Origin of the sequence: Clostridium grantii DSM 8605 (genome assembly GCF_900129965.1) — a bacterium.
Lineage (GTDB): Bacteria > Bacillota > Clostridia > Clostridiales > Clostridiaceae > Clostridium_AF > Clostridium_AF grantii.
Map to the genome: position 1 here is coordinate 57,672 of NZ_FQXM01000010.1, position 57,671 is coordinate 115,342.

At 29.5% G+C, this 57,671-nt stretch carries 54 protein-coding genes and 3 pseudogenes (2 of these 57 cut by a window edge); 45 read left to right on the plus strand and 12 right to left on the minus strand.

Annotated elements, in window-relative coordinates; translation table 11 throughout:
• From BUB83_RS10235 to BUB83_RS10305, 15 genes are all read left to right on the plus strand, one after another.
• Positions 1-1,241 carry the 3' portion of a cobyrinic acid a,c-diamide synthase CobB gene (locus BUB83_RS10235; protein WP_073338371.1) on the plus strand. Its footprint begins 73 nt before the window's first position, so 1,241 of the gene's 1,314 nt are visible here — the last part of the coding sequence; its start codon lies off the left edge, out of view; it ends in the stop codon at positions 1,239-1,241.
• A gap of 165 nt (positions 1,242-1,406) precedes the next feature.
• On the plus strand, positions 1,407-2,036 hold the full coding sequence (locus BUB83_RS10240) for a precorrin-8X methylmutase (RefSeq protein ID WP_073338372.1): 630 nt from the start codon (positions 1,407-1,409) through the stop codon (positions 2,034-2,036).
• Between the two features lies 1 nt (position 2,037).
• Positions 2,038-3,126 (plus strand): cobalt-precorrin-5B (C(1))-methyltransferase CbiD, encoded by a 1,089-nt coding sequence (cbiD, locus tag BUB83_RS10245; RefSeq protein WP_073338373.1) that lies wholly within the window; start codon positions 2,038-2,040, stop codon positions 3,124-3,126.
• A 21-nt stretch (positions 3,127-3,147) separates the two neighbouring features.
• Positions 3,148-3,756: a precorrin-6y C5,15-methyltransferase (decarboxylating) subunit CbiE gene (cbiE, locus tag BUB83_RS10250; protein WP_073338374.1), complete on the plus strand. Its 609-nt coding sequence runs from the start codon at positions 3,148-3,150 to the stop codon at positions 3,754-3,756.
• 1 nt (position 3,757) lies between these two features.
• A complete protein-coding gene (gene cbiT, locus BUB83_RS10255) occupies positions 3,758-4,318 on the plus strand; it encodes a precorrin-6Y C5,15-methyltransferase (decarboxylating) subunit CbiT (RefSeq protein WP_073338375.1) in 561 nt (186 codons plus the stop codon).
• Positions 4,319-4,984 (plus strand): cobalt-factor II C(20)-methyltransferase, encoded by a 666-nt coding sequence (locus tag BUB83_RS10260; protein ID WP_073338376.1) that lies wholly within the window; start codon positions 4,319-4,321, stop codon positions 4,982-4,984.
• Between the two features lie 11 nt (positions 4,985-4,995).
• Entirely contained in the window at positions 4,996-5,748 is a 753-nt protein-coding gene (gene cobM, locus BUB83_RS10265; protein WP_073338377.1) for a precorrin-4 C(11)-methyltransferase, read from the plus strand.
• 12 nt (positions 5,749-5,760) lie between these two features.
• A complete protein-coding gene (gene cbiG, locus BUB83_RS10270) occupies positions 5,761-6,765 on the plus strand; it encodes a cobalt-precorrin 5A hydrolase (RefSeq protein ID WP_073338378.1) in 1,005 nt (334 codons plus the stop codon).
• A gap of 1 nt (position 6,766) precedes the next feature.
• Entirely contained in the window at positions 6,767-7,489 is a 723-nt protein-coding gene (cobJ, locus tag BUB83_RS10275; RefSeq protein WP_073338379.1) for a precorrin-3B C(17)-methyltransferase, read from the plus strand.
• Positions 7,490-7,675: 186 nt separating this feature from the next.
• Positions 7,676-8,461: a cobalt-precorrin-6A reductase gene (locus BUB83_RS10280; RefSeq protein WP_073338380.1), complete on the plus strand. Its 786-nt coding sequence runs from the start codon at positions 7,676-7,678 to the stop codon at positions 8,459-8,461.
• Positions 8,458-9,186 carry an energy-coupling factor ABC transporter permease gene (locus BUB83_RS10285; RefSeq protein ID WP_073338381.1) on the plus strand — a complete coding sequence of 243 codons (729 nt, stop codon included), beginning with the start codon at positions 8,458-8,460 and terminating at the stop codon, positions 9,184-9,186. Before BUB83_RS10280 ends, BUB83_RS10285 begins: the two co-directional genes overlap by 4 nt.
• Positions 9,183-9,455, plus strand: a complete 273-nt coding sequence (locus tag BUB83_RS10290; protein ID WP_073338382.1) for an energy-coupling factor ABC transporter substrate-binding protein — start codon at positions 9,183-9,185, stop codon at positions 9,453-9,455. The genes BUB83_RS10285 and BUB83_RS10290 overlap by 4 nt, the downstream gene beginning before the upstream one ends.
• A gap of 112 nt (positions 9,456-9,567) precedes the next feature.
• A complete protein-coding gene (cbiQ, locus tag BUB83_RS10295) occupies positions 9,568-10,263 on the plus strand; it encodes a cobalt ECF transporter T component CbiQ (protein WP_073338383.1) in 696 nt (231 codons plus the stop codon).
• A gap of 542 nt (positions 10,264-10,805) precedes the next feature.
• Positions 10,806-11,393 (plus strand): hypothetical protein, encoded by a 588-nt coding sequence (locus tag BUB83_RS10300; protein WP_073338384.1) that lies wholly within the window; start codon positions 10,806-10,808, stop codon positions 11,391-11,393.
• Between the two features lie 102 nt (positions 11,394-11,495).
• Positions 11,496-12,167 carry a hypothetical protein gene (locus BUB83_RS10305; protein ID WP_073338385.1) on the plus strand — a complete coding sequence of 224 codons (672 nt, stop codon included), beginning with the start codon at positions 11,496-11,498 and terminating at the stop codon, positions 12,165-12,167.
• A gap of 443 nt (positions 12,168-12,610) precedes the next feature.
• On the opposite strand, the pseudogene BUB83_RS10310 reads toward BUB83_RS10305, so the two are convergent.
• Positions 12,611-13,988 (minus strand): annotated as a pseudogene (locus BUB83_RS10310) (transposase).
• Positions 13,989-14,193: 205 nt separating this feature from the next.
• Between BUB83_RS10310 and BUB83_RS10315 the strand changes: the two are divergent.
• From BUB83_RS10315 to BUB83_RS10330, 5 genes are all read left to right on the plus strand, one after another.
• The gene (locus BUB83_RS10315) at positions 14,194-14,484 is read left to right on the plus strand and encodes a hypothetical protein (protein WP_073338386.1); all 291 of its coding nucleotides are present in this window, start codon (positions 14,194-14,196) and stop codon (positions 14,482-14,484) included.
• 713 nt (positions 14,485-15,197) lie between these two features.
• Positions 15,198-15,713 (plus strand): CbiQ family ECF transporter T component, encoded by a 516-nt coding sequence (locus BUB83_RS10320; RefSeq protein WP_073338387.1) that lies wholly within the window; start codon positions 15,198-15,200, stop codon positions 15,711-15,713.
• 164 nt (positions 15,714-15,877) lie between these two features.
• Positions 15,878-16,024: a hypothetical protein gene (locus BUB83_RS21925; protein WP_159434072.1), complete on the plus strand. Its 147-nt coding sequence runs from the start codon at positions 15,878-15,880 to the stop codon at positions 16,022-16,024.
• A 14-nt stretch (positions 16,025-16,038) separates the two neighbouring features.
• A complete protein-coding gene (locus BUB83_RS10325; RefSeq protein ID WP_073338388.1) occupies positions 16,039-16,251 on the plus strand; it encodes a hypothetical protein in 213 nt (70 codons plus the stop codon).
• Between the two features lie 386 nt (positions 16,252-16,637).
• Positions 16,638-17,000, plus strand: coding sequence for a DUF3221 domain-containing protein (locus BUB83_RS10330; protein WP_073338389.1), 363 nt, complete (start codon positions 16,638-16,640; stop codon positions 16,998-17,000).
• Positions 17,001-17,644: 644 nt separating this feature from the next.
• Here the strand turns inward: BUB83_RS10330 and BUB83_RS22440 are convergent.
• A pseudogene (locus BUB83_RS22440) lies at positions 17,645-18,094 on the minus strand (staygreen family protein); the annotation flags it as partial.
• A 676-nt stretch (positions 18,095-18,770) separates the two neighbouring features.
• Here BUB83_RS22440 and BUB83_RS10340 point away from each other — a divergent pair.
• The 4 genes from BUB83_RS10340 to BUB83_RS10355 all read left to right on the plus strand — a co-directional run bounded on the left by BUB83_RS10340 (position 18,771) and on the right by BUB83_RS10355 (position 22,359).
• Positions 18,771-19,553, plus strand: coding sequence for an ABC transporter substrate-binding protein (locus BUB83_RS10340; RefSeq protein ID WP_084133510.1), 783 nt, complete (start codon positions 18,771-18,773; stop codon positions 19,551-19,553).
• A 94-nt stretch (positions 19,554-19,647) separates the two neighbouring features.
• Entirely contained in the window at positions 19,648-20,340 is a 693-nt protein-coding gene (locus BUB83_RS10345; RefSeq protein WP_073338391.1) for an amino acid ABC transporter permease, read from the plus strand.
• Position 20,341: 1 nt separating this feature from the next.
• Complete coding sequence (locus tag BUB83_RS10350) at positions 20,342-21,067, plus strand: amino acid ABC transporter ATP-binding protein (protein WP_073338392.1); 726 nt, start codon at positions 20,342-20,344, stop codon at positions 21,065-21,067.
• Between the two features lie 224 nt (positions 21,068-21,291).
• Entirely contained in the window at positions 21,292-22,359 is a 1,068-nt protein-coding gene (locus tag BUB83_RS10355) for a Gfo/Idh/MocA family protein (protein WP_073338393.1), read from the plus strand.
• Between the two features lie 68 nt (positions 22,360-22,427).
• On the opposite strand, the gene BUB83_RS10360 is transcribed toward BUB83_RS10355, so the two are convergent.
• Together BUB83_RS10360 and BUB83_RS10365 are read right to left on the minus strand one after the other, a co-directional pair.
• Positions 22,428-23,963, minus strand: a complete 1,536-nt coding sequence (locus tag BUB83_RS10360; protein ID WP_073338394.1) for a response regulator transcription factor — start codon at positions 23,961-23,963, stop codon at positions 22,428-22,430.
• A gap of 15 nt (positions 23,964-23,978) precedes the next feature.
• Positions 23,979-25,778: a sensor histidine kinase gene (locus tag BUB83_RS10365; RefSeq protein ID WP_073338395.1), complete on the minus strand. Its 1,800-nt coding sequence runs from the start codon at positions 25,776-25,778 to the stop codon at positions 23,979-23,981.
• A gap of 234 nt (positions 25,779-26,012) precedes the next feature.
• Here BUB83_RS10365 and BUB83_RS10370 point away from each other — a divergent pair, with 234 nt between their 5' ends.
• The 5 genes from BUB83_RS10370 to BUB83_RS10390 all read left to right on the plus strand — a co-directional run bounded on the left by BUB83_RS10370 (position 26,013) and on the right by BUB83_RS10390 (position 31,222).
• Positions 26,013-27,533, plus strand: coding sequence for a sugar ABC transporter ATP-binding protein (locus BUB83_RS10370; RefSeq protein ID WP_073338396.1), 1,521 nt, complete (start codon positions 26,013-26,015; stop codon positions 27,531-27,533).
• Entirely contained in the window at positions 27,533-28,525 is a 993-nt protein-coding gene (locus BUB83_RS10375) for an ABC transporter permease (RefSeq protein WP_073338397.1), read from the plus strand. The genes BUB83_RS10370 and BUB83_RS10375 overlap by 1 nt, the downstream gene beginning before the upstream one ends.
• A 42-nt stretch (positions 28,526-28,567) precedes the next feature.
• Positions 28,568-29,575, plus strand: a complete 1,008-nt coding sequence (locus BUB83_RS10380) for a sugar ABC transporter substrate-binding protein (RefSeq protein ID WP_073338398.1) — start codon at positions 28,568-28,570, stop codon at positions 29,573-29,575.
• A 41-nt stretch (positions 29,576-29,616) separates the two neighbouring features.
• Positions 29,617-30,606 (plus strand): ABC transporter permease, encoded by a 990-nt coding sequence (locus BUB83_RS10385; protein ID WP_073338399.1) that lies wholly within the window; start codon positions 29,617-29,619, stop codon positions 30,604-30,606.
• A gap of 118 nt (positions 30,607-30,724) precedes the next feature.
• Positions 30,725-31,222, plus strand: coding sequence for a heme-degrading domain-containing protein (locus BUB83_RS10390; RefSeq protein WP_073338400.1), 498 nt, complete (start codon positions 30,725-30,727; stop codon positions 31,220-31,222).
• A 142-nt stretch (positions 31,223-31,364) separates the two neighbouring features.
• Here BUB83_RS10390 and BUB83_RS10395 read toward each other — a convergent pair whose 3' ends face one another.
• Positions 31,365-32,435, minus strand: coding sequence for a GGDEF domain-containing protein (locus tag BUB83_RS10395; RefSeq protein WP_073338401.1), 1,071 nt, complete (start codon positions 32,433-32,435; stop codon positions 31,365-31,367).
• A 375-nt stretch (positions 32,436-32,810) separates the two neighbouring features.
• Here BUB83_RS10395 and BUB83_RS10400 point away from each other — a divergent pair, with 375 nt between their 5' ends.
• Positions 32,811-34,226, plus strand: a complete 1,416-nt coding sequence (locus tag BUB83_RS10400) for a L,D-transpeptidase family protein (RefSeq protein WP_242950662.1) — start codon at positions 32,811-32,813, stop codon at positions 34,224-34,226.
• Positions 34,227-34,592: 366 nt separating this feature from the next.
• A complete protein-coding gene (locus tag BUB83_RS10405) occupies positions 34,593-36,284 on the plus strand; it encodes a methyl-accepting chemotaxis protein (RefSeq protein ID WP_073338402.1) in 1,692 nt (563 codons plus the stop codon).
• Positions 36,285-36,379: 95 nt separating this feature from the next.
• On the opposite strand, the gene BUB83_RS10410 is transcribed toward BUB83_RS10405, so the two are convergent.
• The gene (locus BUB83_RS10410) at positions 36,380-38,512 is read right to left on the minus strand and encodes a sensor domain-containing protein (protein WP_341465348.1); all 2,133 of its coding nucleotides are present in this window, start codon (positions 38,510-38,512) and stop codon (positions 36,380-36,382) included.
• A gap of 419 nt (positions 38,513-38,931) precedes the next feature.
• Between BUB83_RS10410 and BUB83_RS10415 the strand changes: the two genes are divergently transcribed.
• Positions 38,932-39,156, plus strand: a complete 225-nt coding sequence (locus BUB83_RS10415; RefSeq protein ID WP_073338404.1) for a carbohydrate-binding domain-containing protein — start codon at positions 38,932-38,934, stop codon at positions 39,154-39,156.
• Here the strand turns inward: BUB83_RS10415 and BUB83_RS10420 are convergent.
• The gene (locus BUB83_RS10420) at positions 39,153-39,842 is read right to left on the minus strand and encodes a DUF4956 domain-containing protein (protein ID WP_073338405.1); all 690 of its coding nucleotides are present in this window, start codon (positions 39,840-39,842) and stop codon (positions 39,153-39,155) included. The two genes, BUB83_RS10415 and BUB83_RS10420, sit on opposite strands and share 4 nt — an antisense overlap.
• A complete protein-coding gene (locus BUB83_RS10425) occupies positions 39,794-40,570 on the minus strand; it encodes a polyphosphate polymerase domain-containing protein (protein ID WP_073338406.1) in 777 nt (258 codons plus the stop codon). The genes BUB83_RS10420 and BUB83_RS10425 overlap by 49 nt, the downstream gene beginning before the upstream one ends.
• A 214-nt stretch (positions 40,571-40,784) precedes the next feature.
• Between BUB83_RS10425 and BUB83_RS10430 the strand changes: the two genes are divergently transcribed.
• From BUB83_RS10430 to BUB83_RS10450, 6 genes are all read left to right on the plus strand, one after another.
• Complete coding sequence (locus BUB83_RS10430) at positions 40,785-41,462, plus strand: response regulator transcription factor (RefSeq protein ID WP_073338407.1); 678 nt, start codon at positions 40,785-40,787, stop codon at positions 41,460-41,462.
• Positions 41,462-42,748, plus strand: a complete 1,287-nt coding sequence (locus BUB83_RS10435) for a sensor histidine kinase (RefSeq protein ID WP_073338408.1) — start codon at positions 41,462-41,464, stop codon at positions 42,746-42,748. Before BUB83_RS10430 ends, BUB83_RS10435 begins: the two co-directional genes overlap by 1 nt.
• Before the next feature lie 138 nt (positions 42,749-42,886).
• Positions 42,887-43,993: a hypothetical protein gene (locus tag BUB83_RS10440; protein WP_073338409.1), complete on the plus strand. Its 1,107-nt coding sequence runs from the start codon at positions 42,887-42,889 to the stop codon at positions 43,991-43,993.
• Positions 43,994-44,322: 329 nt separating this feature from the next.
• On the plus strand, positions 44,323-44,886 hold the full coding sequence (locus BUB83_RS10445; RefSeq protein ID WP_073338410.1) for a hypothetical protein: 564 nt from the start codon (positions 44,323-44,325) through the stop codon (positions 44,884-44,886).
• A 66-nt stretch (positions 44,887-44,952) separates the two neighbouring features.
• A complete protein-coding gene (locus tag BUB83_RS21930; RefSeq protein ID WP_159434073.1) occupies positions 44,953-45,117 on the plus strand; it encodes a hypothetical protein in 165 nt (54 codons plus the stop codon).
• Between the two features lie 70 nt (positions 45,118-45,187).
• Positions 45,188-45,745, plus strand: coding sequence for a hypothetical protein (locus tag BUB83_RS10450; RefSeq protein WP_073338411.1), 558 nt, complete (start codon positions 45,188-45,190; stop codon positions 45,743-45,745).
• Between the two features lie 60 nt (positions 45,746-45,805).
• On the opposite strand, the gene BUB83_RS10455 is transcribed toward BUB83_RS10450, so the two are convergent.
• From BUB83_RS10455 to BUB83_RS10465, 3 genes are all read right to left on the minus strand, one after another.
• A complete protein-coding gene (locus BUB83_RS10455) occupies positions 45,806-46,177 on the minus strand; it encodes a hypothetical protein (protein ID WP_073338412.1) in 372 nt (123 codons plus the stop codon).
• A gap of 808 nt (positions 46,178-46,985) precedes the next feature.
• A complete protein-coding gene (locus tag BUB83_RS10460; protein ID WP_073338413.1) occupies positions 46,986-49,844 on the minus strand; it encodes a hypothetical protein in 2,859 nt (952 codons plus the stop codon).
• A 482-nt stretch (positions 49,845-50,326) separates the two neighbouring features.
• The gene (locus tag BUB83_RS10465) at positions 50,327-51,796 is read right to left on the minus strand and encodes a right-handed parallel beta-helix repeat-containing protein (protein WP_073338414.1); all 1,470 of its coding nucleotides are present in this window, start codon (positions 51,794-51,796) and stop codon (positions 50,327-50,329) included.
• A 103-nt stretch (positions 51,797-51,899) separates the two neighbouring features.
• On the opposite strand from BUB83_RS10465, the gene BUB83_RS10470 reads away from it, so the two are divergent.
• The 7 genes and pseudogenes from BUB83_RS10470 (at position 51,900) to BUB83_RS10500 (ending at position 57,462) form a co-directional block, all read left to right on the plus strand.
• Complete coding sequence (locus tag BUB83_RS10470; protein WP_073338415.1) at positions 51,900-52,613, plus strand: AzlC family ABC transporter permease; 714 nt, start codon at positions 51,900-51,902, stop codon at positions 52,611-52,613.
• Positions 52,606-52,908 carry an AzlD domain-containing protein gene (locus BUB83_RS10475; protein ID WP_073338416.1) on the plus strand — a complete coding sequence of 101 codons (303 nt, stop codon included), beginning with the start codon at positions 52,606-52,608 and terminating at the stop codon, positions 52,906-52,908. Before BUB83_RS10470 ends, BUB83_RS10475 begins: the two co-directional genes overlap by 8 nt.
• A gap of 9 nt (positions 52,909-52,917) precedes the next feature.
• Positions 52,918-53,727 (plus strand): TrmB family transcriptional regulator, encoded by an 810-nt coding sequence (locus BUB83_RS10480; protein WP_073338417.1) that lies wholly within the window; start codon positions 52,918-52,920, stop codon positions 53,725-53,727.
• Positions 53,728-53,795: 68 nt separating this feature from the next.
• Complete coding sequence (locus BUB83_RS10485; protein WP_423231143.1) at positions 53,796-54,707, plus strand: DMT family transporter; 912 nt, start codon at positions 53,796-53,798, stop codon at positions 54,705-54,707.
• Between the two features lie 560 nt (positions 54,708-55,267).
• Positions 55,268-55,447, plus strand: a pseudogene (locus BUB83_RS10490) (zinc-ribbon domain-containing protein); the annotation flags it as partial.
• A 274-nt stretch (positions 55,448-55,721) separates the two neighbouring features.
• The gene (locus BUB83_RS10495) at positions 55,722-57,092 is read left to right on the plus strand and encodes an MATE family efflux transporter (protein ID WP_073338419.1); all 1,371 of its coding nucleotides are present in this window, start codon (positions 55,722-55,724) and stop codon (positions 57,090-57,092) included.
• 109 nt (positions 57,093-57,201) lie between these two features.
• Positions 57,202-57,462 (plus strand): hypothetical protein, encoded by a 261-nt coding sequence (locus BUB83_RS10500; RefSeq protein WP_073338420.1) that lies wholly within the window; start codon positions 57,202-57,204, stop codon positions 57,460-57,462.
• Between the two features lie 109 nt (positions 57,463-57,571).
• On the opposite strand, the gene larB is transcribed toward BUB83_RS10500, so the two are convergent.
• Positions 57,572-57,671: the final stretch of a nickel pincer cofactor biosynthesis protein LarB gene (gene larB, locus BUB83_RS10505; protein WP_073338421.1), read on the minus strand. The gene runs 647 nt beyond the window's last position; only the last 100 of its 747 coding nucleotides appear in the window; its start codon lies off the right edge, out of view; the stop codon is at positions 57,572-57,574.

Below are 57,671 nucleotides of genomic sequence, written 5' to 3' on the forward strand. Positions count from 1 at the left end.
CCTTAATGAATAGAGGGTATAAAGTACAAGGCTATAAAGCAGGTCCAGATTATATAGATTCAGCTTTTCATAGTCATGTACTCAAAAACAAATCAAGAAATCTAGATTTGTTTTTGATGAAAGAAGAAGGAGTAAAAGCTTCTTTCAATAGAGGAGAAGGAGACTTGGCTGTTATTGAAGGAGTTATGGGTCTTTACGATGGAAAGGGAATAACATCAGAATATTCAACAGCTCACTTGGCTAAGACTTTAGATGTACCAGTGGTATTAGTTCTTTCACCAAAGGCTGTATCCAATACCTTATGTGCTGAAATATTAGGAATAATGAACTATGATAATGTGAAAATTGTAGGGGTTATTCTTACTAATATAGCACCGGCCTATTATAAACTTTTGAAAATTGCTATCGAAAAGAACTGTGGACTAAAGGTATTTGGATATATTCCAAAGAATGAAGAGCTAGTTCTTGGCAGCAGACACTTAGGGTTGATTCAAAGCAGTGAAATAGATAATTTGGATAGCAAGATAGAATTATGTGCTAGGCTTATTGAAGAAAATGTTAATTTAGATGAACTTATAGAAATATTTGAAGATAAAAGTTTTCACAGCGAAGATTTTAAGCTAGAAAATAAAGATATGAAAATAGGTGTTGCTTATGATAAAGCCTTTAGTTTTTATTATAAGGAAAATTTAGAATTACTTAGTGAAGTAGGTGAAATAGTCTATTTCAGTCCACTAAATGATAAAGGATTACCAAAAGATATTGACTTTCTATATATTGGAGGGGGATACCCAGAGGTATTTATAAAGGAACTTAGTCAAAATAAAAGTATGCTAAAAAGTATAAAAGAAGCTTTGGAAAATGGACTTAATTGTTATGCTGAATGTGGCGGATTAATGTATCTCACAGAAGCTATAGAAGGACATGAAACAGTTGGATTCTTCAAAGGTGAGGCTCATATGACTAAAAGACTTCAGAATTTTGGATATTCAGATATTGAAGTTGTGAATGAAAATAAATTATTGCCAACAGGATTAAAAATAAGTACTCACGAATTCCATAAATCTTATATTGATACCAAGGAAAAAAGTATTTATAAATTAGAAAAAATTAATTATGAGGGAATACTTAAGACTTGGGAATGTGGATACGTTAAAGGAAATACGCTTGGGGCTTATGGGCATGTACACTTTTTCAACAATATTAGTTTTATAAAAAGCTTAATTGAGAATATAAGGTAGGGGGCGGTTTCCACGCCGACCCGTTACCTCAAAATTTAATTGAAATAGGGTATTTAATTATTATATCGTAATAAATAGAGCCGGGCGGGCATGGAAACCCGCCCCTACAGTTGAAACAAATCAGTATTAGTATAAAGTACAACACTAAAATAAGAGGTGAAAGTAATGCAATCTTACATAAAAAACCCTATGGGTATAGAAGTAAAAAGTTTCGAGATTATAGGGGAGGAAATGGGTCCTCATTCTTTTGATGAAAGAGAACTATCTATCATTAAAAGAACTATACACACAACAGCAGATTTTGAATATAAGGATATTGTATATATTAGAGAGGGCGCCATTGATGCAGCTTTAAATATATTAAAAAAAGGTACAAAGATTTACACAGACACAAATATGGCTCTTTCTGGTATCAATAAAAGAGCACTTAAGATATTAGGTTGTGATGTAGTATGTTATGTTGCAAGAGAAGATGTTGCAAAGATAGCAAAAGAAAGAGGAATCACAAGAAGTATGGCCGCAGTTGAAATAGCGGTTGAAGAGGGAGTAGAATTCTTTGTTTTTGGTAATGCACCTACTGCTTTATTCAAGCTAAAAGAATTAATGTTAGAAGGAAAGGCAAATCCAGGATTTGTAGTTGGAGCACCTATTGGTTTTGTGGGAGCAGCTGAATCAAAAGAAGAGATTGAAAAAATGGATTTACCAATGATAACAGTGAGAGGCAGAAAAGGCGGAAGCAGCGTAGCAGCGGCAATTGTTAATGCTTTAATGTATATGCTAGTTGAGAGATCTTAAGATGTTGGAGCTATTTGTAAATAGTGAGGGAAAACAATTAAGATGTGGTTATACTACAGGTTCTTGTGCAGCAGCAGCAAGTAAAGCGGCTACCTATATGCTGTTTAATAATTGTGATATTAATGAAATAAAAATAGATACCCCAAAAGGCATAGTCTTGAATCTTGAAATCACTAAGATAGAACGAGGAGAGGATTTTGTTCAATGCTGTGTGGTGAAAGATGGGGGAGATGATATAGATGCTACCCACGGATTAGAAATTTGGTCTACAGCTAGAAAAATTTCTGAAGGGTATGTTTTAAAAGGTGGAAAAGGCGTTGGAATTGTTAATGGAGAAGGTTTATATGTAAAAAAAGGTGAACCAGCTATAAATCCAGTACCGAGACAAATGATTGAAAAGGAAGTTAAAGAAGTACTTCCTAAAAATATGGGAGTTGAAATAACTATATCAGTTCCCAGCGGTGAGGAAGTGGCTAAGAAAACCTTTAATCCAAGATTAAATATTGAAGGGGGTATTTCAATCCTAGGAACCTCAGGAATAGTGGTACCTATGTCAGTAGAATCTTTAAAAGCATCAATAGAAGTAGAAATTAGACAGAAGGTAGCAAAAGGATATGATGAATTATTATTAGTATTTGGTAATATGGGAGAATCAAAGGCAAAAGAACTAGGAATGAAAATTGATAATGCAGTTGAGATTTCAAACTTTGTGGGATTTGCTTTAAACTACTGTATTGAAAAAAAGATTAAAAAAGTAACTATAATTGGCCATATAGGAAAGCTGTGCAAAATATCTGCAGGATGTTTTCAAACTCATAGTAGAGTTTCCGATGTAAGACTTGAAGTAATAGCTTTAGAGTTAGCTCTTGCAGGTGCCGATACTGAGTTAGTAAAACAAATTTACGCTGAAAAGACAACAGAAGGTGCAGTTAATCTTCTAGGAGATAGATATAATCAAATATATAAAAGCATAGGGGAAAAAGTTATTGCTAGAATGGAACAATATACTTATGGCGAAATTAAAGTGGATGCTATTATGTATGCAATGAAAGCAGGCGTGCTTTTTAACAGCAACAAAAGCAATCAATAAAAACCGAAAGGAGAGATTTCAATGATAAACATCGTGGCTCTTGGTCCTGGAAGTAAAGAGTATATACTTCCAGCAGCAACAAATCAAATAGAAAAAAGTGAATATATTGTTGGATTTTCAAGGGCTTTAGAAGGATTTGAAGAAACACAAGGAATTAAAGTTAAAGTGAAATCTCTCAAAGAAATCATAGATTTTATCCTAGCTAATGAAGACAAAGAAATTTCAATATTGGCGTCTGGAGATCCATTATTTTATGGCATAACAAATTATATTAAGTTAAATTATAAAGGTAATATTAATGTGATTCCCGGCATAAGTTCTTTTCAATATTTAATGGCAAAACTGGCTAAACCCTGGCAAAAGGCTCAACTTGGTAGTCTTCATGGTAGAGAAGAAGCATTTTTGCAGGTGGTAGGTGAAAATAAACTTTCTATATGGCTTACAGATAACATAAATACGCCACAAAACATGTGCAAAAAATTATTTGAGAATTATATAGATGCAACAATTTATATCGGTGAGAACTTATCTTATGAAGATGAGAAAATTACCTCAGGAACTCCAGGTGAGCTTATGGATAAAGAGTTTACTAGATTAAGTGTTTTTGTGGTTGAAAGGCCAGGTGAATAAAATGAGATTTATAAAGGATGAGGAATTTATTAGAGGCAATTGCCCTATGACAAAAGAAGAAACTAGAATATTAAGTATAGCAAAATTAGAAATAGAAGAAGACTCAAAGGTCTTAGATGTAGGGGCAGGAACAGGATCTATAAGTATTCAGGCTGCAAAGATTTGTTCAAAGGGAAAAGTTATAGGAATAGAAAAGGATGAAGATGCTTTAGATGTATTATATAAAAATAAAGAAAAATTCCAAACCTACAATTTTGAAATAATTGAAGGGGAGGCAATGGAAAAATTAAATGAGATAAATGAAAGTTTTGATGCTGTATTCATAGGTGGAAGTGGCGGAAATTTAAAAGAAATCATAAATGTAAGCTTAGAAAAACTGAAACCAAAGGGCAGAATAGTGTTGAACTTTATTACTATAGATAATTTATATATTGCACTAAATACTCTTAAACAATTAGGAGTAACAGCTGAATGCAATCAAATTCAAGTGAGTAGAGCAAAAGGTAGAACTCACATGATGGTAGCAAATAATCCGATATTTATAATAAGTGGGGGTAAATAAATGGCTAAATTATATGGAATAGGCGTTGGACCAGGAGATAAAGAACTTGTAACCATAAAAGCAGCAAGAATTATAGGAGAATCACAAGTAATTGTAACTCCAAGCGGAATGAAAGGGGGAAAAAGTATAGCTTTAGAAACAGTTGAAGATTATATTAATGAAAATTGTGAAGTGTTAACAAAACATTTTCCAATGGGGGGACCAGAACAAGAAGATAAGATTTATGAAGCTTTTCAAGCTATTGAAGAAAAACTATTAGAAGGAAAAGATGTAACCTTCCTAACTATTGGAGATCCTTTCGTATACAGTACATATATATATCTTTTAAAATATATTGAGGAAAAAGGTTACGAAACTGAAACTATACCAGGAATAACTTCTTTCTGTGCATGTGCAAGTATAGCGGGAACACCACTTGTTATAGGAAATGAACCTTTATTAATAGTTCCTGGAGACAGAATTGAATCTATAAAAGATGAAAAATTTGTTGTAGTAATGAAAGTTTATAGAAGAGAAGAAGAAGTTATAAACTACTTAGAAGACAAAGGCTTTAAATATGTTTATATTAAAAAAGCTGGAAGAGAAGGACAGGAAGTTTTAACTGAGAAAGAAGAAATAATTAAAAATAACGAATACATGGCGCTAATCATAGCAAATAGAGACTAGGGGGAAATATAATGGTATATTTTATAGGAGCAGGTCCGGGAAACGTAGATTTAATCACAGTAAAGGGTAGAGATATTTTGTCTAAAGCAGATGTTGTAATATATGCAGGATCGTTAGTAAATAAAGAACATATGGATTTTTGCAAAGAAGGCGTAGAAATTCATAATTCAGCATCAATGACTTTGGAAGCTGTTATTGAAGTAATGAAGAAAGCTAAAGCAGAAGGAAAAGATGTGGTAAGACTTCACACTGGAGACCCAGCAATTTATGGTGCTATAAAAGAGCAAATGGATGAACTAGAAAAACTAGATATCAAATTTGAAGTAGTACCAGGAGTTAGTTCTTTCACAGCAGCGGCAGCAGCAATTAAAAAAGAATTTACACTCCCAAATGTGACACAAACAGTTATTCTTACAAGAATTGAAGGAAGAACTCCAGTACCAGAAACGGAGGATTTAGCAAAACTAGCATCCATTGGGGCATCAATGGCTATATTCTTGTCAGTATCAATGATGGATAAAGTTGTGGCTAAATTAAGAGAAGGCTATAGACGAAATGTTCCAATAGCAGTTATAGAAAAAGCAACATGGCCAGATGAAAGATCTATTATAGGAACTTTAGATGATATAAGCGAGAAAGTTAAAGCAGCAAATATAACAAAAATGGCTCAAATATTAGTTGGAGATTTTATTGATTGTGAATATGATAAAAGCTTGTTGTACGATAAAAGTTTTTCTCATATGTTTAGAGATGCTGAAAAATAGGAAGGTTTTTTTATGAAAACAGCCATTGTAACTTTTACAAATCAAGGGGATAAAATAGCGGAAACACTAACTAAACATATGGATATTCATTTATATTCTAAAAAGCAACAACCAGATTTTAATTTCAAAGAAGTAGCAAAAAAGCTTATGAATGAATACAATGAAATAATATTCGTTTCCTCTACTGGAATAGCTGTAAGAGCTATAGCTCCTTATTTAATAAGTAAAACTGAGGACCCGGCAGTGGTGGTAATAGATAACACATTAAAATATGTTATAAGTTTACTTAGTGGACATTTAGGTGGAGCAAATGAACTGACTTTAAAGCTAGCAGAAATTTTAGGAGCCGAAGCTATTATAACGACAGCTACAGATAATTTAAATATAGTAGCTCCCGATATGATTGCAAAAGAAAATAATCTTATTATTGATGATATGAAAAAAGCAAAGAGCATAGCAGCAGATTTAGTTGAAGGTAAAAAAGTTGGATTTATTGATGATAAAAATCAAATGAAATTGCCTAAAGGGTATATTGATGATTTAAAAGAATCGCATTCATTAGTATATATAACTAATAAAGATAAAATAGATATTTTTAAAGAAAAGGTAACTTTAAAGTTAATAAGAAAAGATATAGTATTGGGCATTGGATGTAGAAAAGACTATGACGGAGAAACAATGCTAGAAAATGTAGTTAGAACTTTAAAAGAAAACAATATAGATAAAAGAAGTATAAAAACCATCGGAACAGTGGAAATAAAAAAACATGAAAAAGCAATTATTTCTTTAGCAAAGGAATTAAATGCAGAATTAAAAATTTTCACGGTCGAAGATATTAAAGAAATACAAGATAAATATGATGGAAGCAGCTTTGTGGAGAAAACCATAGGAGTGAAAGCAGTGGCAGAACCTTGTGTGGAACTTTGTGAAGGCAAGCTTATTATTAAAAAGATGAAATTGAATGGAATGACTTTAAGTGCAGGAGAAATAGGTTTAAAAACAGAGAGGAAGAACTAAAATGGGAAAATTATTCGTAGTTGGAATTGGGCCGGGTGGACTTGAACATATGACGATAAAGGCATTAGATACAATAAAAGAAAGTGACATAATTGTAGGATATACAAAATACTTAGAATTCTTACAACCATTAATAAAAGATAAAGAAACGGTATCAACTGGTATGATGGGTGAAGAAGAAAGATGTAGAAAAGCTTTAGAACTTGCAAAGGATAAAGTTGTTGCTGTTATAAGTACTGGAGATGCAGGTATTTATGGAATGGCGGGACTTATATTAGAACTTAGAGAGGATGAAGAAGTGGAGATTATTCCTGGTGTTACAGCATCATCTTCAGCAGGATCAGTTTTAGGAGCACCTTTAATGCATGATAACTGTAATATTAGTTTAAGTGATTTAATGACACCTTACGAAGATATAAAGAAACGAGTTAGACTTGCGGCAGAAGGAGATTTTATAATTTCTTTGTATAATCCTAAGAGCAAGAAAAGGATAACTTATCTAAGAGAAGCAATTGGTACTATAAAAGAATTTAGACCTGCCAGTACGCCAGTAGCAGTTGTAAAAAATGCTTTAAGAGAAGGTCAATCTATTAATATTTATACAATAGAGAATTTTGATGATAGTGAAGTTGATATGTTTTCTATAGTAATTGTGGGGAATAGTAAAAGCTTTATGAAGGACGGATTCTTCATAACACCAAGAGGCTATAAGATTGATAAATAAAAGGTTATTTGTAGGGGCGAGTTTCCACGCTCGCCCGCTCCCAGGCCAACATTAAAAATAATTATATCTCATGTATAATAGAAATAGACTTGATATAGAATAGGTTTGGTATTTGTGTTCACGGCGATTTGAGGGTCGGCATGGAAACCGACCCCTACAGTAATCTTTGAATAGGAGCGGATTTACATGATTGGTTTGATACTAGGTACTTCAGAAGGAAAGAAAATAGTTTCTCTACTAAATAAATTTACTGATGATTTATTTATAACAACGGCTACTTCATATGGTGGAGAGCTTTTAAAAGAGTTTAGATATAAGGAACTTAATTCAAAACCTTTGAGCAAAGGAGAATTAAAAAAAATAATTGAAGAAAAAAATATTAATATAATTATAGATGCATCTCATCCTTATGCACTTGAGATTACTAAGATGACAAAAGCTATTTGTAGGGAGTTATCCATTGATTATTTGAGATATGAAAGAGCTTCAATTATTGATAAATTTAAAGAAGAAAAAAATATAGTACTTGTAGAAAATTATGAGGAAGCCTTTGAGAAGCTAAAGGATATTGAGGGAACAGTTTTAAATACTACTGGAAGCAGAAATATAGATAAGTTTGTTCATTCAGATTTAAATAATAGAGTAATTCACAGAGTATTACCTAGTGTATCTGTAATGGAAAAATGTATAGGGCTTGGTCTTGATATTGGTGATATTATTGCAATGAAAGGGCCTATAGGATATGATTTAAACCGTGGGTTTATTAAGGAATATTCTGCAGTGGCTATGATTTTAAAAGATAGTGGAGTTCAAGGTGGAACGGAAGAAAAAATTAAAGCGGCCTTAGATTCTGATATACTAGCCATAGTTATTAAAAGGTCAGAAGAGGAATACTCAAAAGCATTTAATAATGAAAAAGATCTAGTGGATTATATAAATATTAATTATTTTCAGAAAGGACGAGTGTTATGAAGAAAAAGTATGTACTTATAATGTCGGCTATTTTAACTTTATGCATGCCATATACTGTTCAAGCTATGCATATTTCAGAGGGATTTTTACCTCCTATGTGGTGTTTGTTTTATTTTGTAATTTCTGCTCCATTTATTATAAAAGGAGTTATGGAAATTAGAAAAAAAACCAATCATAATAAAGATATAAAAATGATGTTAGGGCTTATTGCTGCTTTTGTATTCCTATTATCAGCTATGAAATTACCATCAGTTGCTGGAAGTTCATCACATCCTACAGGAACAGGCCTTGGAGCTATAATCTTTGGACCTTTCGTAATGGCTGTTGTAAGTTTAATTGTTTTACTATTCCAAGCTATATTCCTTGCACATGGCGGATTAACCACACTTGGGGCCAATGTGTTTTCAATGGGAATTGTTGGTCCTATTGTTGCTTTTATAGTTTATAAATTACTTAAAAATAAAAATATGAGAGTTGCTGTGTTTTCAGCAGCATTTCTTGGAGATATCGTAACATATATAGTTACATCTACTGAACTGGCCTTTGCAATACCTTCTACAACTGGTGGCGTATTGGGCGCTTTTGTGAAATTTTTAGGAGTATTTGCAATTACTCAAGTTCCTATTGCAATAATTGAAGGAATTTTTACTGTTATTGTTTTTGAGTTTATTCAAAAATACTCAAAGAATGAGTTAGAAATGTTAGGTCAGGAGGTAGAAGTATGAAGATTGGTAAGAAAATTATAATTGGTTTATTTATAACTTTGATGATGGTTATGTTTGTTATGGGTCTGGTGGGTGATTTTACAGGATCTGATGATTCAGCAAATGAAGCTATTATTGAATTAAGAGAAGGGTATGAACCTTGGTTTGAAAGTGTTTGGACACCACCAACTGATTTTGCAGAAAAAGCAATATTCGTATTACAAGCATCTGTAGCAGCTGGATTTATAGTTCTTTCTATGGTAAAGATGAAGAAAAAAGCATTTAACTAATATCACTGTAGGTGTCGGGTTCCACCCCGACCCGAAATACAATAAAATATAGAATTACATGAAAACGGGCGGGCGGGTTCTATCCCTCCCCTACGATTTAAGGGGAAAATAAATGTTTCGATTAATCAGCGCATACTCTAAAAATAGCAAATATAACTTAATACATCCAATGGAGAAACTAATTTTAACTATTTTCCCTATAGTAATTTTAGGATTTACAAAATCAGCAATACCTTTACTAATAAATATTGCTTTTTTTGCTTTGTTGCATTTGATATGCAAGAATCCTATTAAAATGGTAGTTAAATTTGCAGTAACTTTAACTTTATTTGGATTGATATCTACTATTACCTTTGTTTTTGATTATGGAGTTTATTATAGTCTGGTAGTGGTTCTAAAAACTTTATCAGGAGCCATGGCTCTTAGTTTTTTAGCACTTACAACGCCTATAGACCATATATTTTATTTTACTTCGAAAATGAATTGGCTAAGTGATATTACGGATATTGCTAAAAATATGGAGCGGTTTATTGTGCTGATTGAAGATGAATATCAGATAATGTATAAAGCTATGGTGGTACGTGGTGGATTTGGTGATTTTAAAGCTAAGATTCATGATACCGGAAAATTGGCTGGGCTTTTGTTTGTTAATAGTATGAATCGGTGGAGAGAGATAAAGGATAGTATTGATGCTAGGTGTTCTCGGGGATATATGCATTATAGTAGAAAGGATTTTAGAATATCTTTAGTTAGGGTTTTGGGGTGCTTGGGGTATTGTTTGGGGTTGGTTTTGCTTATAAAAAGATAATAATATATTATAGATTTTTTTTGGTTATATCAATAGCAACTAGAGTTTTTGTATATGTTAAAATTAAATAAAATTTCTTTGATAATTTTGGTTACAAGAAAAATTTATATACTTATATTAATAGTAACTCTCAAAAAAATACTTATTTTCCATTCGTTTTTATTAGCTCAAAAGGAAGGTATAATCACAATGGTATAAAAAACATATATTAAAACGACATTAATTCTAGTATTGCGAAGATTGTCGTTATTTTTTTTTTGTGATATTTTTCGACATGCAAATATAGAATATTGTGGTAATATAAAAAAGACAAGAAAATGCGCATTTATTGTTAGATAATAAAAAAATAAAACACTCATTTAAAATACCTAATCAAAGTACAGTTGGATTGAGAGCTTATTTAGTATATAAGATTTGATAGGTTGCAATGGTTTAAGTTTATAACTACCTTAAAGTATTGTAAAAAAAAAGCACAAATTGAGATTTATAATGCTATAAAAATTTTTTATCAATCCCAAATTGATAAATCTGGAGGTTTAAATATGAATTTTAAAAAAAGATACACAAAATTCTTTATCGTTCTTTTGTTACTTTTAGTGGCGCTAAGTACCACAGTTTTTGCCATTCCATATAATACAAAATATTATTCTTGGTCAAATCCATCTGGATCTTATTCCCCAGATTCAGGCAGCGTGAGAATTGATAGCTACGATTTTAGTCAAGATCAAGTTTATGTACATGCTTACTATATGAGATATGATGATACAACTATATCAAGTATCATGAGTTATTATAATAATAATTCATATTATCCTGGTATTGATATTACTGATATGAGTGATAAATTAACTTATAATGGATATTATTCTACTAATTATCCTAATCCTAAGTTTGATACAGATGATGATGATTGGGATGGAAAATGGGAAGAAACAGAAATTACAGTTTTATCACCATCCTCAATAAAAACTTCAACAGATTATTATTTTGATGTTCATTTTAGAGAATATTCACAAGGAACATATACAGGTACTATAAATATCACTGCTTCAGAAAGTATAAAACAATTTACCGAATATAATACTAAACTTTTTAATACATTAAAACAAATGTCTTATAGTACGCCATAATTAATAAATTAAAGTGAAATAAAGTAGCATAAAAAAATAGTTGTATCAAAAAAATCATTATAAATTATGGGAGAATAGAATCATTAAAAAAGGAGAGTTTAAATGAAAAATAAAAAAGTGTTAAGTTTTGTAATAGTATTATCTTTAATATTAGTATTAATGATTAATTCAAAGTCAGATGCAACGAATGTTTATGATTACAATGAACATATAAATTTTAGTATTACGAATAAAGAAGATAAAGTTAAGGTGAAAATTTATCCTAAAATTGAAACAAAAAAAGAATTGTTAGATTATACAAAAGTAAGTAAAGATAGTTTTAAAAAATTACAAAATCAAAAAAATGAATTTGATTTAATAGCAACAGTGACTTTGAATAAACCAATTGCTGTAAATGAGTTTGAGAAAGTAATAAACATGTACTCTATTGATTTAGTTAGTTTTACAATAAGAGCACTTGATAGTGAAGGTACAAGAATTACAATTGGTGGGGTGCCTGATTTAGATAGTAAAAGAATTTCACAAGAAAAGATAAATTCGTTTATTACAGAAGATATGGATTTAAAAGGTATAATTGCATTTGAATGCAAAATGAATAATAAAAATATTAAAGAAATTGATAATTTGCAAAAGAATAAGAATATATTTCTTGTTGATGTAGAGAGTTATTTCATTGAACAGCAAGTAAGTGGCAAAAATAAAGGGAAAAAAATACAGGGAGATACAGTTCCAAATATGTATTGGTTTTTAGAAGACTTTAAACTCACAGAGTAGTAGAAAAAAATAATCATAAATTTAGTGAAACAAATAATCTTATAAGTACTATTGATTATGTAGTAGAAGAAGGTAAAGATAATTATTAATAATGAATTACAACACAAGCATCCTTTTAATGCAATTTGTAAAAAAAATGCAGTAAAGGGTGCTAATGAATTTGTAAATATTATGAACAAGATTATTTAATGTATTAGGTAATTGCGAAATTCACTGATAAAAATGAATAAAAGCTAATAAGAAATTTCAAAAATGATTTTGGAAAATAAAAGTGAATTTTTTACGATTTAAAATAAGTAAACTTGAATAAAGGGCGCAACAAATAAAACTACGCTTAATTTAAAAATTAAAAATAGCTAATATCTAAGCAATTAATGGTTTTAGACTTCTGATATATTCATGCTTATGTATTTTGTTGGCTACAACAACCGTTATTAGCTGAGTTATACCAGCAAGAAGTAAGTCAGCATGAAGAGTTTTTTCGTTATGCGTCCTACGGCCCGCAATACAGTAACTGTGTTTAAATTGTTCAATACTTTTTTCTACAGCAGAACGGGTTTTATAGGTATAATTTCATTCCTCTGAACCACGAGTGGTTCCAGGATAAGAACGTAAATTCTTTTCAGGATAGATATAGAACATTCTACCGCAAGATGAATTTGTACATGGATTTTCACATAAAGTTACTTGACGACTTTTTTTAGTTTCTTTATTGTAGACCCATTTCATTTTAGGACAGACAAACTTCATTGTTGGAATTCCTGAACGTAAGTGTGTTTTACTACCTTCTCGTTTCATAGGTAATGAATGGTCGTTAGGACAGCAGGGAATACCATCTTCGTTCAAAGGACAATCAGATTCTTTTGATGCAAGTTTAGTTTTTAGTGGTATATATGCTTTTTCAAACTTTACTTCCTGTAGAAGGTAACGATAAATCTCAATGCTATCAAAGGCGGCATCACCCAAGAAGGTTTTGGGGTTTATCAATGGATGTTTTTCAAAAAAATCTTTAAGAACAGGTATAAGTGCCTTAGCATCACCAAGAGACTTATCCTCATCGGGTGAATCAGATTTTTTCTCAACAACGATATCCGGATGAGCTTTAAGAAAATCTTTATTGTAAAAGGAAATGTCTCTTATAATACCAAGGCCATTAGTTATAATACCAAATTTAAAAGCATAACAAAAATGCCCATTTATATACATCTGCTGAATAGCTGGATTAACGTCAGCGTGGGAAGGCATAGCACCATAAGCAGCTTTATAGGGATCATAATAATCATCTAAACCTTTTATCTTCTTGAAAGTTTTCAGTTGCTTTATTATGCGGTTAGCATATTTAGGGTTGTTCTCAGTGACGAAAGCTTCAAGACCAGAGGTATCAAAGATAGTCATAGAAGCAAGGTTTTCATTAATTTGTTGGCAAATTGGTTCAGTAATATCAACAAGATTGTCGAACATCAATTGTAAGTCCAAAATAAAATCCTGTTTAAAACGTGTGAATTTAGAAGCATCAGGAACTTTAATAAAACCACAGAAATCCCTTAACTATTGAGAATGTTTAAGAAAAATAATTAAAAGGGAATCTGTAGGAATAGAAAAAATTCGTTGCAAAATCAAAGCACGAAGCATAGCGTAAAGCATATATTTACGAGGTCTTCCAGTAGAAGCATAAAAATGATTTATGAAGGAAGCAGGAACTAAATCATCAAGATTAATGGTATTTTCAAGTAAAGAAAGAAACAGAGATTTATTGTTTTCAAATTTTTCTTTGCAATCAGAAAAAATATCTGCCAAAGAAAGCTGTTTATGTGTTATCATAGATATGTAACTCCTTTCTGAGGATATGGTGATTTTGTTTTTTCGACAATTCAATTTTACCATAAATCAGTGAGGAGTTATTTTATTTTGTTAAAAAAATATCCCGCTTTTATGCGGGGTGCGGCGTTTCGCAAACGCCTATTTAATGTATAGTAGAAAGGTAATATAAAATAACAAATAAATAGATGAGGAGGTGGTAATAAATATGAAGAAAAAATACTATACCTGTTTAATTTTAGAGATACTTTTGGTAGTATCAATAATTATGTTGCTATTAAAATACAATGAACTAAAAATAGATTTCATAGATGGCGATGGTATTGGGATTTATTTTTTAGGATTTGAAATTAATGATAGAGTTAGTAGCGGAGAAATATCTGTTTACAGAAATATATTCTTCAATACTTCAATTATGTTTTCAATTATAGCGTTTATAAATGGTTTTTTATTAATCAATATCAAAAGGAAATACAAAGCTTTAAATAATAAAGAATAGAGTAAGATTAGCAACATAAACTAAAGGGCGCAACCACCGAAGGAGTATAAAGTTAAGACTTATCAGCTAAGATTCATCCCTAAGGGGTTGAACACTACCCAACTAGTGTACAAATATGAGAAATTTAGCATCAGGGAAACCTGATGTTTTTTATATTGAATGAATATTTGTATGAGTATAAATATGAAGTTATGAATCCGGACGGCAGATATTTCGGAGAGTTCAAAATTGAGTTATCAGAAAAGCTTTAAATAAAATTAGTGTATATCGTTTTTGATAACAAGGGGGTGAACTCAATTTTGAGCAGATTCTCTTAACACGGTTCATGGAATAATCTATACCTAATAAGCAAAAGTTGAAATTAAATTAAAACTTAAGTATTAATATTATATTGTGGAAGAGTTAATATAAGTATTGAAAGAGAGAGGAGCATTCAACTAAACATCAGATTTGCATTTTTAATCAGGAAATTATAAATAAATATTTAAAGTATAAAGAATAGATAGTGTAAAGCGAGTTATGAAAAAAATGAGTTTTAGAAATTTGGCATCTAACGATGAGAACAATTAAAAAAAACTAATTTTGTCTATCAAAACTTTAAATTTAGGTATTGTTTTCCTATATTAATTTTAGGATTCACAAAATCAGCAATACCTGGATTGATAAATAGTTTTTTTGTTTTTTTACATTTATTTTGCAAGAATCCTATTAAAATGGTGGTTAAATTTGTAGTTACATTAACCTTGTTTGGATTAATATCCACTATTACCTTTGTTTTTGATTATGGTATTTATTATAGTTTGGTGGTGGTTCTAAAAACTTTATCAGGGGCTATGGCTCTTAGTTTTTTGGTTTTAACAACCCCAATTGATGATATTTTTTATTTCGCATCTAAGGTGAATTGGCTTAGTGATATTACGGATATTGCTAAGAACATGGAGAGATTCATTGTATTGATTGAAGACGAGTATGGAATAATGTATAAAGCTATGTTGGTGAGAGGTGGTTTTAGTGGATTTAAAGCTAAAATTACTGATACAGGAAAATTGGCAGGACTTTTGTTTGTGAATACTATGAAGCGGTGGGGAGAGATTAAGGATAGTATTGATGCTCGGTGCTCTAGGGGATGTTTGGTTTATAGTGAGAAGAATTTTGTGTTTTCTATTTTGAGAGTTGCTTTGTGTGTTGGATATTGTTTGGTTTTGGTTGGGATATTGGTGCTGATTTGATTGCCTTCATCTTTTGTGGCGGGGCCTTTTGTAAGCGAAAATTTAGGTTTTATAAAGAAATTGATTTTCATCACTTTCAGAGCGTGTAACTATGAGTATTATTATTTATCCAGTATTTTTAAGTGTATTTAAGAATAATACGTAATATTTTGGAGAATATAATTTTGAAAGGAGTATTTATTATGAGTAAAAAAAACAGAGAAAAGAAAAATAATGATAATAAAACAACTAATAAGAAGAGTGCAAATCCCATCACATTAAAGACGGATCCTGATATGAAAGAACCTGTGAAAGGTATGCCGGAGATATAATAGGGAGGCTAACAATGCATAAAAAAAGTCATATAGATACAGCAAAATTAGATGAAGTGCCCATGGGTGATTCTTTTGAATATAAGGATGTTGTAGAAGATGATTTTCCATTAAAAGATAGGCCTGAGGATGGATTATTTTTTAAAGCTGAAGTAGATAGGGGCATGTATGAATCAATTGTATTAAAAAAGGACACTGGAAATAGAGTTTTGTACGAAAAGAAATGATGGAGAATTCAAAAGTCTCCATCATTTCTTTTTTAGTAGTTTAACCATAGGAATATATTTATCTTATCTACTCTTTTTCTTCCTGCATTGGTGAGGCTTGATTTTCCTTCCTCTAAAATTATGATGAATTCTTTCAATTCATTTTCATGAATTGCCTCAATTATAGATTCTGTTCGCTTTGCAAAGTTAATGGGTATGCAATTTCCTTGCAATTCAAAAAGAACTAGTTTTAACTCAGTGTAATATTTCTTAGGCACGGCTATATTTTTTAAATAGAAAATTTAATATCATTTCAGAAAAACTTCTAAGAGGAGAGTCATGAATTATAAAATTAAAATAGCACATAATAATCATAGATAGAAAAACTATGAGAAGGGATGTTGTAAATGAAAGCTAAAATATTTGTGGTATTTTTCATATCTTTTATGTGCTTTACAGGATTTTGTAATAATGTTTATGGGTTAACTAATGCTGTTCCTGAAAATGAACAAAAAGAAGTGAAAAAAGATAAATATGAAATGGTTACAGGAAAGATAAAAAAGATTATAGTTAAGGATAAAAAAAGATCATTACTAATTGCAGATGAAAAGGGAAATGAATATATTTTTCATATAGGAGAATATACAATAGTCACAACTTTTGATGAATTAAAAATTGGGGATGAAGTAGATATTATTTTCAATGGTATATTAACTATGAGTATTCCACCTCAAGGAAATGCAATTATAATAAATGCACTAAAAGTATAATGGGAAATTTAAGTAAAAAACTAAAAATTTAATTTAAAATACCTACCGTAATGTATCTTGGCGGTAGGTATTTTAAATTAGTTCTATATTAGGTATAAGACAAAAACTATTATACATTAAATTGTTATTCCTGAACTATTAGTTATTTCGTTAGCAATGATAGCTACGCCGCTAACGGTTGTTCCCGGTTTTAATCTGGGTTGCCCAGAAGGATTAGATGGGTAACCGTTTTTTGTGTATTTTAATTCAGCTATAAAGCTCTTAATACCTCCCCCTGAAACAAACATGAGTATATCACCAAAACCATTTGTTTTATTATTGGTGATAATAATAGGATTACGAACTAGTGAAAATTTTGATATAAGTTCATACCTGTTGAGGGATTGCTTAAAAATTGCTGCACTACAGCCACCAGTGCCACATACTGTAGGGCCTATAAGATATACAAATATTTCGGGTTTTCCATCTTCATCAAGGTCAATTCTATTATAGTAATAGGTTATTTTATCCTCTACTGGGTCTAGGTTAAAAGCTTCTATAAAAGCCTTTTCAAGTTTTGTATCTCTCTTTTTTTCGGAATCTAAACATTTAACATTGGTTAAATCCACTCCATTATAAGAATCAGGCAAACATCTTCTTTCGAATCGTGTTAAATTATAATCTGAAAAAGTCCCCCAATTTTCTATTCTGTTGAAATAAGGATTTATTGAATTAAAGTAAACTAATATTGGTACATTATCTAATTCAGGATAAGCACTAAAGAATTTATTATCGCCATATCTTATAGCTTGCAGAGCAAGGGGTAATTCTCGTATAAATATTGCATTTCGTATAGCGGTTACAGTGGGGCCTAAGTCACCATCTACATATAAGTGAACATAGAAAAAATAGTTGGGTCCTATTTTAAACCACTCACCAAGCACTTCATCTCTCATAGCATTTATTTTATCATAGGCATATTTTAAGCCTATATTTAGAAAAAGTTCAGCGGTTAGATCTGAATGGGTAAGGGTGTATATTCTGGGCATAATTGGGATTGTGGGGGTAACCAATTGAAAATCTACTGAAAGTTTTTTGGGATTAAAAGTACTCATTTTTACCTTCTTTAAATATTATTTAACATAATAATAGTATATTAAGGATTTTACTAGTTGACACTATTTTAGTTGAACTTACTTTTGTTGGTTAATCATATAGATTACTAAATATTTGTAGAGATTAGTTTGGCTAATATTTAAGGAATACTTACCGTTTTAATGGAGTGGTAAGTATTATTGCAGTATGTATTGCATTTATTCCGATTTTGATTTATTGAGGATGGTATATGGAATTAAAAAAATATAAGTTATGATATCTTAGGTAAAGAATTTGACAGGAATAGCCAACAAGTATATAATTTAATAGGAAGTGTTTTACTATATATATTGTGAAGTAGATGGGATTATTAGCCTGTTAATGAGCTTATCAACGTATTATAAATTTAATGTGGTGGTTTGTTAGTTAACAAAAGAAGAGTGAAAATTTCGTTGAAAAATATTATCTTTTAGAACTGTGGCTTGTTTAGGATCAAGTGGTCATAAACTATACTATGTTTTCGTGGTATAATGTGAGCTTTAATTAATTAAAGTGAAACTTAAGCACTCTAACTCTATTATAAATAGAGTTAGAGTGCTTTTTTTGTATTCGTTAATAGCTTTATTTAACAATTATAAATATATAAGGTAAAAACACTTCTAAAAAATATAAACTAAAACTGTAGGGGGATTAATAATGATTAAAAGGTTTATGTATTTAATTATGACGGGGATTTTATTATTTGTATTAACAGCTTGTGGGAGTTCTTCAAAGACTACTTATGAAAATATAATTGAAGATAAAGAAATGAATTTTGCAATGACAGGAGCATACCCACCGTTCAATTTTATAGATGACAATGGAGATTTAACAGGGTTTGATATTGATATTGCAAATGCAATTGCAAATGAACTGGGGGTAAAAGCTAAACCGATTACCACAGCATGGGATGGTATTATTGCAGGATTGACTGGTAAAAAATTTGATATGATTATTGGAAGTATGTCAATTACTGAAGAAAGACTAAAAGAAGTAAATTTTACTAGTCCATATTATTATGATGGAGCACAATTCTTTGCAATGAAGGGTTCGGGATTAAATTCCATTGAAGAGTTGAAAGATGGAAAAGTTGGGGTTGTTACTGGTACAACCTTTCATGATGCATTAAAAGAAATGGGAAATATAAAAGAGATTCTTCAATTTGAAAGTGATGTTGATAACATTATGGCGGCAGAACAAAAGCGTTCAGATGGATTAGTTACAGGGAAATTTGTTGGGTTGCAAGCGCCTCAAAAATACAGTGTAGACTTAGAACCTATAGGACCTCTTTTATATGCTGAAGAAATTGGAATTGCAATTCGAAAAGATGATACTAAGTTATTGGAAGAAGTAAATGCTGCTTTGAAAAAAATTATAGAAGATGGTACTTATGAAGAAATCAGCGATAAATGGTTTGGAGTTAATATTTTGAATAAATAAACATTATTAGAAGTTTGATTTTAAGGGTAATATTCTAAAATATTACCCTTTGTTATGAAGTTATATATTTATTAAGAATGGGGGACATGTATTAATGCAAGTATTAATATCTATTTTTCACAGTATAATAGTTTTTTTTTCTACAGCAATTACATTCGCACCTAAGTTTATTCCAGGTGTAGTAGCTACATTAGGGTTATCATTTTTTTCTATTATTTTCGGTATGGTATTTGGTTTAGTTGCTGTATTACTTAAATTATCACGGAAAAAGTTTTTGATGAGGATAACGGATATTTATATAACTATAGTTAGGGGAACTCCGCTGTTATTACAATTAATTTTTATTTTCTATGTGTTACCCAGCATAGGTATAAAAATAGGTAGGTTTCCTTCTGCAATTATTGGATTGGCTTTTCATAATGGAGCATATATTAGTGAAATTTTTAGAGGCGCAATTGAATCTATTCATTATGGGCAAATGGAGGCAGCTAGATCAATTGGGATGACAAAACTACAAGCAATGAAAAGAGTTATTCTACCACAAGCATTTAAACGGTCTGTACCGGCACTTGGAAATCAATTTATAATTGCTGTAAAAGATTCTTCGTTGGCTAGTGTTATAACAATAACGGAAATAATTCTATTAGCAAGACAATTTTCAGCGGCAACTTTTAAAACTTTCCCAATTTTATTTGTTGCTGGAGGCTATTATTTAATAATTACTATGGGATTAACAAAGATATTAAATATTATCGAGTTGAAATTAAAAGTAAATGAAAGGAGTTAATATGATTAAAATAAAGAATTTGCATAAATACTATGGAGAGCTTGAAGTACTTAAAGGTATAGATATGACAGTAAATGAAAGTGAAGTTGTTTGTATGATTGGTTCTAGTGGTTCTGGGAAAAGTACGTTACTCAGATGTATTAACTTTTTAGAAAAGAAAGATTGCGGAGAAATATGGATTGATAAAGAAATGGTAAATCTAAATGAGTCTGATATAAATCATATAAGAAAAAAAGTGGGGATGGTTTTTCAAAGTTTCAATTTATTTCCCAACATGACAGTTATCCAAAATGTTATGGAAGGGCCAGTGACGGTTAAGAAAATTAATAAAGATAAAGCTAAGAAGCAAGCATATAGATTACTTGAAAAGGTAGGCTTGGAAGAGAAAGCAGATGAATATCCAGCTATGTTATCTGGTGGCCAAAAACAAAGGGTTGCTATTGCTAGAACCCTTGCTATGGAACCTAAAGTTGTGTTATTTGATGAACCGACATCAGCATTAGACCCTGAATTAGTAGGAGAAGTACTAAAGGTAATGAAGGAACTTGCAAATGATGGGATGACTATGATTGTGGTTACTCATGAAATGGGATTTGCAAAGGAAGTGGCAGATAGGATTATATTTTTACATGAGGGAGTTATTGCTGAAGAAGGCACATCTAAGCAAATATTTGAAAACCCTCAACATGAAAGACTACAGGGATTTTTAGAACAAATTTTAGTTTAATAAATATTTATATAATGCATAAATCCTTAACATTGAATAATACGAAGAGATGAATGAGATAGTAAGGAAGTTGAATATTCATAGAGATACATTAAATTATAGATTAAATAAAGTTTTTATTGCACTTGCTATTATATAAATATTATACTTGAATTGAGGAAAGTTCTAGATAAAAAAGTAAAATAATTATTGAATAGATAAGTTAAAAAAAGGTGGAATGCATCATGACAGCAAATTTTATATTGATTGGATATGGGTGGAGAACAGAGTATTTCTATAGGGTTGTAAAAGCTTTGCCAGAACAATTTACAATATCAGCAGCAGTTTTAAGGACAAAAGAAAGAGCAGAAGAGATAGCAAAAGAAAAGAATATATTTGCTACTGAAAATTTGGAAGAAGCCTTAAAGACTAATCCAGATTTTGTAGTACTTTGTGTTCCAAGAGCCATTGTGAAAGAATATTTGGAAAAATTAATGGAGAAAAATATACCAGTATTATGTGAGACTCCGCCTGCAAAAGATGTAGATGAATTAAATCAATTATGGCAAATCAAAGAAAAATATAATGGAAGGATTCAAATTGCAGAGCAATATTTTCTACAACCATTATACTCAGCATGGTTAAAGGTAATTCAAAAAGGTTTTATTGGTGATGTTTCAAATATGACTTTATCTGCACTCCATGGATATCATGCAGTAAGTATTTTCAGAAAAATACTTGGGATACAATATGAAAATTGCAAAATCTCAGGGAAAAAATACATGTTTAATGTGACAAAAACTAATTCAAGAGTAGGAATTGATAGAAGTGGTACTATGATAGAATCTGATAGGAGTTTAGCTACGATAGAGTTTGAAAATGGTAAGGTTGGATTTTTAGATTTTTCAGGGGAACAATACTTTTCTTTAATACGTACAAGGAGATTGAATATTCAAGGTGTGCGAGGTGAAATTAATGATATGACAATCCGTTATTTAAGCGAAAAAAATATTGGAGTAACTGAAGAGTTGAAAAGACTTGATTATGGTATTTACAATATCAGTGATTGGTCACATCAAGGTATTATGCTAGGTAGTGAATTTGTGTATGAAAACCCATTTCAGTTTGCCAGATTAAATGATGACGAAATTGCAATTGCAGATTGTTTAAAGAGAATGAAACATTTCGTTGATACAGGGGAAGAATTTTATTCCTTAAAAGAAGCCCTACAAGATACATATATTTCTTTTATAATGGAGAAAGCACTTGAAAGTGAAGAAACTTTAGAAACACAACCTCAGACTTGGATATAAAGTAAGCTTAAATGGTATTAAATCTTGTACAAAGAAAGAAGTAACTAAAACTCAAAATTGAGTTTTAGTTACTCAAGCCTTTTTTTTCTGAACTCAGAGGGAGTACTTCCTGTAAAACGACGGAAAACTGTGCTGAAATAAGTTTGATTAATATAACCAATGGAGTTACTGATATCAGTTATTTTAAATGCAGAATTTAATAATAAGTATTTTGCTCGATTAATTCTGATATTAGCTATATAATTTGTTAGGCATTCTCCTTCATATTTTGCAAATTCTGTGCTTATATAAGAAGGGTTAAGATTTACATAATCAGCAATAGAAGTAAGCGATAAATAGGGATCAGAATAATGTTCTTTAATATAGGATTTAACATCTTCCATACTTTTATTTGTTTGATTATAATGCAGTGGTTTTATTAGTGTAACAACTTCATCTAGCATTTCAAAGGTTTTTTCAAACATATCATCAAAGGTGGAAAAAGAAAGAAAACCATAGCTATTTAATTTATGTGGAAGTTCCAAAATTTGTCCTGATTTTTTAATACCATCTATAAATTTATAAAATACATTCCTAAGTAATAACCTAGCATCCTCAATGGATAAGTGATTTTCAATTATATTATTTTTCTGCTTTGTTAATTCTTTTTTTGCTTCATCAGTATTGCCTTCAAATAACATACGTATTATTTTATCTTCATTAGAAAATAAGGAGTTATAAACATCAAAATCAAAAGTATCATGAAATCCTAACTCGTTGGATTCAATATTATTTGAGAATCTAAAGGTATCATTATTAAATGATTCAAAATAAGAATCAATAAGCTTAGAGATACCTTTATAAATACCGCCTGTCCATACTCCGAAAGGAAGAGCAAAGGATTCTCCTAATTTTTCACTCATTAAGTTTACCACCTTGGCAATATTATATTTTAATATTTTGTCATCGCTGTTCATAATACAAAAAACAATGCCTCTTGATGAAGCTTCTATCAACACATAATTTTTTTTAGGAAAACACTTATTCATAATTTCTTGTATTTTACTTTGAAAGGCCAATAAAAATATATTTGATTTCATGTCGTCATGACGGCATCTGATAGTAACAACACAAAAATAATTATTTTCACAGTCATTACATAAATATTCATAATTTGAAAAATTCCACGCTTTATCAAAATCAAAAAAATTACGTTCAATGATATTTTTTAATGGTACATTATATGAATCAAGATTATATTCTTCACGGGCACGATTTACCTCAGTTAGTAATTCATCGATATCAATAGGTTTAAGTATATAGGAAAAAGCTCCATATTTCATAGCTTCCTTGGCATATTTAAAATCTTCATATCCACTAATAAAAATAAAAGGTAATTCCGGATATTTTGAATGTAGTTTTTTTTGTAACTCAAGACCATCCATAAGAGGCATTTTTATATCACTTATAACTATGTCAGCATAATTTTCTTTAAAATAATCAAGGGCATCTAAGCCATTTTTAGCTGTATATTCAACAGAGTAACCATATTTTTGCCAGGGAACTGTTTTTTCAAGTCCTTTCCTTATTGTATATTCATCGTCTACAATTAATACTTTTATCACTTTGAAATGCTCCTTTCAAATTTTTAGAGTATTGTTTGCCAATTCTTTATCTATCTTAGGAAGTTTTATATGAACTGTTGTATACTTACTATATTCGCTCATATAATAAAGTCCATAATCTTCACCAAAATAAATTTTAATTCGTTCACTTACATTTTTAACACCATATCCTCCAGCAGAATCTGTATTTGAAGAAAAACTATCATGAACCATCTCATTGAGTAAAGTTAATTGATCAGGGGTAATTCCTATGCCATTATCAGTTATAGAAATAATTATATAATCTTCTTTGTCTATAGTAGTAATAAGTATATGACCCTTGTCTTCTTTATTTTTTATGCCATGGTAAATAGCATTTTCTACAATAGGTTGAAGTATTAATTTAGGCAAAATATAATTGTTTAATGCTGGATTATGCTCAATATCATAATCTAACATATCACCATATCTAAGCTCTTGAATTTGTAAATAAAGAGAAATTTGTTCCATTTCTTGCTGTAAAGTAATAATATCTTCCCCTTTTCTTAAAGATGACCTAAAGAATTTTGTTAAAGCCATAATTGCAGCTATTGCTTTATCTTTCTCATCAAGGCGTATATTCCAAGCGATGGTATCCATTGTATTATATAAAAAATGGGGATTGATTTGGGCTTGAAGAGCTTTGAAATTTGCTTTTTGCAACTCCTTCTGTTCATATTTGATTTCAGCCATATATTCATTTGATTTTGAAACCATTTTTTCAAAGCTATGATATAAAGTAACTATTTCATCGTTTGTATTAGGTATATTCATCTTAATGTCATAATTACCATTTTCTACCTCAAGCATATATCTAGTTAACATATCAATAGGCTGAGATATTTGTTTAGCTCTACGAAGGGAAATGATAAATGTTGAAGGTATGGCTATTATTAGCATTATAATTATAAAAATATATAGATATAAAAGGGTGCTTTTTGCAATTTTATTTTCTGAAATTACACCAATAATTTTCCAACTATTAGATAAAGTTTGTGAGTAATAATATTTTGAGTTTTTAATATTTTCTAGAGATTCACTGTTATTTAAAGAAGAATCTAAGTTTATATCGGGATTACTTGAAAAAATAATATTATCCATATCATCAAGTACATAATAATGGTTTGATTCAACCCAAGTACTATTATTTAATATATCAAAAAAAGTTGATGTTTCAATATCTATAATAATAATACCGATTGGTAAATTCGTTATATAATCAATAAAAGGAACACCATAAGATATAAACTCTCTGTCGGCGGAAAGAGAGACAAAAGAATTCATATGGGGTGGAAACCATATAGGGTCCTTTGAAGAAATAATATTCTTATACCAAGAAAAAATCGAGTAATCTTTTTTTTGTACAGAAGTAGTATTTGTTTGATATTGGCCGCCATTGTTACTTATGCAGTAAATCCCAGCTATTTCAGGCATAGAACTTTTTTGAATTAAACTTAAAGAAGTATTAATTTGAAAATTACTAATAAGATTGTAAGGACTGTTTTTATCAGAATAGCGCATAACTACCTGTAACTCAGGATTATTTTGTATACTGGCAGCAATATTATTCGTTACAATTTGTAAACGATTTATTTCCTGGGAAGCGTAGTTTGTTATTTCATGAGATAAAGAAACTGAATTGTTTAAAATTGCTTTATAGCATATAACATAAGAAACAAAAGATGTTACTAAAACGGGAATAATTGCTAGTAATAAAAAATTCACGAATAATTGATTTGAAAACTTTCTTGTTTTTTTTACTTTATCAAATAGAGTGTTGATTTTTTTTATTTTCATTGTTTTTACTACCTCTTTTAAAATAGTAATATTTTCAAATTAATTATATCATGGTGAATTTAATAGCGCAACTTAACTAAATATAGCTATAACTAGAAAATTTAAAATATTATCTAGAAATCCTTTATTTTATCAAATGGATTAATTTGTTATTATTTTAATATAAAGAGTATAGCAAATGAGGTTGTGTAATTAATACTAGTATTGTGACATGCAATGGGAAAGGAGTAAAAAATGCAAAATTCAGTAGTTGAACCCATTTTATCTGTTAAAAATCTCAAAAAGGCTTTTTCGGGCAAAACAGTAGTTGATGGTGTATCCTTTGATCTTTATCCTGGAGAAATTATTGCACTAGTTGGAGAAAATGGTGCAGGAAAATCAACATTAAAGAATATGCTATGTGGATTGTTGAAACCTACTGAAGGACAAATTTTTGTTGATGGGGCTGAAATTCAACATATAAATGGTTTTGAACACGGTATTTCAGCGGTGCATCAAGAACTAAGTTTATTTCAAAGTTTATCAGTAGCAGCAAACATATGTATTACTCAATTGCCTGGTAGTGCAGGAAATGTGGATTGGAAAAAAGCTCAAAGAATTTCAAAAGAACAGTTAGATTTTCTAGGTACTGACATTGACCCTAATACATTAGTAGAATCTTTAAGTGTGGGTAAACAGCAGATAGTAGAAATTGCTAAAGCATTACTTCGTTCAGATCGATTATTAATATTGGACGAACCTACTACATCTTTAACTGCACCAGAAAGAGAAAAATTATTTACAATTATGAGACGTTTAAAAGAAAAGGGTATTGCAATTCTTTTTATTTCTCATTTTATGGATGAAATATTAAGTATGAGTGATAAATATATTGTACTCAGGGATGGAAAACAAGTCGGACATGGAAATATTGAAGATGTTTCAAGAAATGCTTTGGAAGAAATGATGGTTGGAAGAACTATTGGAGAATCCCAAGTAGATATTGGAACACCAAGAGAAGAAGAGGCTATAAGAGTTGAACATTTAAATTCCTATGATTTTCATGATGTTTCATTTTCAGTTAAAAAAGGAGAAATACTTGGAATTGCAGGATTAATAGGTGCAGGTAGAACGGAAGTAATTGAATCAATTTTTGGAGTAAGAAAATCAGAAGGCAATATTTATATTAACAATGAGCTTGTGCCTAATGTAACCGTTGCCAAGATGAAAGAAAGAAAAGTGTGTTTTGTTACAGAAGATAGAAAGGCTAATGGGATTTTCCCAAATCGATCGGTTAGAGAAAATATTTCAGCAGCTAGTATAATCCGGTTTATTGAAAGAAAAGTAAAAAGACTTGGATTTAAAGGAGAAACACTTGAAACTAAAAAAGTTGTTGCAGAAATGAATGTTTCCATACCTCATATAGAATCTAAAATTACAAGTTTGAGTGGTGGTAACCAGCAGAAAGTCATAATAGGAAGATGGTTATCTACAACACCTGAAATAATAATATTGGATGAACCAACAAAAGGTGTTGATATTGGAGCAAAATTTGATATTCATAACATGATAGCAGATTTTGCAAAAAAAGGAGTTGCTGTAATTATTGTTTCTTCTGATTTGCCTGAATTATTGACCTTAAGTCACAGGATTTTAGTAATGAGGACTGGCCATATTGTAGGGGAAGTAAATAAAGACGAATTTGACTCTGTAAAAATTATTTCTATGGCAGCAAGTTCTGCATATAAAAATGCTGAAGAAAGGGGGATATGTTGATGGAAAAATTCAAAGAATTTTTGTCTAAAAAAAGATGGATTTCAATAGCATTTGCAACAATATTTATAGGGTTTATATTGTCCTTTCTTTCCCCGGCATTTTTGAAAGTAACTAATATGCAAAGTATTTTAGTTCAATCAAGCATTACTGGTATTATGGCAATAGGAATGACTTTCATAATATTATCTGGAGGTATTGATATATCAATAGGTGCAATTTTATTTTTTACATCCTCATTATTTGCAAAGCTTATGCAGACAAATAATTCTATTCCATTGGTGTTTGCAATAGCAATACTTTTTGCTCTTGTGTTAGGAGCAATAAATGGAGTATTAATTGTAAAATTTAAGATAGCTCCCCTCATTACTACTTTGGCAACTTACACAATATATAGAGGAATGGCTATACATTTAACATCAGCACAAAACATTCCAGTTCCTAGAGAGGTAGGTTTCCTAGGTAATGGGAGGGTAATGGGAGTTCCTGTTCCAATTATTCTTTTGTTAATTATTTTTATAATTGGCACATATCTATTCACTAAAACTAAGTTGGGTGTATACGCTATGGCTATAGGTAATTCAGAAAATTCTGCAAAAGAGTCGAATATACCTGTTTATTTTGTTACAATAGTTGTATACATAATTGGTGGATTTACTGCAGGCATTGGATCTTTAATACTTATAGCTAGAGTTGGAGGACTTCAATCAGGAATGGGTATTGGGATTGAATTCACTGTTATAGCAGCAGTAGTTCTTGGTGGAACTAAATTATCTGGTGGTTCAGGAACAATTATTGGTAGTGTAATTGGGGCTGTATTTTTAGTTTTAATTGATAATGGACTAAATTTAATAAATGCATCTCCATATATATATGATGTGGTTAAAGGCGGAGTGCTTTTAGCAGCTGTAATGATTGAAAAAATCTCAATAGGAAGACAATCTAAACTCTTATTAGAACAAAAGGCAAATAGAATTAGATGTTCGGTAGAGTAAAGTCTTAAAATAAACCAAAATATCAAGGGGAGGTTTTAATTTATGAAAAAATTATTAAGTGTATTGGTATCAGTTGTTTTAGTTGCATCATTAGCTGCATGTACTAGTGGAAAGACGGCTAGTACTGGAAGTACAAGTAACTCAACAGAACAGAAATCAGAAGGAACAAAAACCTTAGGATTTTCTATTGACCAACTTTTTGAAAGTAGAGCAGCTGTTGTAGAGGCAGCAAAAGGTGAAGCGGAAAAAAATGGGTATAAAGTAATCGAAGTAGTTGCAGATGGAGATGCACAAAATCAAAACTCACAAATTGAATCTTTAATAAGTCAAAAAGTTGATGCCATTCTTGTATGTGCAGTAGACCAAAACACAATTGAAACTGCATTAGTAAAAGCAAAAAATGCTGGAATTCCTATTGTTGCTTTTGATAGAGATTTACCAGAAAGTAAATCAATAAACACATTTGTTGGTCCAGATTCAATTGCAGATGGTTTGGCAGCTGGTGAATATATGGTGGAACAATTAAAAGATCAAACAGGTGAAATAGTGGTACTTGAATTACTTGGAGCATTAAATGACCAAAATGGTATCGATAGAAGTAAAGGATTCAATGAAGCATTTAAAGCATTACCAAATGCAAAAATTATTCAAATGCCTACAGATTGGGATTCACAAAAAGCATTAGATGCTACTCAAAATGCATTCCAAGCAAACGGAGATATAAGAGCGGTATACTGTGCTACAGATACTCAAATACCAAGTGTTGAAACAGTACTTACTGATATGGGAAAATTAAAATTAGTAGGAGAAGATGGTCACGTAGTAGTTTGTGGGATAAATGGTAGCAAAGATGGATATGAAGCAACTGTAAAAGGAGTTTCTGATGGAATAGTAGTTATGGATTTAAAAACTACTGGCGAAACTGCAGTTCAAAATGCTATTGATTTAATTGGTGGCAAAACAATAGATACAGATACAGTTATTCCAGGTCAATTTTACTCAAATAAAGATATTGAAGCTAATAAAGATAAAATTTGGGGAGTACAATAATAATAATAAGAATGGGGGTGCCCCTTTAGGAGTGACATAGTATGAATAAGGTTAATAACAATAATAAAAATCAAGTAAATAAGTTGCATAATACTTTAACTATTGCCAATAGATACCCTACTGTTTTTATTGTATTATTGTTAACCATTGCTTTCTCAGTTATTTCACCGTTTTTTTTCACTGGTGGAAATATGAAAACAATAATGGCTGGAAATGCAATAATAATGATAGCGGCAATTGGTGAAACACTAGTGTTGCTTACCGGTGGAATAGATTTATCAATTTCTACAGTGGTAAGTGCCAGCGCTGTTCTTTCTGGTACGGTAATGCTTCATACAGGAAATATATTTCTTGGGCTAATTGTAGCTTTAAGTGTAGGAATTATTTTTGGGTTGTTTAATGGAATACTTATTGGATATTGTGGCATGACACCATTTATAACAACTATGGGTACTCAGCTTGTTGCTAGAGGAATAGCATTTATTGTTTCTCAAGGTATTGCGGTTAAGGGAACGCCTGAAGCTCTTATGAATTTTGGATTTAGCTTTTTTGCAGGAATCCCAAGTGTTACAGTAATAAGTATAGTAATGATTATTATTAGTTCTGTATTACTTACAAAGACTACATGGGGAAGAGAAGTTATTTTGTTTGGAAGTAATCGCAAAACAGCAGAATATACAGGTATTGATGTAAGAAAACTTGAAATGAGTGTATATTTATTATCAGGATTATTTGCTGGCGTAGCAGGGTTTATAAGTATAGCAAACTTAGGTAATGCAATACCAGGTGTAGGAGATACTATTTTACTTATAATTATTGGTGGTGTAGTTATAGGTGGTACAAGTATGAATGGTGGAGAAGGATCAATTATAAGAACAGTTATTGGTGTAGGTTTATTGGCTATTTTGACAAATGGATTAAACTTAATTGGGGTACCATTCTATGATCAATTAATTATACAAGGTATTTTGATTTTCATAGGAAATGCAATAGCTACAAAATTAAGTGAAAAATCCCCTTATGCAATGTAACATAAATCACTGATATAAATTTCTATGTTTTATATGTACAAAAAGAGACTTTTCCACTGAAAGATTGGTGAGAAAGTTTCTTTTTGAATTTTTAACTTAAACTAAAGGATAGTAATTTATGGAATATTTAGAAATTTTAGAAATATTGAAGCAACAAGAAGAGGTTTTAAAATTTAAACATTTTACAAATGCAGATGCATGGGAATTAGGAAGTATCATTGTAGAAGAGGCCAGAAAAAATAATTTTCCTGCAGCTATAAGTATTAAATTAAATAATGGCTACACTGTTTTCCAATATGGATTTGATGGTACCGGACTAGACCATAAAAATTGGATGGAAAGAAAAGAAAATACAGTGAAGGTAAAAGCAATGAGTTCTATGCGTGCTTATGCCACATTAAAGGTACAAAACATAACTCTTGCAGATTGGTTTTTAGACCCTATGGAATACTCTATATGTGGGGGAGCATTCCCAATCAACGTTGAAGGAATGGGAATAATTGGAACTATTATTGTGTCAGGCATTTCTGTAGCAATGGATCATGATTTAATTATTGAGGGTTTGTGCCAATATTTAAAAGTTGATTATTTGAAAAGAATTAAAGAAGATTTTTAATGTTTTTGGGTCGTAAATCTTTTGTCTAGTGTGATTTATGGTATGTAGGAGTTACTGACCATAAATTTATAAGCATGATAAAAATAGATATAAAAAAAATACCTTCAGTGTAAAAGCATAACTGTGGGTATTTTTTTACTAGTTAGAAACAAATTTTATTTCTGCCACTTCTTTTCGCTTCATACAATTTGATATCGGCAACTTCTTTTAAATTTTTTGTATTATCAACAGTGTCAGGATACATTGCAACTCCTATAGAAACTGTTATTTGTAAGTGTTTATTCTTCGGGATTGAGAAAAGATGTTTTTCCATATTTATTCTTATGCGCTCAGATATGGCAAGAATTTCATTCATGGGTAAATCTTTTATAATTACTGTAAATTCTTCTCCGCCAATCCTAGAAACAAAATAATTTTCTTCACAGGATTTAAGTAACACAAGACTCATCTCTTTTAAAACTTCATCTCCTGCAACATGACCATAGGTATCATTTATATTTTTAAAGTGATCTATATCTAAAATCAATAGGGATACTCTTTTTTCATTAGAAACGATATTTTGAAGACTATTATAAGCAAGGTCAAACTGCCGAGTATTATTTAATCCAGTTAAGAAATCTTTTGAAGATTCCTTTTTAAGATTTTGAAATAGGTTGTATACCTTTGTAAAATATTGAATTAAGTAGTATATAGTTATTGTAACTATTATTGAGATTACCCAATAAATTAAAAGAATACTCAATAAATTGCGAGTGTTATCATATATTACACTAATAATAATACTATAGATGGTTAAGCTATAGACGGTCATAGTAATCCATTTAAGTTTAAAATTTATATTAAATTTCGATATAAGCCCTAATCCCACACTAACTGTAAATATTCCTATTGAAGCAATAGTGGATGTAAGAGTAACACCTAAGTATATGAGTCGAAAAACTGCAGAAAGCAAACCAGCAATTATTGTAGGGACAAAACCACCAAATATTGCTAGTAATATCTGCGTTATATGTCTAGAATCCATCACTACTTTTGGAGTAATGTGTATGCTAAACTCAATTAATATAATCGTTGTAAATCCACCCAGAATTCCTAATAAAATCTTTGTTTTAAGGTTAAAAATGATACTATTTTTTTTGTTAGTAATTATTTGACTTGATATAGATAATATTGTTATAAGTATGCATGCATTTGTAAATAAATCTTTCCACATTTGAAACTCCTATCGATATAAAAAATTCATATGAATATAATATTTCAAAATTTAGTATAACATATTTTTAATAATATCGATAATTTTAGTTTTTAATAATTGAAGAATGAGGTTACATTTATTCATATGAAAGATGCAAATTTAGCAGAGTCCACAGAATAATATAAGGGAAAAAAGAGTTATATCTTGAAAAAGCTACAACAAGCATATTTGTTGTAGCTTTTTCATGGTTAAAAAATAAAAAATGTAAGCATATTTATTGGCTATTATAAAATATAAATAAGATAGGTCTAATTTTCTATTAAAGAAACTAAAACATAATGATTAAGGGAAGGTGGATGGTTTACAATTTATAAATTTTCATAATTCAAAGGGGTGGAGATTACGGAAAATAAAATAGTAAACTCAATTAAAGAGATAATAAAAGATCATAAGAAAATTTTTACAGGGATTTTAATTTCTATTTGTGTGATACTCGGTATATATTTTGGACTGGCAATATATTTTATAAACCATTTTTATTTCGGGACTACAATAAATTGTATAAATGTTTCAGGTAAAAGTGTCAGTACAGTAAATAAAATAATGGACGCAGAACTTGGCAAGTATGAATTAAATTTAAAAGAACGTGGTGGTAAAAATGAACAAATTAAAGCTGCTGAAATTGACTTGAGATATGATTCGGGTGAAGGCTTTGAAGATTCTAAAGAAAAACAGAATCATTTTAAATGGGTTTTGGGAATTTTTAATAAAGAAAATACTGAGTTGGTAGAGAAAGTTAAATTTAATAATAAACTATTAAATGATACAGTGGATAAACTAGCTTGTTTTGATAGCAATAAAGTGATTGAGCCTAAAAACCCTAGTTTCAAATATACTAATAAGGGCTATATGATTGTTAGTGAAATAAATGGGAATAAGGTGGATAAATATATTTTAAATAAGTATTTGATAGATGCAATACTCAATAAGAAAACTTCTATAGATTTAGAATCAATCAAGTGTTATGTAAAACCTGAATATACTTCAAGTTCTCAAAAGGTGATAGATACTAAAAACTTGATTAATAAATATGTTTCATCAAAAATTACTTATACTTTTGGAAATAATGAAGAGATTTTAGATGGGGCAATAATAAATAAATGGATTATAGTTGATGAAAATATGAAAGTGAATTTAGATGAAAAGAAAATTCAAGAATATACAGAAACTATTGCAGGAAAGTATAATACGGTTGGTGCAACAAGAAATTTTGTTACATCATCAGGAAATGAAATAAAAATATCGGGAGGCGATTATGGATGGACTATTGATAAAGTTAAAGAAGCACAAGCTTTAATTGAATCAATAAAAGTAGGGGAAGTTATAACTAAAGAGCCTATCTATACTCAGACAGCATTATGTCGAGACACCAATGATATTGGTAGCACATATGTAGAAATAAATCTTGCCAGTCAGTATTTATGGTTTTATAAAAATGGTTCTTTAATATCAGAAGGTCCTGTTGTAACAGGGAGTGTGAGTTCTAAACATACTACGCCACAAGGTATTTATATATTAAAATATAAACAAAAAAACGTTGTATTAAAAGGTGCAGATTATGCAGCACCGGTTACCTTTTGGATGCCTTTTAATGGAGGAATTGGAATTCATGATGCCAGTTGGAGAAGTTCTTTTGGTGGAACAATATATAAAACAAGTGGTTCCCATGGGTGTATAAATTCGCCATACTATTTAGCTAAGGAACTGTTTAATAATATAGAGTCTGGTATTCCAGTTATTTGTTATTAATAATCTAAAAATAATTTGTAAATTTAAGCCCACAATTTTTTACTGTGGGCTTAAAAGTTTTTTATATGGGACGGCAGTAGGTAAAATTCCTATTATCTAAATATTAAAGTGAAAAGTAGTATGATTATTTTAATATAAACCAAATTTATATTAAAAAATTATTGAGAATACATGGAAAACGCATTGTAATACTTGGATAAGTTTCTAATCTGGTATATAATTATATAAAGAATTTATTTTCAATAACAAGTGTGTATCTTTGAATAAGCTATATAGAAAGAATAAATTTATGGTAACGTTGTCACAAATTATTGTAATTTTAAACAAGAATTAGAATGATTAGCAAAAGAATACGGAGGGATATACATGAAACATTTTAGAAACCTAAAGATCAAAACAAAATTGATAAGTAGTTATTTATTAATTGCTTTTATGGGAACCATTATTGGAGGAGTAGGCCTTTTAGCTATAACAAATACTAATAAAAAAATGGATGAAATTACAAAAGTAAGCTTTCCAGCAACAACAGCTTTATTAGCAATAGCAGAAGCTCAAGCATCTATGAATTCTGTAGAAAAAGCTTTGTTATCAGATAAAGTTACTGGATATATAAGGGATAACCAATATACCAATTTTGATTTAAAACTTAAGGAAGCAGAGGAGTCATTGGATATTTACGGAGAATTACCGAAAACCAAAAATGAAGAATACGAGTGGGATAAGTTTCTTGTTGCTTGGGAGGAGTGGAGAGAAGACGTAGATAAAATAATTGCATTAGCAAAAGAATATGATCAGCTTTCTATAGCAGATTTTGAAGCAAGAAAAAGTAAACTAGAGCTAATGGCTAGAATATCGTCAGACACAAACATGTTGTCATATATAAAAGTGTCATCATCATTAAAAAGATTAATTGTTATGAATAATGTGACTGTTGCTAATACGAATTTAGAAGTAAATTCAACTTCTAGGCTTTCTATAATTATTTTGATTGTTACTATTATTGTGGGATTTTCACTATCTATTGTTTTAGCTTTTTTTATAGCTAGAGTTATTAATAAACCAATAAAAAAAGTATTAAAAGCTGCAGATAAAATAGCTCAAGGAGAGCTTGATGTACATTTAGATGTAAATTCAAAAGATGAAATTGGAGAAATGGCAAAAACATTTCAACTGATGGTAAATAATTTAAATGAAACAATGACAGACATCAATTTCGTATCTGAACAAGTAGCAGATAAAGCCAATCAGTTATCTAATTCTAGTTCGTTTTTAGCACAAGGGGCTACGGAACAAGCAAGCTCAATTGAACAATTAACTACTTCTATTGAAGAAATATCTGCACAGATTAAAAATAATGCTTTAAATACTTCTAAAGCAAAGAACATAACTAATAAAGTTCAGGATAACGTAAGTAAAGGAAATATTGAAATGCAAAAATTGCTAGTAGCCATTGATGAAATAACTATTTCCTCTAATAATATTTCTAAAATTATTAAGGTTATAGATGGAATTGCATTTCAAACTAATATTTTAGCTTTAAATGCAGCAGTAGAAGCTGCTAGGGCAGGGCAACATGGTAAAGGGTTTGCAGTTGTTGCGGAGGAAGTTAGAAATTTGGCAGTGAGGTCATCTAATGCGGCGAAAGAAACAGCTAGTTTAATTGAAAATTCATTGAATAATGTAAAATATGGAATAAAAACAGCCAATATTACAGCTGAAGCCTTGAATGAAATTGTAGATGGAAGTAAAGAGGTAGATAAATTGATTGGGGGAATAGCAATAGCATCTAATGAGCAATCTATTGCCATTAACCAAGTTAATCAAGGAATAATGCAAATTACAAATGTTGTTCAAGCTATTTCAGCTACTGCTGAAGAAACGGCTGCTTCAAGTGAAGAACTTTCCAGTCAATCTGTTACATTAAAAGAAAAAGTAAGTACGTTTAAATTAAAGAGCATTACTGAAAGTTTATCTAACTTTGATATAGAAAATGAAAGCACTTTAGAAGAACAAGAAATCTTAAGCGAAGAAAAACTATTGATAGAGTGTGAAGAATAAATTTTTAATATAATTACAATATAGTTAAATAAAATAAACCACTGATTCCAAAATAGGATTAAGTGGTTTGTTTGTTATAAAAAATTATGGATAAGCTATTTTTGAGCCATGAGCAGATTTTGTATTTTAGCTAAAGGCATGGGTTTATAAAAATAATAGCCTTGAATTTCAGCACATCCTAATATATTTAAGAATTCTAATTGTTCTTTAGTTTCAACGCCTTCTGCAATGATATTGAAATTTAGTTTTTTGATTAATTTAACTATTGCAGATATGATTTCTTCATCATTTTCGTTGATTCCAATCTGAGATACAAATTCTCTTGCAATTTTAACTTTATCTAAAGGTAAATCTCTTAAATATTTAAGTGAAGAATAATCTGTTCCAAAATCATCCATAGATAAGCGGATTCCTAACTTTTTTATTTCAAATAAAGTAGATATTATGTAATTTAAATTTTTTATAAGAACACTTTCAGTTATCTCTAATTCAATATTATTTGCACTTACTCCTGTTTCACGGACAATGGTATCTACTGTATGGATAAATGAAGTATTATTCAATTGAACAACAGAAATATTTATAGCCATAGTTATATTATAGCCTAAGTCATGCCATTTTTTACTTTGTGTACAGGCTGTTCTTAAAATATAATCCCCTATTTTCTGGATTAAGCCAGTTTTTTCAGCTATTGGTATAAATTTAACAGCACTAACAAAACCATATTTTTTGTGATTCCATCTAGCTAAAGCTTCCACACCTACAATACGATTGGTACATTGATTAATTTGGGGTTGATAATATACTTCAATTTCATTTAATTCTAAGGCTTGATACAAGTTATTTGTGAGGTCTATTTCTTCTAAAACTTGATTTTTAATGTAATCATCACAAAATTTATATATACTTTTACCTTCATCCTTAGCTTTATATAGTGCAATATCAGCATTTTTCATAAGAGTCTCAATATCATCACCATCATCAGGATATATAGCGACCCCTACACTAGTGGTAAGGTACAATTTTTCTTTATTTAAGTAAAAAGGTGGGTCAAAACATTTTCTTATTAATTCAACATTTTCTTTAAAGGAATATTTGATATTTGAAATATCAAATAAAACTAAAAATTCATCTCCGCCAGTTCTAGCAAGCATTTTTAAGTTCATTAATTCAGATTTCATTCTAATGGAAATTTCCTTAAGAATATTATCTCCACTAGTATGACCAAAAGTATCATTGATATTTTTGAAGGAATCAATATCCAAAATAGCTAGAGCAAAATACTGTGTATGATTTGATTCCTGTATTGTTTTTTCAAGTGTTTTATTAAATAATCTTCTATTAGGAAGATTTGTTAATTCATCATGTTCATATAAATACTTTATATCAGCTTCTATTTTAACTCTGTTTACTATTTCAACAGTTAATTCTTGATTAATGGTATTTAGTTCACGAGTTCTATTTAGCACTCTAGTTTCTAATTGAGAGTTCATATTTAATAGTTCATTTTGCATTTTCTTTATTTTCGAAAGTTCTTGGAATATAACAACAGTACTTAATTTTTCTTTGAAATCATCCAATAAAATGGTTGAAGATAAAAGAATAGGGGTTTTTTCACCTTTATTTGAGGTAATAACAGTTTCATAGCTACTAAAATTATTTGAAGTGAATATTTGTAGGTCTTCAGGGAAAATAAGATTAATATTTTCACCTTTTATCTCATTTAGTGAATAACCAAGTAAATTTTCAGCACCTTTATTAATATCTTCAATTTTATTTTCATTATTTAGAACGATTAAGCCCTCATTCATTAAATTGATTACTTCTAAAGCAATATGTTTAGGATTTAAATTCATCAATCTATATTTATTAATTGTATATGACATAGCAGTAATTGGAATTAAAAGTATTATTACACTATAAGGGTCTATAGAAGTAGTTGATGATTTTATTAAGAAATTATCTGCTATAATACTGCAAAAGGTTGCAACAATCATTGAAATTAGAATTATTGTTGATTGAACTTTTTCTCTTTTTACTTTACTGCTTATTCTCCAAAGAAAAAGTAAAGCAAACATAAATGCAATATTATAGATAAAATAAATATAATAATAAGTATTATAAAGAAAACCTCTGCCAGTGTTCATCATAAAAAATTTACCTATAGCAGCATTTGCAAAATCTTCTCTAGGGATAGGTAAGAAACAATATAAATATATGCCCAACATTGAAGGCAAGCAAAATAGAATTTTTCTCCATATGCCAGATATTAGTGCTTCATTTTTAGTTAAAATGAATGTGAAATATAGTAAATAACCGATGGATATAATATTAAAAAAGGCAATAAAGAGAGCTAATAAAGGACTAATATTATTACTATTATTACTAGAGGTACTCAGAATATGCAAAGCTTCTAATAATGACCATGAAGAAAGGTTTATATATACTATAAAAAAAGTTTTATTAATTTTTTGGGAATCTTTTTTATAAATGATAAAACCATTATAAAGATAGAAATAACTAATTATTAAATATAGTATAATTAACAGCAACATTAAAATCCTCCACAAACAACTATTTTATATAGTATAATTTATTAAATTATATCATAATATAGCTTAATATTGAAAAAAATTGTAATAAATTCTTGTTTATTTTAATAAGTGGGGAGGCAGCAATTTTAACTAACGATACATTAGTTATTCAAGGCGAAGGTATATTAATGGTTATCGGAAACAACAATGAAGGTATTTCAAGTGATGATGATATTATAATTAACAGTGGAATAATTAAAATTACAGCTAAAGACGAAAGAATCACTTTAAAATTCAAAGTGATTCTTTTAATATATGTTTTAGTTAAAACTAATTAGCACCCATAAGAAGATTGATCCGGAGTTAAGGATAAGGAAATATCTAAGTTACTATTCCTACTTCTAAGTTCATCAATAAAGGCTTTTGTACTTATTGAATCTAATAATTGAATATCATAAGTTAATTGATATAAGCTTCCTAAAGCAGTTGTTTTAACCTGTTTTAAATTATATTGAACAGCATAGTCTTTAAAGATGTCATCAAATGCTTGTTCATAATCTAAGTTTTCAGGTACTGTAACACGTAATTGTTTTGTTACAGATTTTTTTGTTCCAAAGTCAGCTTTATTTAAAAGAAACATAACGGAACACAGAATAATTGCAAATAGAATAGCGTAAGAGTAGACTCCAATACCGGTTGCAAGGCCAGCGGCCAAAGCAAATAATACAAAAGCAATATCTTTAGGTTCACCAGGGGCACTTCTAAAACGGATAATAGAAAAAGCTCCTGCTAAGCTGAAAGCTCTTGCTACATCACTTCCTATTAAAAGGATGATGATAGCAATAACTGCCGGTAGTAAAACTATTGTAAGGGCAAAATTTTGAGAATAAGCTTTATTTGCATAAGTCTTCATATAAGTAAAGCTGATTATTATTCCAACGGAAATTGCAACTAAGATCATTATAATTACGTTAATTAAAGATATTGAGGTACCAGTTGATGTGCTAAGTATTGATTCGAACATATTGTATATTCTCCTTTAAAATTAGTATTTGTAGTTAACTGTTTTATATATTCCTTGCCATATTTAGAAAAACTTATAGGGAAAATTTCTAGCTCTGATAAAAGTTTTGTAAGCCATAAAGGATAAGCATTGTTTACTTTTATTTCCATTAGCCATTGACCTTTATCTAAAAGAAGATCACCATGATCGCCAAGCTCCAAGGCTAAATCATAACGTCTTGTTCTAATGTTTGTATCGAAAGTTATTCTTAAATCATCATTAAAGAATGCTTTACGGTCATAAGCAATATAAACCTTTGGAGTGAGATCATAGTTTTTAAGAAAAAAATCTATTTCTTTCATCACTTGGCCATTATGATAAGGTTGTTCATTTGGAATATTCCCAGTAGAAACAAAATCGTAAGCATCTTTAATACTCATACTAGTTCTACGTTTGTTAACAAACCCCTTATATTTTTTCTTGATTTCAAGAAAAGCTTTGGTATCTATTGAAGGAACACCGTAAGACCGAAGTCTTAATTTTTCTTTATAAACAGGTTTAGATAAGGATTTTTTTATAAGTTCATCGGAAAAAGTATCATAATAAAGATTGCATATAGTATAGAAACCATTGTCTTTATTAAATGCATCTTCTTTCATATAATCATTAAGCCATTCTATTAATAATTCATATTTTTTTTCATCAATCAAAAATTTTTTTTCATACCTATTAAAAACTTCAATTCCCATAGTATATCTCCTTTCATTTGCAATAACATCTTGTAACCATGATATAAGTATAAATTCTATACCTTAAATTAACCTTAAAGATTTAACTTAATTTTAACTTTTCATTAGAATTTTTTATGCAAACAAGAAAGTTTATTTAAGTTTCGTTAAAGCTTACTATGATATAATATATTTAATATGGATAAAAAAAATTTGCAAAAAAAGGTGTGATATTATGAGAATACTTGTGGTAGAAGATGAGATACCTTTAGCAGAGGCTGTTTCACATATATTAAAGAAACAAAATTATTCTGTGGATATGGTACATGATGGGGAATCAGGGTTAGATTCTGCATTAAGCAGAATTTATGATTTGATTATATTAGATATTATGTTGCCTAAAATGAATGGATTAACTGTATTGAAACATATTAGAAGAGAAAATATTTTAACGCCTGTTTTACTTTTAACTGCAAAAGGTGAGATTGAGGATAGAGTGGTTGGGTTAGATAGCGGGGCTGATGACTACCTTCCAAAACCTTTTGCTACAGAAGAACTTTTAGCGCGAATCCGTGCTTTATCAAGAAGAAAAGGGGAAGTTATTGCAACGGATGAACTTAAATTTGGCGATATTGTTTTAAACCACGATGCTTTATTGCTTACTAATAAAGATAAAGAAATTAAATTAACTTTAAGAGAAGCTGATTTGTTAGAATTTTTGATACTAAGAAATGGATTAATTGCTTCTAAGGAGCTTATCATTGAAAAGTTATGGGGATTTGATTCAGAAGCAGAGCATAATAATGTAGAAGTATATATTTCATTTTTGAGAAAAAAGTTAACATATCTTAAATTTTATACCACTATTACAACTACTAGGGGCGTAGGATATGCCTTGGAGGTGAAGGTGTAGTGTTTAAAAAGCTAAGAGTGAGATTGCTTTTTATGAATTTAAGCATAATTACAATTTTGATGCTTACTTCTTTTTCAAGTATTTATGGGATCACATATAATAATATCCAAAATACTATTAATCAAGATTTATATAGAATTGCTGATGCAAAGAAAGAGTTTAAGTCAATGGAACCTAAAAATTCTATTGAAGGGCCTAAAGAGAATATTTCACAAGAATTTAATTTCAACGAGAAAGATCCAGAAGAAAGATTGCCAGATAGGTTAGTTTCATTTATTGTAGAAACTGATTTAGAGGGTAATGTTATAGAAACGGTAGCTTCTTTTGATTTAGAAGAGGATTTTTACCAAGAAGCTTTAGAAATAATTGATTCAAAGAATAGAAAAACAGGAAACTTTACTTTAGATGACAATGAATGGGCCTATTTAGTTAAAGAACATGAAGGTAACTATATTTATGCTTTTTTAGATATGACGGCTCAACAAAAAGTTTTAGATAGATTATTATATACCTTTATTTTCGTTTCTGCAGCAATGATATTTCTTATATTTTTAATCAGTAACTTTTTAACCAATCGTTCAATTAAGCCAATAAAAGAAGCTTTTGATAAACAAAAACAATTTATATCGGATGCTTCCCATGAGTTAAAAACACCATTAGCAGTTATAAGCACAAATGTTGATGTGCTTTTATCAAATCAAAGCTCAAAGGATAGCCAAGATTGGAAGTGGCTATCATATATAAAATCGGAAGTAGAGAGAATGGGTTATTTAACAAAAGATCTTTTGTATTTAACACAAATGGAAGGTGTAGAGAGGCAACAGTTACTTAAACATTCTTTTGATTTTAGCGAAAGAGTAGAACAACAACTGCTAGGTATGGAAGTTCTAGCTTTTGAAAAAAATATTGAAATGGATTATGAAGTTGAAGCTGATATTATAATAGAAGGGAATGCAGAACAATTAATACAAGTAGTTATGATTCTACTTGATAACGCGTTGAAGTATACTCCAGAAAAAGGAAAAATAAACTTATTTTTAAAATGCATTAATCATCAAGTAACCCTTTCTATAAAAAACACTGGTGAAGGAATACAACCAGGAGATATAAATAAAATATTCGATAGATTTTATCGTGTTGATAAAGCAAGATCAAGAATAGCAGGAAGTCATGGATTAGGGCTTTCAATTGCTAAAGCTATTGTTGAACAACATGATGGCAAGATTTTATGTGAAAGTATACCTGGTGAAATGACTATGTTTAGAGTGAAATTAAAGGCATATTAGCGAACAAAATTCAAATATAATGAAGAAGGCCCCACTTGGTAGGAAATAAGTGGGTATTTTTGTGTCAAATTATATATAACATAACATATAATAAAATAAGGAACTATGATTTAAAATTGCATATAAAGGAGATACGGAATGACTTTAGCAGTTAAAGACGATAATTACTTGAAGTATTTTCCTATGGAGAGGGCATCAAATTTATATTATGTGGTTTATATAGATAATAAAAAACTCCCATATACTATTAATAAAAATAAAGATAAAGTTATTAAAGGTAACCTTTTATTAAAAGGTTTTTTAGAGTCTCCAAAGAAAGAAATTAATTTAAGAAATTTCATTATAGAAGAAACTTTAATTATAGATATAGGTTTAGGTCATCTTAATTTAGAAAACGTACAAGCTAGAAATATAATTATAAAGTCAGCAGGATTTAGAAGTGTTAATTTTATGGGAAATTGTATAGTTGAAAATTTAATTATAAATAATATAAATCCTGTAAAAGTGAGTATATCAGATTACGATAATGTTATTATAGAAAATGTTATCATTGCCCCAACTACCAGTGTTTTAGATAAAGCTACTATACTTCTATCAGGAGAGTTTAAAGATACAAAATTCATGGTTAAAAGTTCCGTAAATTTAATTGCTCAGAATGATTTAAAGATAGCGGAGCCAATAATAATAGACACTGGAAATAATGATAAAATTCTACTGTCAGGGAATTTCAATGATGTAGAAGGATTTATTGTGGTAAATAATTGTGAGGTTTCAGGAGATAAAAATAATCCACCCACTGATTTAAATATTGGAGTGGATATAAAAAAGATAGACAGTGAAGTTACTTTTAAAGGTAATCTAGAAGGAAGTAATATAGCATTTAATTCAGCTACCAATGTAAATTGTGCTGGTAAATTAGGGGGTATTTTAGTAAATAAATCAGCATCAAATATTAATATGAGTATTGATATAGAGGCAACAATTTCAGAAATATATAATTATTCTACAATAAAATTCACAGGATTTAATGAAGTTGTAGAAGAAATAATTGACAACACTCATAATATTGGTGAAGGAAAAACAATATTATCAGCTATACAAAGGATGGTTCAATTTACTTCTGGTAAGGGTTCGATAGTTATAAATATTGTTGAAAAAGGCGATTATAAAGTAAAATTATCAATTCAAGAAGGAGAAAACAATGCTAATCTAAAAAACGTATTAGACATTAAAGTAGAGGAGTAACGCTAGGGCTATCTTTATAGCCTTAGTTCTTTTAAAAATACAAAAATTAGGTGTTTATACAGTGTAATTATAGAGATATAAAGCAGTTAGGGGTAATTTTAAGATAAAGTGTCATAAGTTGTAACAAAATAAAGAGTTACGCGTATATTATAAGTAGCGGTATATAAATCATAACATATTATTTATCCGTACTAGATGGAAAAAGTCAAGGGAAGGAAAGGGTGATATATATGAGAAGTTTATATAACTACAAAGTGAATTTCACTAAGATCGCAACTGGAAAATACGGATAATTATTTTCCAGTAATATATCTTAGGAGAGATGAAAAATGGCTAATACTTTTACTTTAACAATGACAAGTATTGCTTTAGACGCAATATCTATAGAATTAGGAAGCACAGCATCAACCACATTAATTGATAGTATGATAAAAATAAGAAAATTTAATGGTAGTACTTTTGATGATTATACTGATTTTACTGTTTCTGGTGCTTCAGATACAGTTGCAACAATAAATCCAAACACAGATTTTTCACAGACAGATATGATTTTAATTCAAATTCAAGATGGAACAGATTATTCAGATAGAGTTTTAGTGGATTTTGCGCAAGATTACGATGAAACTAATCATGATGCAGATTATAAGTATGAACTTCCAGCACAAACTGGTTCTTATAAAATACAATTAGATACAGTAAATGGAACAGATTTTAGTACTGTTGAATCAGCAGCTTTTGCAGTTGGTAATGCACCAACTGGTGCAACAGTATCAATAGCAAAAGATTATTTAGTTAAGTACACTGGACAAGTTCTTGATGTAATTGTTACTTTAACGGGTACTGATATTCCAGCAGGTAATTATGAAGTATCTATTGATGCAGATTTACAATAGAATATTTAAATATAATTAATGAATTTATGATAAAAACAGTTATTGTAAGTGATGGAGGTGTCATCTATGGGAACGCCTGCACCAGAATTTTCTTCGGTTACTGTAAAGAAAAATTATTTAGTTAAATATAATGGGCAAATAATTTTAGTTGTTGTAGTTTTGAATAATGAGCAAGGGGATGCCCAATTAGAGAATCAAGTATCTTTTACTGGGGAACTACAAGAATTATAAAAGAATTTAATTATAAAATAAGACCAGAAGATTATTCTTCTGGTTTTTCTAAAAATGAAGGAGCAAATAAATGGATGAAAGAATACTGAAAATAGATAAGATTCAACTAGAATATATTGAAATTTCACTTTCACCTAGTATTCTGGATTTAAGTAAAGAAAATATAATTTTAATTTTAAATGATAAAAATCTTTATAATTATAATATAAGGGATATAAGTGGTGGTAGTGGGCAAAAGTATAAAATAATTCCTGTAAGTAAATTTAATAGATATGACAGTATGTCAATTCAAATAAGATATGAAGATACCTTAAGTAATACAGTAAAAAGTTATGTATGCAAGTATATAAAAAATAATACAGATATGACTATTCGAATTATGCAAAATGTAAGTGGTTTGTACAAAATAACTTTAACTGATATAAATGAGCTTTCTTATGATGTGGAATCTAAAACCTTTATAGTATCTTTACCATTAAATATTGAGAATTGTTCAGCAACTTTGCAGGGTGGTGAAATATATCATGTTGGTGAAAATATTGTAATTGATGTTGTATTAAGAGATACAAAGGGAAATTTAGTGCCCGATGGTAATTATTTAGTGCAAATAAAATGGGATAAATATTAAGGGGATACCCCCTATTATTTAGAGTTTCATCTATATAATAGGGGGTGTACTTTTTAACTTTTAATTAAAAAAATTCTTAAATTTATCTATGAGTTTATGCAAAGTATTTTTTTTATAAACAACTTCAGAAACATCTTTAGAAATTTCAAAATTAACGTTTTGGTTAAGGATATTATCTATATTTTCAATTTCAGAAAAGGTTTCTAAAGGTAAAATATCCACACCAAGTTCGTCGTTAGTAATATTTGATGAACTACTTTCGTAGATTATGATATTTTTAGCATGGATGTTAATTAGATTTATATTACCATAACCGATAGTTATTATTAAATCTCCCCTTATATTTAAGTTTATAAGGTTAATTTCTTCACCATTAGATAAATCACCAGATACTTTAACATTATGAACTATATCTGAAGTAGTTGTTTCCAAACCATAATTTCTGTAGGTATTAGAATCAGTTACTAATAGAATGTACTGTTCTGCATCAAAATTACCACCGTTAAATGGATTATCTGTAGGGTCATTTAAGGGTTCTATAACTATAAAATTATACTGATAGGTAATCCTTTGTAGTCTATACTATCCGGATTTTCCCCCAGTCCACACCGTGCGTGATAGTTTCCCATCACACGGCGTTCCGTGGATAAATATACCCACTAGGCCCCTTCACTTCTATCTGTTTTATCCTCTCAAAGCATTACTGCTTAGATACAAGCGGCAGATTATCATAATTACTATGGGCCTGCTGACTTTTTATATATTTCATAGAAGCTAAACTCTTCTCTATATATAAAATCTCAAACGTTTTACTTTATCTATCCCTTATTTTGATTTCCTTAGGCTCCCACTATACAAAAAATGAAGGATAGGTTTAATAGCCAAAATTATTCCTATCCGAAGTTATTATTTCAAATAAATACTTACAAATTAATCCAACAGTAATTTGAAATTCAATGATTTGCTTCAGTCGTGGGTTCGTTATCTAGCCATAGAAATCTTTTAAAGACTCCCGCATCACTATGGATTACGACTTTACCTAGCTTCATACCCTTAATTAGTTAGAATTAAAAGCATGTAGGAGATTAGAGAATAATTTAATGGCTATTAATTATTAATAAGATTTCGCTTATTTCTTAGATAAAGTAATTAGTATAGCAAAAATCCCTAGTTCGTGTAGGAACTAGGGATTTCTATACCTACCTTTTTCACAAATTTTTATTGCTTATAAGGCAACGTTTCACACGTTGGAAATTGAACCCTCTGGTTTATAATCAACATATAAGAATTTAATATTATCTTTATCCATTAAGGTCCCATTTTCAGGATCCATATATGGGGTATAATTAATAAGATTGATATTTTCTACATCTAAAGGTGCAGCTTCATCAGATGCAAAATCTAAAACTATCTTTCTTTCATCTAATAAGGTTAAGGTTACATTTGAAGTATTAATTGTATCAGCTATTAAAATAGTATTTTCTAGTATAATGGAACCAAACATAGGATTATTCATCACTGTAATTGAGTCCTCAGAAGCTCCTTTAGTGAATACTAAATTTCCAGGGGTTATAGTTAATGGAGATAAACCATCCCAAGGGTCATTTACGGTATCGTCAAAACTACTATGAGGAATTAATGAACCTGGGTTTATAGCAGAAGAAAAATCTATTTGTATTTTATTACTAGCTAGTGTTGTAGCACTAGTAGGTTTATTCCAAATAATTGATTCAGCTAAAAATGTTGTTGCTTCTTTAGGAGTAAATACAGCTATTCTATTATTATTGAAATCCATTGTTCTAATTAAATAATCAGGAACAGCTAGCCTAATATCCAATTTATCTAACATGGTAAATGCTTGAGTCAATCCAATATTTAATTGGAAAACTTGTGAATCAGTTCCTAGAACTACAGCTGCTGATAGTATGGATAAAACACTTGAGTCATTTAGAACACAAATGAAATCATTTTTCTCAAAATGAGCTATTGGTTTATTAAAGGACATTCTTAATAAAGCAGAAGTTGAGTCATTAGAAACTAAACTTATTCCTTCAATATTTGCTCTTAATCCATTGATTGCTGGAGGTAAAGTTTCAGCATCAGGTTTTAATGGTAATCCATAAATATCAATAGTGTAATTTACCTCTGCTTTGGTATAAACCACAACATCTGTACTTCCGCCATTGAAAGTATTAGCAGCAAAAACGAATTTAATTGTTTTATCATCAACCAACTCTAGATATAAAGGAGTAATAATTTCACCATTTAAAGTAATATCAAAATCATTTACATCTACATTATAAAGTTCATTAGTACCGGTATATTTGTATTGTAAAACTTCTGTAGTTAATACAGTTACTGTTCCATTTGATATATCTATTTCTTCAATTGGACCCACTATATCATTAATTTTACATAATGGATAAATATTACCAGAAAGATTTTCTATATATCTTACTTCTTTTAATTTTGGATATCCAATATTAATAGTAGAGTAACCAGTAACTATATCGCCAAGAGGTAATACAGAGGCAGTTTCAGGTAAAGTTAATCTTATCCATCTATTTTCTTTCATTGGAAAGCTAGTTGTTTCATAGGGTAATACATTAGAAGCTATCAAATAATTTGCTGTATTAGTAGTAGAATGTTCACCTACAGCTAGCATGGATTCATCAAATTTTACAACAACAGATCTTTCTCTATAGGTCACACTTTCAACAACAGGTACAGAGGTATCTATAATAGTAAAGCCTACACTTTGTGGTAACATAGGTAATTCATAAATATCTTCAATATCTATTGCAGATAATACATGGGCTCCAGCATCTAATTTGGCTGCAACTTCAAGAGTTGCTGTTCGATTAATTGAATCATATACAATAGGAGAAATAGGATTGACACTGGTTCCTTCAAAAGTGGTTATAGTATAATAACTGGTATTTCTAATTCCGCCTGCTCCATCGGTATCCTTCATATCTTTAGAGAAAGTTACAATTATTTTTGTTTGACTATCTTCAAATTGATCCACATCTATTATGCGAGGTAAAGTTACTACAACAGGAATATTATTAAATGTAGTTGTTGGAGTTAAATAGCCGTTGGCATCAGTAATCCTACCTATAGTAACATCAATTAATCCAATAGGAAGTGGATTTGCATTATTTAAAACAAATTGTAATTGGTTAAATTGATTTCCTACTCTTAAAACTTTACTTACAGGTACAGTAGCACCATTGACGCTAATTACATTAACCTCGTCATGTTTTTTTATTACAGCTTTATCAAAGGTTACAATTAAATTAGTTCTATCTAAAGCTACAACTTGTATAGGATTAGCTGTTATAGCATCAGTGCTGATGTTAAATTCCCTTTTCATAGAAGGGACAATTACATGATCATCAGAAAAATCATGTAGATAATAATGGTAATCGCTACTTTGAGATTTACTATAATTAAAAACTAAGCCATGGTTTCCAATAGGTAATCCCCTGAAATTCATTTGTATTTCTAGAGATTTAAAATCATCAGATTTTCTAACTGTTGAAAGTGAAGTTGAGTCATCAGTACTAGCGCTAAATAAGCCCATCCAATTAGGATTAGCATCTAAAGATACATTTGTATCTAGATTATATAGTAGTAAATAAAAATTTGCTAAGTTGTCATCTGTATTTATATAATCCAAGTGTAAAATTGGAGTGTCAAACTCAATATTTAAAATTCTATTTCCTACAGCGGTTACTGTTCCATTTAATGGTTTTGGTAAATCGTTGGTAACAGAAAAAAATGAACTTATTATTTCAGTATCTTTAGTGATTTTTAAGGTATAATTGACTCCAGTCTGGAATACATAATCTTCATCAGGTAATAAACTGTTATAAGCCACTAATACTTTTTTATCATTAGAAGGGTTGATAGAATCCACAACAGCAATTACGTGTACTTCTTCTAAAGGATTATCTGTTTGAAAAACTTCAAAATCTTCATTACCAGTAAAAGGTTGATTTAAAATTACGGTAATAGTTTTATTATTTATGCTTTCAATAGATGTAATTGCGATTGGTTCATCTGGTACTGTTGCTGCAATGTATGATATATCCATATAATATCCTCCTTGTTTTGATTGTAAAACTAGTTGATCATCTGAGGTGTTTAATAATTTAAAACTGTTATTCAAATTAGTAACACTGATAATCAAATTCATGGTAATATCCTTTTGAGTATTAATGGGAATAGGGAAATCTTTAATGAATTCATTTTCATATACAAATGTAACTTTATCCGCAGTATTTAGGTTGCTTATATAAAGTTTACAGGTTATATAATATTGACCACATTTTAAAAATTTGATTTCCTTATTTTCCTTCAGATAAATAAATAAATTATCATTAGGGGATGAATTTAATAAACTTAAATTTGAATTAGTATTAAAGCCATTAGGTATAAATATTAAAATAATTAATCCCCCTTAATAATTGATACATATCTAATTTAAACTATGAAGGTTATTATCTTTTCTATTCTATAATATGTGGCATACATAAAATAAGTTACTTGCAATAGAGAGGTATATAGGTAATAAAATTATGATTCTTTTGTATCTATGGCTATTTTTACATTGTGGAAAAAATTATTGCTAAAAAAAGTATTTTTTAAATAATAACTAACAATTATACCTAGATTATGATTGCAAAGTGTATTGTTTATAATATAAAGCTCATTAATAAAGGAAGAATCATTTATTTCTATTCCAATCTTCATGTTATTAAGGTAACATTTTTCGATGACGCCAGATCCACTAAAGTAAATACCTTGATTTTGGCACACATCAAATATTTTGCAATTGCTAATGGTGGTATTTTCGGCCTTGGGCCAAATAGAAATTCCACGTCTTAATACGTTTTTTATTAGTATATTTGAAAAGACATTATTTGTGCCATTGAAATACTCATAACGTATTCCATCTCTAAAATTACAGGTGTCCCTTAAAAGTTTATTACCTTTTCCGTCGATAGATAGGTTCATAATTATTACATTACTGCTTAAGATTCTAATACCATATTGAGGGGTATTAGAATTGTTTTTTACTTGAGGAACGATAATTGTTTGGTTCATATCCTCCCCTAGAAGGGATATTTCCTTTTGGATAGTAAAATCCCCAAAGTAAAAGCCTTTCATTAAATAAAGTATATTACCACTGCTGCAATTTAATAAAGTTGTTTTGAGTTCATCAGAATTGTTTACCTTATAAAATTTGGTGTTTATTTCTTCGAACTCTCCTAGACCTTTAATGTAAGCCAAATTATTATTTAAGCATAGTGTTCTTGAAAAATCAGATCCATTGGAAAGTAAAGTAAGTTTAGTATTTTCTAAAATTTTTGTACCAGTAGAAAAATCTATTGCATAATTCTTAATTGATTTAAATAAATTATGTTTTATTTTAAAAATATCTTGTATTGTGCTACCATGTTGTATATTAGATATTCCAATTGATAAATGATCAAAGCGGTTTTTGATAATAGAACCTAAAGTGTTATTAGAATTTAAAACTAAACCTGTTTTAAGAAGGGTAAAAGAGCAAGAAATTAGATTTATTGTACAATTTGAATCTTCTTCTATATATATAGCATCGGATTTGGTATCGTTAAAACCAATAAATTTGCAATTTTTGAAAAGTACATAAGATGAATTGCTTAAAAAAACGTTAGAATCATTATTTTTTATGATGAAAGTAATATGATTTATAAAACAACTAGTTATTATTTCTAAACCTGAAAGAAAGATAACACCTTCTCCACCAAAAATAAATTTGTTTTTATTTTTTACAATTACTTTCTTATCAATTAAATTGTAATGACCTTTTTTAATAAATATAATAATAAATCTATGGCTATTTAGTGCTGATTGAAGTTTTTTTACATCATTAACAATTACTAGAGGGTTTTTCATTGAGGTTTTCTTTAGTTTAAGGGATTTTGTTTTGAAATTTAAATTAGAAATAATCTCTCCACCTTTATAACTAGTATTATATAATTCATATGATAAATAAAGCACATTTAAGACAATCCTATTGACTTCAATCGAAGTAAAAACTATAATATTTAGGATAGTAGTTATTTTAGTAGTCACTATAATTCTTGTTAGTAAAGGGGCATTTATGGAGACAGTAGTTGTAAATAAAAGTAGTTATAAAGAGGGGATAAAAAAGGCAATACCAATAGTTATGGGATATATACCTGTAGCAATTGCATTTGGAGTATTATCAAAAACTATAGGAATATCTATGTTTGAAACTTTTCTTTTTTCAGCTTTTGTGTATGCAGGAGCTAGTCAATTTATGGCATTAAATTTGATAGCTTTAGGAGTAGGAGCAGGGGAAATTATTTTGGCAACTTTTTTAGTTAACTTTAGGCATTTCATTATGAGTGCTTCTCTTGTGACTAAAATTTCAAAAGATTTGAAAAAGCACTTTCCTTTAATTGCATTTTGGAATACAGATGAAGTGTTTTCTGTACTTTCCTTTGAAAAAAAAGAATTAACCAAGGAATTTATATTGGGAGTTCAGTTTAGTGCTTATGCTGCCTGGGTGTTAGGTAGCTTAATAGGCTATGTTCTTGGGGGAATAATGCCTGAAATATTAAGTACTAGCATGGGGGTTTCCCTTTATGCATTATTTGTTGCTATTTTAGTACCGGAAATAAGAAAATCATTAAAAGTTGGAATACTAGCATTATTATCAGGAGTAATCAATGCTTTCCTTGGGTATATAAATTTTTTACCCTCAGGGTGGAATATTATAATAGCAATTTTAGTGGCATCAACTGTGGGCATGCTTATATTTGATGAGAAAGGTGGAAAAAATAATGGATAATATTTTATGGATTGTTTTAGGAATGATGTTGGTAACTTATATTCCAAGGCTTTTTCCCTTTGTTACAATGGCAGAAGATAATTTACCACCTAGAATACGTAAATTTTTAAACTATGTTCCTTATACTGCTTTGGGAGCGTTAATAATTCCAGGAGTTTTTTCTACAACACCAGAAATTCCTTTAGCAGCTATAGGGGGTATCTGTTTTGCAGTTATTTACTCTTGGTTTAAAGGTGGGGTTTTTATACCTGTTATTGGATCAATAGTAATTACATTTATTATTTTATCTATGTAAGGAGATTGTATGAGTATTGATTTTGGAGTTATAGAAGACATGAAGAAACTTGGGTTAAATGAGTATGAATCAAAAGCTTACTTAAAATTATTAGAAGACTATCCCGTCAATGGATATACTTTAAGTAAGAATTCTGGGATACCTAGATCTAGAATTTATGAAGTTCTAAAAAATTTAAAAGACAAGCAACTTGTTTTTGAGCAGGAAGAAGATAAAGGGAGCATTTATTATCCACTGGAACCTAAATTATTAGTAGATAAATTAAAAGATGATTTTAATAATGCTTTAGATAATATCAATAATTTCGCCACTAAAATATATTCAGAAAAGAATGAAGAAAATAAATTAGTTGTTATAAGGGGAAGAAAAGAAATTATCGAATTTATAAACAGGTTAATTAAGGATGCAGAAAAAAGTATTTCTGTTTCTATATGGGAAGAAGAGCTAAGTGAACTTTCTGAAGCTTTAAATAAAGCTATAGCTAAAGGGATAACTTTGAAGGGAATTTATTTTGGAAAAAACAATAGCTACAAACAGTTAGTTCCACATAGAAGGATAGAGACTTATTTAGCTGAAAAAAATGAGAGATATATAACCATTATAATAGATGGAATTCACGTAGTTTCAGGTATGGTAGCTAGGGGCGAAGATAGTACTGTAACGTGGACGAAAGATAAAGGCTTTGTAGACATGAGTGAAGACTATATTTTTCATGATTTGATGATAAATATGTATTCTAATAAGTTAGAGGGAAAAGCAAAAGAACACTTTGAAAATTTCCTAGATAATATTAGAAAGGAATATTTTGATTTTAGTTAAAGAGCTATTACATAAGCTCAAATATTGTGGGGTTAATATAGAAATTAAGAAATAAAGGGGATAGAGTAGTGAAAAAAAATGAATTAACAGGATATGTTATGGCTTTAACAGCTATTTTTATTTGGGGGACAACGTTTATTTCTACAAAAATTATTTTAAAAGATTTAACTCCAGTAGAAATATTATTTTATAGATTCTTAATTGCATATTTTGCTTTAATGATAATTTATCCAAAGTTTCATAAAATAAAAAGTTTGAAAGAAGAATTATTATTTTTAAGTTTGGGGCTAAGTGGGGTAACATTATATTTTCTTGTTGAAAATACGGCACTTCAGTATACATTAGCATCAAATGTAGGATTATTATTATCCACAGCTCCAATATTTACAGCGTTACTTGCTCATTTTTTTACTCACGATGAGAAGTTTAATAAAAATTTTTTGGTTGGTTTTATAGTGGCTATGGTGGGTATTTTCCTAGTTTTATTCAATGGAAAATACATTTTGAAATTAAACCCTATAGGTGACCTACTAGCTTTATCGGCAGCAATCTTCTGGGCATTATACTCAATATTATTAAAGAAAATTTGCAAGGAGTATTCTCATATTTATGTAGTAAGAAAAACATTTTTTTATGGACTAATTACTGTAGTACCTTTAGCATTAATATTAGGAGCTGATTTTAAATCTATTAATGGGATAAGTTTAAATTTGGGTTTGAATATATTATTTTTAGGTTTAGGGGCATCTGCATTGTGTTTTGTGTTTTGGAATAATGCTGTTAGTATTTTAGGTGCCGTAAAATCAAGTAATTTTATATACTTAATACCATTTATAACCATGATTACATCATCTATTATTCTTCATGAAACAGTAAATCTTATCATGATAGTAGGGTGTATATTTATTTTAGTGGGAGTTTATATTTCAGATGATAGAGTAGGAAAACCAAAATTAAAGAGGGTTAATTCAATTGAATAATTGGAAAATATTATTAAATTTTGATTTACTTTTATTTACACTTGGAATATAATTAATATAGGTTTATATTTTGTTTATCCATTGGGCAACAATAGTTTTCCTAAAACTTTGAGAACCCTGAATGAAATCAAGATATAATATCAATAAAAAACTATTAAAAGTTTTAGGAGGAGGTGAACTGTTGCAATAATTCTATAAAGATATAATAAAATCTCATATAAATTAGTGGGTATATTTTAACTTATTTTGAGTTATAATATTAACTAGCTATTGTGAATCCAATATATTGCGAAAGTGATATAGTCATAGGATAGAACCTTGATGGTGTTAGTGTTAATAAAAACTATTTGCGTAAGTAGTTAGCGAAAATCAAGCAAAATAAGTAAATACAAGATATTGCACATAAAAGCAAACTTGTATATGTACCATGCGTTGTATGGGAATTTAAGCCCTAGGAGTGTTACATAAAACGAAAGTAGCTTTATAGCAAAATCGTACACGATGAACAGGGAATTAAACAATACTTATAGATTTTTATAGGTTATTGGCAACGGCCCAAAATGTATAAAGATAAGACTATTCAATGTAAAGATTGTGGTACAGACTTTGTTTTTACAGCTGGAGAGCAAGAATTTTATGCGGAAAAAGGATTTCAAAATGAACCAATAAGATGTAAAGAATGTAGAGATAAAAGAAAAGCAAATAGAAATAACAATGCTGGACCTAAAAAAAGTTTTAGCAGACAAAGATAGTATTGAACAAAGGATAGCAAATAGCTATCCTTTATTTTTTTGATAAATTATTAAGTGTGAAGGAAAATATTTATACATAAATAAAGTGAAAAAAACAGAAAATTATGTTAATAAACCTGTTAATAGTGTGTATAACTTATCCATATCTGTGGATAAGTTTTCGTCTTTAATTATTTTTAGTGTTTTTCTTGTGGAAAATAAACAAATTATAGAATATAATTAAAAAGAATTATACAATTATAAAGTTAGTCAGGAGAAACTTATGGAGAAAAACAGTAGAGCTAAACTTCTAGGAGAAGAAAAGGTTACAAAAGCATTGTTTAAATTGTCAGTGCCTGCAATAGTAGGAATGATGATAAATGCAATATATAATGTGGTGGATACATTTTTTGTAGGAAAATTAAATTCTACAAGTGCAACTGGTGCTGTAGCAGTTGCCTTCCCAATTTTCATGTTAATTGGTGGAGTTGGACTAACCTTTGGAATGGGAGGCGGTTCTTATATTTCAAGGCTTCTTGGAGAAAAAAAGAAACAAACAGCAGACAAAGTAGCTTCAACAACTTTATTTACAAGTCTAGCGGTTGGAATTATATTCACAATTTTAGGTGTAATATTTTTAGAACCATTATTAAAGGCTTTTGGCTCAACAGAAACAATATTAGTATATGCTAAAGATTACACTAGAATTTTAATTTTTGGATCTGTATTTACTGTTATGAATATGACTCAAAATAATATAATTCGTGCTGAAGGTAATCCTTTGTATAGTATGATTGGAATGAGTGTAGGAGCCATTTTAAATATGATATTAGACCCTATATTTATGTTTGTATTTAATATGGGCATAACTGGAGCAGCATTAGCTACTGTTTTTGCTCAAGGAATTTCATTTATATTTTTAAGTAGTTATTTTATAAGAAAAAAAAGTTATGTGGAGATAAGTTTAAATAATATTACTATAACAAAACATATTTACGGAGAGATAATGAAAATAGGTATTCCTACATTTGTAAGACAAACATTATCTAGTGTATCTATAAGCTTAATCAATATAGCGGCAGCTCCATATGGAGATTCAGCAGTGGCTTCTATGGGTATAGTTCTGAGGATAGTTTCATTAGGTATGTTTGTTATATTTGGATATAATCAAGGATTTCAACCTTTAGCTGGATTTAATTACGGAGCAAAAAACTTTGAGCGTTTGCATAAAGCAGTTAGGATTTCTTTGAAATTTACAACAGTATTTTCAACTTGTATAGCCTTAGTATTTATAGTTTTTGCTAATCCAATTATAAATATATTTAGTAGTGATTCTGAAGTTATAGCAATAGGAGTAACAGCATTAAGAGCAATATGCATTTTTTTCCCCACTTTTGGATTTCAAAATGTTTATGCAACTTTGTATGTAGCTTTGGGTAAAGGGTTGGGAGCACTTATATTATCCATGTCTAGACAAGGAATATTTCTTATACCAGCTATATTAATTATGCCCAAGCTATTTAATATTAAAGGGGTTCTGTTTGCTCAAACAGTAGCAGATTTATGTACTATTATAGTAACTATAATTTTAGCCAGTTTAATTACTAGAACACTAATAGAAGAGGAAGAAACTTATAGAAATATAGAAAATTGATAGAAATTTGTGGCTTTTGGGGGCTTAGAAGTAAAAAGATTTTCATAAATGTACACAAAATAGATTTTAGTTTATAATAATCCTTAAGATTATTTTTTAGGAGGAAGTTATGATTAAAATATCAGGTGCTTTGATTAAGAATACAAAAATAATAGCTGAAGAAATTGTAACCTCTACAGTTGAAGGTGAATATCAAGAAAAATTAAAGGAATGCATAACAGAAATTTGTTATAAACTGGATATTGAAAAACCTTATTGGTTGCCAAGAAATTTGACGGCTTATAATAAGCACAATAAGACATTTTTTGATGAAAACAATTTTGTGGATAAGATTGATTTTGATAAGTTTATAATTGAGGAAATGGAATAGAGATAAATATAGATGGGTAAGTTGGAAAGAGGATAGATTTGTGTTTACATAAATCTATCCTCTTTAAATAAGTTTGATCCTGTGAAACCATAAGACTAAAAGGAGTAAACTACAATTTATTTATCATACTAGCTAAATATCCAGCACCAAAACCATTATCAATGTTTACAACACTAACTCCGCTAGCGCAACTATTAAGCATAGCCAGT

Bases quoted from the DNA above. Each gene is read 5' to 3' on its own strand.
- BUB83_RS10350 (WP_073338392.1), top strand. From the start codon at position 20,342: ATGATTAAAATAAAGAATTTGCATAAATACTATGGAGAGCTTGAAGTA.
- BUB83_RS10500 (WP_073338420.1), top strand. From the start codon at position 57,202: ATGATTAAAATATCAGGTGCTTTGATTAAGAATACAAAAATAATAGCT.
- BUB83_RS10375 (WP_073338397.1), top strand. From the start codon at position 27,533: ATGGAAAAATTCAAAGAATTTTTGTCTAAAAAAAGATGGATTTCAATA.
- BUB83_RS10480 (WP_073338417.1), top strand. From the start codon at position 52,918: ATGAGTATTGATTTTGGAGTTATAGAAGACATGAAGAAACTTGGGTTA.
- cbiG (WP_073338378.1), top strand. From the start codon at position 5,761: ATGAAAACAGCCATTGTAACTTTTACAAATCAAGGGGATAAAATAGCG.
- BUB83_RS10260 (WP_073338376.1), top strand. From the start codon at position 4,319: ATGGCTAAATTATATGGAATAGGCGTTGGACCAGGAGATAAAGAACTT.
- BUB83_RS10330 (WP_073338389.1), top strand. From the start codon at position 16,638: ATGAAAGCTAAAATATTTGTGGTATTTTTCATATCTTTTATGTGCTTT.
- BUB83_RS10380 (WP_073338398.1), top strand. From the start codon at position 28,568: ATGAAAAAATTATTAAGTGTATTGGTATCAGTTGTTTTAGTTGCATCA.
- cobM (WP_073338377.1), top strand. From the start codon at position 4,996: ATGGTATATTTTATAGGAGCAGGTCCGGGAAACGTAGATTTAATCACA.
- cbiQ (WP_073338383.1), top strand. From the start codon at position 9,568: ATGTTTCGATTAATCAGCGCATACTCTAAAAATAGCAAATATAACTTA.
- BUB83_RS10340 (WP_084133510.1), top strand. From the start codon at position 18,771: ATGATTAAAAGGTTTATGTATTTAATTATGACGGGGATTTTATTATTT.
- BUB83_RS10385 (WP_073338399.1), top strand. From the start codon at position 29,617: ATGAATAAGGTTAATAACAATAATAAAAATCAAGTAAATAAGTTGCAT.
- BUB83_RS10395 (WP_073338401.1), bottom strand. From the start codon at position 32,435: ATGTGGAAAGATTTATTTACAAATGCATGCATACTTATAACAATATTA.
- BUB83_RS10365 (WP_073338395.1), bottom strand. From the start codon at position 25,778: ATGAAAATAAAAAAAATCAACACTCTATTTGATAAAGTAAAAAAAACA.
- BUB83_RS10430 (WP_073338407.1), top strand. From the start codon at position 40,785: ATGAGAATACTTGTGGTAGAAGATGAGATACCTTTAGCAGAGGCTGTT.
- BUB83_RS10345 (WP_073338391.1), top strand. From the start codon at position 19,648: ATGCAAGTATTAATATCTATTTTTCACAGTATAATAGTTTTTTTTTCT.
- BUB83_RS10355 (WP_073338393.1), top strand. From the start codon at position 21,292: ATGACAGCAAATTTTATATTGATTGGATATGGGTGGAGAACAGAGTAT.
- BUB83_RS10460 (WP_073338413.1), bottom strand. From the start codon at position 49,844: ATGGATATATCATACATTGCAGCAACAGTACCAGATGAACCAATCGCA.
- BUB83_RS10300 (WP_073338384.1), top strand. From the start codon at position 10,806: ATGAATTTTAAAAAAAGATACACAAAATTCTTTATCGTTCTTTTGTTA.
- BUB83_RS10315 (WP_073338386.1), top strand. From the start codon at position 14,194: ATGAAGAAAAAATACTATACCTGTTTAATTTTAGAGATACTTTTGGTA.
- BUB83_RS10405 (WP_073338402.1), top strand. From the start codon at position 34,593: ATGAAACATTTTAGAAACCTAAAGATCAAAACAAAATTGATAAGTAGT.
- BUB83_RS10320 (WP_073338387.1), top strand. From the start codon at position 15,198: ATGGTGGTTAAATTTGTAGTTACATTAACCTTGTTTGGATTAATATCC.
- BUB83_RS10280 (WP_073338380.1), top strand. From the start codon at position 7,676: ATGATTGGTTTGATACTAGGTACTTCAGAAGGAAAGAAAATAGTTTCT.
- BUB83_RS10445 (WP_073338410.1), top strand. From the start codon at position 44,323: ATGGCTAATACTTTTACTTTAACAATGACAAGTATTGCTTTAGACGCA.
- BUB83_RS10470 (WP_073338415.1), top strand. From the start codon at position 51,900: ATGGAGACAGTAGTTGTAAATAAAAGTAGTTATAAAGAGGGGATAAAA.
- BUB83_RS10285 (WP_073338381.1), top strand. From the start codon at position 8,458: ATGAAGAAAAAGTATGTACTTATAATGTCGGCTATTTTAACTTTATGC.
- BUB83_RS10325 (WP_073338388.1), top strand. From the start codon at position 16,039: ATGCATAAAAAAAGTCATATAGATACAGCAAAATTAGATGAAGTGCCC.
- BUB83_RS10305 (WP_073338385.1), top strand. From the start codon at position 11,496: ATGAAAAATAAAAAAGTGTTAAGTTTTGTAATAGTATTATCTTTAATA.
- BUB83_RS10495 (WP_073338419.1), top strand. From the start codon at position 55,722: ATGGAGAAAAACAGTAGAGCTAAACTTCTAGGAGAAGAAAAGGTTACA.
- cbiT (WP_073338375.1), top strand. From the start codon at position 3,758: ATGAGATTTATAAAGGATGAGGAATTTATTAGAGGCAATTGCCCTATG.
- BUB83_RS10440 (WP_073338409.1), top strand. From the start codon at position 42,887: ATGACTTTAGCAGTTAAAGACGATAATTACTTGAAGTATTTTCCTATG.
- cbiE (WP_073338374.1), top strand. From the start codon at position 3,148: ATGATAAACATCGTGGCTCTTGGTCCTGGAAGTAAAGAGTATATACTT.
- BUB83_RS10425 (WP_073338406.1), bottom strand. From the start codon at position 40,570: ATGGGAATTGAAGTTTTTAATAGGTATGAAAAAAAATTTTTGATTGAT.
- BUB83_RS10370 (WP_073338396.1), top strand. From the start codon at position 26,013: ATGCAAAATTCAGTAGTTGAACCCATTTTATCTGTTAAAAATCTCAAA.
- cobJ (WP_073338379.1), top strand. From the start codon at position 6,767: ATGGGAAAATTATTCGTAGTTGGAATTGGGCCGGGTGGACTTGAACAT.
- BUB83_RS21930 (WP_159434073.1), top strand. From the start codon at position 44,953: ATGGGAACGCCTGCACCAGAATTTTCTTCGGTTACTGTAAAGAAAAAT.
- BUB83_RS10475 (WP_073338416.1), top strand. From the start codon at position 52,606: ATGGATAATATTTTATGGATTGTTTTAGGAATGATGTTGGTAACTTAT.
- BUB83_RS10240 (WP_073338372.1), top strand. From the start codon at position 1,407: ATGCAATCTTACATAAAAAACCCTATGGGTATAGAAGTAAAAAGTTTC.
- BUB83_RS10390 (WP_073338400.1), top strand. From the start codon at position 30,725: ATGGAATATTTAGAAATTTTAGAAATATTGAAGCAACAAGAAGAGGTT.
- BUB83_RS10290 (WP_073338382.1), top strand. From the start codon at position 9,183: ATGAAGATTGGTAAGAAAATTATAATTGGTTTATTTATAACTTTGATG.
- BUB83_RS10420 (WP_073338405.1), bottom strand. From the start codon at position 39,842: ATGTTCGAATCAATACTTAGCACATCAACTGGTACCTCAATATCTTTA.
- BUB83_RS10450 (WP_073338411.1), top strand. From the start codon at position 45,188: ATGGATGAAAGAATACTGAAAATAGATAAGATTCAACTAGAATATATT.
- cbiD (WP_073338373.1), top strand. From the start codon at position 2,038: ATGTTGGAGCTATTTGTAAATAGTGAGGGAAAACAATTAAGATGTGGT.
- BUB83_RS10410 (WP_341465348.1), bottom strand. From the start codon at position 38,512: ATGTTGGGCATATATTTATATTGTTTCTTACCTATCCCTAGAGAAGAT.